Here is a 45375-nt window from a genome sequence, read left to right on the forward strand (position 1 = left end):
TATCTGGACTACACGCCAGAGCAACTATATACCATTCGGCAAGGGCTAAGTCGTCTTGTTACGGACCAACGGAGCATGGCTCAGACGGCTATTCGCTACGCGTTATCCCATCCTGCTGTAGCAGCTGTTGTCCCTGGTGCCAGTTCAAGAGAACAGTTACTGCACAATATTGCCGCCTCGAATTCGCCTGAACTAACCGCTGCTGAAATTCAGGAAATACGAGAACTTAGTCCCGCTAATCTGTACAAGCAGCATCGTTAACTCCATTAAGCCTATTTTCAATTGTAACTATACGAGGTACAATGAAGATCAGCCAAAAAAGGAACATATAAGGGAGAGAAGACATATGGAAAGAATTCAAAGTGAACAGCAGTATTTGGATACAATTAACTCTGATGGTTTTACCGTCATTAAATTTGATACAACCTGGTGTCCGGATTGCAAAAACCTGGATCGTTTTATCGGGGATGTTATCGACCAACATACGGACAAAACCTTCTATGCTCTGGATGCAGAGAAGTTCCAGCCGTTTGCCGAAGAGAATGGTGTACGCGGCATTCCAAGTCTGCTCGTCTTCCAGAACGGCAAGAAAATCGCACATCTGCATAGCAAATGGGCTAAAACACCTGCTCAAATCTCCGAGTATCTGGAGACGCTTGAATCCAAAGTTTAAGCGTACGAAGGCATCAGCAGTTTTTTTAATTAACATAGCTAGGGAGACCTCTTCTTGTCCTGCGACAGGAAGGGGTTTTTCTGCTTCATTCCAGCACGCATGATGTGCATTCGAATGTGCATTCAAATAACTGAAGTTGAGAAACAACGCTTGTTTAGAATTTGTTCAGTGCTCCCATGTATACTGTGAGAACAAACTGAATATTTGGAGTGAACAAGATCCGTATGAAGAATGAAATTTTTGAGGAAATGCACCAATTAAGCCACAATGATGACCGGAGATACCGATTGTTGATGATCGGGGTGAAGCAACTGCTGCAGGAACAAAAGGAGAATAGATATAATCTGCGTGAGAGATTAAAGAGTCGGAAGAAACACCGGAACATTCAAGTAAAAGAGTGGTATTAGACAGACTGCTTTTCAGAAGTGAACATAAATATGGTTGGCATGATACATAGTAAACCTAGTCGGCATCACCAATGATCCAACCCAGCAAAGAAGGAAGTAATGAAGAGCCAGACTTCTTCTAATTACAGATATTCCTGTCTCTGAAGCAGCGCCAGAAACATGAAGCAACAGAAACATAGCTCAGAATATAAAATATGGCGGCCTCGCTTCCCAAGGGAACGTGAGGCCGCCATTGATTTTGCCGTTCTAGTTACTTGAATTGTAATGATTACATCAAAATAATAAAGAACACGGCTGCCAAGACAAAGCGATACACAGCAAAGACGGTCAGGCTCAATTTTTTCAAAATGGACAGGAACGTCTTGATCGCAAGCATGGCGACGATGAAAGCAGCGATGAATCCAATCGCAAAGATTGGGAAATCACTGCCGTTCAGGTGATCGATACTTTTGTACAGGTCATATCCCGTAGCACCAATCATAATTGGCACAGACACGAGGAATGTGAACTCCGCAGCGGCTACACGGCTTACCCCTGCAAAGAGACCGCCTGAGATCGTTGACCCGGAACGGGAGAAGCCTGGCCACAATGCCAAGATCTGAAATAGTCCCACCGCGAATGCCTGTTTGTAGGAAATATCATCGACATCATGGGTAGTAATTCGTTCACTCTTACGGCTCCAGCGTTCGGCCACGATCATCAATATACCACCTATAACGAGGCTGTACAGCACTGTTTCCGGTCCAAACAAATGTGCCTTGATCCAGTCGCGGAATACAAGTCCGATGACTACAGCAGGAACCATCGCCAGAAAGATATGTCCCAGATTGAGGCGGCGGGAGTAAGGTCTGCTCCCTCCGGTGAAGCGGAACATATCAATGAATTTGTTCCAGTACAGTACAACAACAGCAAGTACAGCTCCGAGTTGAACAACCACCTCAAACGTTTTGACTGACTCGTTGTCCTCCGATAAACCCAGCAAGTGGGCAGTCAGAATCATGTGTCCAGTAGAGGACACGGGCAAAAACTCAGTCAAACCCTCGATGATGCCCATAATAATGGATGATATAATGTCCAATTCTCTTCCTCCTTGAAATGCAGGTGACAGCAAGAGGGCTGTCCTGCTTTTGACAATGCCTGCTCTTCCGAACAAGACTAACCTCTATTATGCTCACAATTGTACTCCACTTCAACTCTATGCTTGTAACACGTTATTTAAAACGATATTGACAAAAGCCTAGTTATCCAATAGGATATACATTAACTGACTGACTGATCAATCGGGAGGGTTACTTGAATGACCAAAATCAACGGTTTGGAACCCGGTGAAGAACGCCGGGACCAAATAATACGCATAGCGATGGAGCGTTTTGCAACCCAAGGCTACCATCAGACAAAAATTTCCGATATCGTGCGCGAGGCTGGTGTGGCGCAAGGGACATTCTACTGGCACTTCAAGAGTAAAGAAGCCATTGCTTCGGAGATTGTCTTAACGGGCAAGGAGAAGTTGCTTGAGTCGATTGGACAAGGGTACCGCAAGGATGCCGGATCGGTAGAAGATATGGTGAAAGCATCGGAAAGGCTGTTCACTGACTTGTTCTTGTTTGCTGCGCAGAATCGTTATTTTATGGAGCTGTTGCTCAAAGGTATCGTGACCGAAGAATCCGTACAACGTCTTGTCGAGGAGACACGTAATGCTGTCGAAACGGCGTTCCGTCACAATTTGGAGCGTGCCATCGAACTTGGCATGTTGCCTAAGGGCATGGATGTACCGCTTCGAGCAGCGCTGTTGGTAAGCATGATTGAAGGCATGATATCGCGCTGGTTGTTCGGCTCCGATGAGTTGCACAGCAAGTTCTCAGCCATGACAGCTTCATCGCTGGCAGCTGAGGCAGCAAGCTTTGAATTTTATGGACTCCTGGGTACATAAGATTCACATGATTAAACAAGTAGCAGGGAATAATGGGTACAACTGCGGTTTAGTCACACAATAAAGTAACCAAATGTACATCCAGAACAATACACGACTGAGAGGAAGTTAACGTAATGAACAAAACATATGGATCAAAAACTCGTAAAGGCTGGTCTTTGACAGCGATTCTGCTGATGGCCGTGCTGGTACTTAGTGCTTGTGGAAGTAAGGCAACAGACAATGGAGGCACCAACGGTGCACAGGCAAGCAATGAACTGGAGCAGATCAAGTCTGCTGGCGTTATCAAAGTGGGCATGATGGGCACATACGCACCTTACAACTTCCTGAACGATAAGAAAGAAATGGACGGCTACGATGCCGATATCGCACGTGAGGTCGCGAAGCGTCTTGGGGTTAAGGTTGAATTTGTATCCCAGGAGTTCTCCGGTCTGACACCAAGTCTGCAAGCGAAGAAGCTTGATGCTATTATCAGCCAGATGACAATTACCGATGATCGTAAGAAAGTACTGGATTTCAGTGATCCCTATATTACAAACCAAGTCAAAATCATTGTAAAAAGTGACAATAACGATATTACCAAGCTGGAAGATTTCAAAGGAAAAACGATTGGCGTAGGTCTGGGTACGAATGATGAGGCGTATCTGCGTAATGAAGTATTGCCGAAAGTGGGAGACTTCACCATCAAGACGTATGACGATGTCATCTCTTCACTCAAAGACCTGAATGCTGGACGAATTGATGCCACAATCAACAACATGTATGCATTGAAACCTATTGTGGATGCCAATGGACTAAGTATCAAAGCCGTAGGTGAACCGATTAAGAGTGACCAGGCAGGTATTGCTGTTCGCAAAGACAATCCGGAACTCGTAGCAGCACTGAATGATGCTCTTAAAGGCATGAAAGATGATGGCACGTACAATACCATTTTCAAAAAATGGTTTGGTGAAGAGCCTGCGCAATAATGAACTGGCAAGGCGAAGGGAAGATTTAACCCATGGAACTGGTATTTGAGAATATCCCCTTCTTTTTGAAGGGGGCTTACTATACGTTATACGTAACTGTGATCTCCATGTTTTTTGCATTCATCATCGGATTACTCGTTGCCATTGCTCGTCTAAAGGGTCCGATGTGGCTTAGGTTGATCGCAAGATTTTATGTATCCATCATGCGGGGAACCCCGCTGCTGGTGCAATTATTCGTTATTTATTACGGATTGGTCGATTATGGAGTGACCTTGGGATCACTCACCGCGGCATGTCTGGGATTGAGTCTGAATGCAGGTGCGTTTCTGTCAGAGACGTTCCGGGGAGCCATTCAGGCTGTACCAAAAGGGCAGATGGAAGCTGCATACGCAACCGGAATGACCCCAGCTCAAGCGATGAGACGCATTATCTTCCCGCAGGCTGTGCGCATTGCCATCCCACCAATGGGTAACACCTTTATCGGTATGTTGAAGGAAACATCACTTGTGGCGGCGATTGGTGTTACCGAGTTGTTGCGTTCAGCACAGTTGCTGGTATCACAATATGCGGTGAATATGCCGTTTTATCTGGCCATCGGTGTGATCTACTGGATTATGAGTATCGGCTTCTCGGCCATTCTGGAACAAGTGGAGCGCCGGTTGGCCCGGGCTTACTGATAGGAGGAGAGAACCGATGATTACAACAACTGGACTTACCAAACGTTTTCAGAAAAATGAAGTACTTACGAACATCGATCTGCATGTCGATGCCAAAGATATTGTTGTATTGCTCGGACCGAGTGGTTCAGGCAAAAGTACCTTACTGCGCTGCCTGAATGGGCTGGAAGAGCTGTCCGGAGGACAGATCGAAGTGAACGGCATTGTGGTCAACAGCGCAGATCCGCTGCGAGTCCAGCGTGCCCGGGTACTGGAGATTCGTCGCCAGACCGGTATGGTCTTCCAGCAGTTCAATCTGTATCCGCACAAGACAGTGTTGGGTAATGTGATGGAAGGTCTCGTGACGGTGAAAAAAATCAAACGTGACGAAGCGGCTGAACGCGGCCGGATTCTACTGGATCGGGTAGGCTTGTCGGACAAGCAGGATGCGTATCCATCCCGATTGTCTGGTGGACAACAGCAACGAGTCGCCATTGCACGTGCACTCGCGATGGAGCCGGAAGTGATGCTGTTTGATGAGCCCACTTCAGCTCTTGACCCTGAACTGGTCGGAGAGGTACTTTCCGTCATGAAGGAGTTGGCCGAGGAAGGTATGACGATGCTGGTCGTGACACATGAATTGAAGTTTGCCCGTAATGTGGCGAACAAAATCGTCTTTATGGCGGATGGATCAATTGTGGAAGAAGCAAGTCCACAGGCCTTTTTCGAACAGCCGAAGCAAGAGCGCACCCGCCGTTTCTTGCAACAAATTACTGAATTTTGATGAAGATAACAGCGATCGGAAGAACGAGCCGTACCCGGAACGGGTATTTAAGGTCGTGAACGATATCAGTTCAACTAAACTTTTTGCACAAGAACGGAGAGGACAGAAGAAACCTGAAGAAGCGGAGCGTGCGCCTTTATCCCCTGATTTTCCCCTTGAAGAAGGGAATCAAAAAAATCTGGGGATAACAGCGATCGGAAGGTTATTCTGTCATCGGAGTGGGGCAAGTGCAAACCTTTTTCGCTTGAACTTAAACTATTGTAAGAAAGAAGGATAACATCATGAATGTAACAACCGTATGGAAAGGCAAACGCGCGTTTACTTCCGAAGGACCCTCTGGCTACGCCGTTGGCATGGATGCCACTGCTGCTTATGGTGGTGACAGCAAGGGTGCTACCCCGATGGAATTGTTACTGGCGGGTCTCGGCGGCTGTATGGGAATCGATATTACGATGATTCTGGACGCTTTCCTGGACAAAATTGAATCGATTGAGATTGAAGCGCAAGGCACACGCAGCGAGGAGATGCCTAAAGGCTTCACATCCATTGACCTGATCTTCAAAGTTGATGGGGATATCCCGGATTATCGCATCTGGAAAGCCATCCAGATGGCTGAGGAAAAATATTGTGCTGTCTCCGCTTCGCTGAGCGCCGATATTCATCCAAAACTGATCCTGAATGGGGTAAATACACCTCGCCCTTAAGAAAACAGAGGAACATCGTACTCCGGTTCAAGCCGAAGGGATAAATGGTTTACATGTTGCTGATGTATCATAAGTCATCAAAACGGGTCGCCATGCAATGGCGGCCTCTTTGAGTTTCAGCTCTGCCTTATTTCTGTAGTTCTTCTCTGCCGCAATGGAATGCCCGTCTGTGCTAATCTAGCAAGAGGGGTTAAGCCCAATTCTTACCTCCAGCAGCAAAAAGGGTTTTGACCCTTTTTCTCACTCTCATGCGAGGCTTTGGCGGTTATGTGGTATGATTAATTCTGAGGACAGAACATCCTGATCCTGCTGTTTATATGTAAGCGCTTATACAGATGACGGAAGGTGCCGACATGTTTAAAAGGCTAATTCGAACCACTAATAATCTCAAATTAAAGCATAAATTGCTCATTTCCTATGTACTGGTTGTCATGATTCCGGTGCTGATTGTTGGTCTTGCTGTGACCAGTTATTTTCGCCAGCAAGCTCTGGACAATGCGATAGGACAGACGATCATCAACGTGGACAAGATCAAGAGCCAAACGGCGACCATGCTGCGTGTACCAACCGATATATCCAATCTTTTAATGTTTAATGCGGATCTCAAGGAGATCGTGAATAAACGGTACAAGAGCGTTGTGGAGTTAACCTCGGCTTATCTTGCATACAAAGACTTTCAGGAGTACAGGCGTTTGTACCGTGAAATAGCGGGTATTCGCTTTTACTCAACTAACCCAACATTGATCAACAACCTCGAATTCATCCCGGTAGACAAGCAGACGGAAGAGAGCTACTGGTACCAACAGGCACTGAAAACAACCAGCATCGGGTGGTTCTACATTCCGGACAAGGAAGATAATCCTGTACACAAGCTCAGCTTGGTGCGCAAAGTACCTTTTGCCGAATATCGGACCGAGGGCGTGTTGATGATTGTGATCAATCAGGATGAGCTGAATGGATTGTTGCGTCAGGAACAGTTCGAGACGATGATTACGGACGAGCAGGGCTATGTGGTTGCAGCCAAGAATACCGAGCTGGTAGGGAAAACGCTGGACGAGCTTGATTTTGGCGTTGATCTGCAGAATCAGGCAAAAGGCACCATTGAAGCTGATTTTCGGGGGGAGCCATCCAACATTGTTATTGATGAGTTGGGCCCTGGATCGAGTATGAACAGCCTGAAGGTGATTTCCGTTTTTGCTACCAAAAATATAGTCAAAGATGCCAACACCGTCAGCATGATCGGTATGATTTTCATTATACTTGTGCTCGTTATCGCCCTATTATTTGTATATATCATCTCGTTCCTCACGTCGAACCGATTGCTCCGGTTGAGTAAACACCTCAACAAGCTGGCATTAGGTGACCTGAACGTGACTTCACGGATTGATGGAAACGATGAGATTGGACAACTGTCACGACAGTTCAACTATATGGTGAAAAGTATCAATGAACTCATGACGCAGGTGGTAGAAGCGACCGAACAGAACAATCAATTGGAAATCGCCCAAAAAGAGATTAAACTGAAAATGATGGCGAGCCAGATCAATCCACATTTCTTGTTTAATGCACTGGAGTCCATTCGGATGAAAGCGCATATTAAGGGAGAAGCAGAGATTGCCAACATCGTCAGGTTGCTGGGCAAGCTGATGCGCAAGAGTCTGGAGATTGGCAGTGGAAAAACAACCTTCCGGGCTGAACTTGAAATGGTACGTTCCTATTTGGAAATTCAGAAATTCCGTTACGGCGACCGCCTTGCATTCCAGATCCATATCGATCCCGAGGTGGAGAAGATGTACATTCCGCCTCTAATTATTCAACCTTTGGTTGAGAATGCCATTGTCCATGGTCTGGAGAATAAAGAGGGTACAGTCCGTGTTCATATAAGTATTCGTTTAGTAGAGAACATCGTGCAGATCCGTGTGGATGACAATGGTGCAGGCATAACGCCAGAACGACTGACCGAGGTGATGCAGTTTATCTGTGGACCGGAGGAACAGGAGAAGAGCCGGATCGGCATGCGTAATGTACATCAACGCTTAACCTTGACGTACGGGGAGCCATATGGATTGCAGATTAAGAGTGTATATGGGGAAGGAACAGAGGTTTCTTTCACTTTGCCAGCAGGAGGGGACCAACATGTATAAAGTGTTTTTGGTGGATGACGAACCGAGCATACGTGAGGGACTGACAACCATTATCGAGTGGGAAAAATACGGATTCCAGGTCATCGCTACAGCTGCCAGCGGGCGTGAGGCCATCTCCCGGTTTGAGGAATTGGAGCCTGATCTGACGATTATTGATATTCGCATGCCTGGGATGACCGGGCTGGATGTGATTGAAGAAGTGCGCCGGAATCATCCGGATTCGCACTTTTTGATATTGAGTGGTTATGCAGATTTTGATTATGCCAAGAAAGCCATCAGTTTTGGTGTGGATGGTTATCTGCTCAAACCGGTGGATGAAGAAGAGATCATTGGTGAACTGGAGCGTATTGCTACAATCCTGACCCGTGAACGAGAGACAATGGCACGTCAAGCTGGTGAAGATACCGTCTTTAGGGAGCATCAGATCGAAGCTTTGCTCTTTGACAGTCTGGAGGGTGCGGGCAGCATGGAAGAAGATAGCCTGGGGCTGCACTGGCCTCACTATCAGATTGTACTGCTTGAGATGCATGCGGCCCCCGACCTTCAACGGGGAAGTGTTATGAAACGCAAACTGATTGAAGCATTTGACCAGAAAGACCGAGGCATCGTATTCTCGTTCCATTCCGGTCTGGGGTTGTTAAGCAAGGAGACAATCACATCCGAGTCAGCTGCAAGAAATCTGTATGATGAGCTGGAAGGACTTCTGGGAGAATGGGATGTTCACATGTATGGTACTGCAGGAGAACCTGTACATTCCACTTCTGACATTGCACGGTCATACACGCAGGCGAATCGTATACTCGGGGAACGCTTCTTGTTCACGGAGCAACGCATCATTCTGTGGACTGAAGGTAACGAAAGCGAAAGCGTTGTTAAGCGAGAAGTTGAAGCTGTGGACGGAGCACATGAGCCAGTTGAGGACGAACTCGCGGACAAGCTGTATTATGCGTTAGACATCCGCAGTAGTGAGTCAGTCATGCGGGTACTGGGTGAGATGGAAGAGCGCTTGGTCCCATATTACCGAACAGAGCAAGCCATCAAAACGGCCTTCTCACAGGTGTTCTCTCTAGCGTTCAACAAGCTTGCAGCGACGAATCAACATATGCACTCCATTATGCAGGAGCATTCGGTTCTGATTAATGAAGTCTATCATCAATTTACGATGTCTGATCTCAAAGTTATAGCAGCGGAACATTTTAATCGACTTATTCAACGTATGGGTGGGGGAAGCAAGGATACTGTATTGAAACAGATGATTGAATTTATCCAGCGTAACCCTGGCGAAAATCTCAAGCTAGAAGTACTTGCTGAAGTGTTTAATTATAACAGCAGTTACTTGGGCAAGTTGTTCAAGAATCATACTGGAGAGTATTTCAATGCATTTCTGGACAAGGTTCGTATGGAAAAAGCCAAGGAATTGCTGGATGAAGGACTGAAGGTCCATCAGGTTGCGGCGAGAGTAGGGTATGCAAATGTGGACTACTTCCACGGTAAGTTCAAGAAATATGTAGGGGAATCCCCTTCCGCTTACAAACAGGCCAGAACCCAATCACCAATTAAAGGAACGGCTACGGATATAAACGAGGAATAAGTACGGAGTGCTGGGCGTTGCCCTTGCCTATTGTATAAAACGTTTTCGATATTTCTGAGAAATTTCCAGATTCATCATATTGTCCATGCACTTCCCATGATAAGCAATGGTCACGGAATGTTTCACATCTTAGACTGGATTTACAAGAATCCAGATGAAGGGAAGGCTATACGATATGAAATTGTCTGATATAGGTGCTGTACGTCATACATTGAACTTAAATGGACTATGGCAGTTTTGTTTGGATCTGGAGTCCGATAAACTCGTTGAACAAGAGATATCACCGCCTTCACAGTGTGAAAATACATCATGGGAGACCATTCAGATTCCCGGTTCATGGGAAGAGCAAGGATACGGAGATGAGCCTGAATATGAAAGGCTCGATACCTGGACCAAGGTACGCGAGTATGAAGGCTCAGCCTGGTATGCTCAGGATGTGCATGTTCCATCAGACAATCCCGGATGTCACTATGTATTCAGATTGGAAGGTGTCCGATGGACAACGAATCTCTGGATCAATGGACAGTATGCCGGGCAGCAGGATAGTCTGGTGAATCAACAGAAGTGGGATGTTACCTCTCTGGTGAAGCAGGGAGAAGTGAATCGGGTGGAGATCTGCGTGGATAATACGATGAAACTTCCGCTGGCTGGTAGCCATATTCATTCATTGCATACGGCTACAGCCTGGGGGGGAATTACAGGTGGTGTTTATCTGGACACTCTGCCCCCATGCCGATTACAGACGTTACGGATTCAACCAGATGCTGAAAATGGAACTCTTCTGATTGATTGTACTGTAAGCGCTCCCGTAAATGAATTGGCTAGATCGATGCAATTACATGTGGATATCCAGCATCCGGACGGCACATGGCTTGATCGATATAGTTGTAATGTGAATCTGAATGATCCATCACATGTGGATATAAGCTCAGCAGGTGTAGCAGAAAGCAATGCTTTAATAGATCAGTGGCGATTGGAACTGGGGACAGGGAAGTCTATCGCAAGATGGTCGGACGAATCCCCTGAATTATACAAGGCAGTGATCCGTCTGTGTAGCGGTGAACAGGAACTGGATCGGCTGGAGCAATCATTTGGTGTTCGCTCCTTTGCAACAAACGGGAAGCAGCTTGAATTGAATGGAACACCCGTGTATCTGCGCGGGTACGTCGATTGCTGTATCTTTCCACTGACGGGTTATCCCGTCTGGGACAAGGAGCATTATCTTGAGCAGTTTCAAATCGCGAGATCGTACGGATTCAACCACGTCCGTCTGCATGGGTGGAGCGCACCGGAGCCCTTCTGGGACGCGGCTGATGAAGAGGGCATGTTAGTGCAGGCAGAACTTCCACATTGGTCTCGTTTCTTTGAGCAATCGAATCAGTCTGCGCCAGCTGAAGTATTGTCTTATCTGACACAAGAACTGGATGGGTTGCTCCAATCGTTACACAGACATCCTTCATTCGTCATGTTCTCTATGGGTAATGAACTTATTGGTCCGAATGGTCATCATGAACTCAATGCATTGGTATCGAGGGCAAGGGATATGGACCCGACCCGGTTATATACGGACAATACAGGTTTTGGACAGCTTCCGGCGCAAGGGCGGGAAGGTGATTATTATATTCAGTCGTTGAACTGGCATCCCCCGTTGGAATCCGCATATTCTGCTGTGCCGGATACCACGCTGGACTATCATGCAGTCACCCGGCTTGCGGAGGATCCCGTCATTGGGCACGAACATGCACAGTACACCATGTATGTGCGGCCCCAAGAGCGAGCCAAGTATACTGGCGTATTACGCCCTAGCTGGTTACGGCCGATCGAAGAATCGTTGTCTAACAAAGGAATGATGGAGGATCTGCAACATTTTCAACAGGTCAGTGGTACCCATCTGGTACGTTCCTTAAAAGAAGCCCTGGAGCGGATACGGCGAACACCGGACGCTGCAGGCGTGCAGCTGCTGGACATCCGTGATTTTCCGGGTCAGGGACATGCTACGACGGGCATTTTGGATGTATTTTGGGATGACAAAGGCATTACAACACCAGAAGAATTCATGAGTTTCAACGCAGATGTCGTGCTGTTGTTAAGCTGTAAGGAGCGTACATTCTACGCCGGAGAACCCATTCATGTCGATGTACGCATCTCTCACTACGGTAAGGAGCCGCTTGTGGACGCGGTCATTCAGTGGAGGTTAATAAGCGATGATGTGATACTTACTGAAGGGGCATGGAATACCGGAGATATCCAATGTGGATCCGTCATGTCACTGGGAAGCATCGTCGCTACAGCACCTCGTGAAGCAGCAGCAGCTTTTCGGATCGAAGCGGAGCTGATATCAGGCGATTCGGAAAGAACTGTAGCGAATGTATGGCAGGGCTGGTCGTTTCCTTTTTATCAGTCGCATCCGGGTTCGAATCGGTTCTGGAATACCGTGGCAGAGTTGAAGCCATTCCTGGGTGAAGCGCATGATGATTGCGTAGATCGCATCGATGGATTCCAGTTGTTGAAAAATCGGGAGATTGACTTGATTATCGTTCAGTCATTAACACCCAATGTCGTTGATTATGTGGTCAACGGGGGGAGTGTTTGGCTACAGGCAATCGCGGAAGGGTTATATGATTCAGTGGAGACCAAGTATCTTTCTGTATTCTGGAATTACCTGATGTTTGCTACACAGCCTGGTGCAACGATGGGCATGTATTTGAGAGATCAGGAAGCACTGCTAGGCTCCTTCCCGCATGATGGGACTTCGAACTGGCATTGGTATCACTTGGTGAACGGTACGCCAGCAATATGTTTGGATACGTTGCAAGGGGTGAAGCCGCTGATTGAAGTGGTGGACCATTTCCATCGGGCCAAACGACTCGCTTATGCCTTTGAGGCAAAAGTAGGGAAGGGCAAGATTTTGATATCCTCACTTCCGTTTGCCAATCTGGCTGTAATGAAGCGTCCGGAAGCCGCCTACTTATTTCAGGAGATACTTGCGTATCTGAATGGAGATCAATTCCGTCCAGCAACCTCGATATCCGTAGCGCAACTACTCGGGATCGTTAAACTGCAAACCATTCAATTTACATTGTAATCAGAGGGACCCGAAAGGGTCCCTTTGGTATGTTATTCAGTTGAAGTAAACGCTTATTATAAAACGTTTTCGTTATTACCCATTTAAACTTAATTTTTCCTTTATATTGCTTATGTTGCTTTTGAAAGTAGAATTTATCACTGATTTTAACGAATTAATGTCTGATTATATATGTCTATATCTAATTTTTATATGATTTTCTCTAAAATCCAGATGGTATTTTGAAAACGCTCTATCGAGTATGATTATTTTATAAAACAGAGGAGGGGGAACGGAGATGGAAACGCTAACAAAAAAATCCGCTTCCGCGAACAGAAGCAGTGACCCCAAACCGCCTTTAAAGAATCGGCGGAACGGAATTTGGGACAGAATGAAACAGCAGAAATATCTCTATCTCATGTCATTGCCATTCGTAGCTTGGGTTTTCGTATTTAACTATCTGCCACTATGGGGATGGACGATGGCTTTCCAAAATTATAAACCTGCCAGATCATTTGGTGATCAAGAGTGGGTTGGTTTTAAACACTTTGTAGAGCTGTTCAGTGATGATCGTTTCTATCTGGTACTTCGAAATACGCTTGCAATGAGCTTGATGGGACTAGTTGTCGGTTTTATCGTACCGATATTCTTCGCTATTCTCCTGAATGAAATGAGAGGAATGTTCTTCAAACGTGCCGTGCAAACGGTATCATATCTGCCTCACTTTGTATCATGGGTCGTTGTGGCAGGTATTATCACCAAGATGCTATCCACCGATGGCGGGATTATCAATGATCTATTGGTAGGACTGAACATTATCGATCAGCCGATCCAATTCATGGCCAAGGGGAACTTGTTCTGGTACATTGTAACCGCTTCAGATATGTGGAAGGAAACCGGTTGGAATGCCATAATCTATCTGGCGGCGATTACAGGTATCGACAATGAGCTGTATGAAGCTTCCCGTGTAGATGGAGCCAACCGCTGGAGACAGATGTGGCATATTACGCTGCCTGGCATACGGACCACGATTTCCGTACTTTTCATCATGTCGATTGGGCATCTGATCAGTATCGGTTTCGAGAAGCAGTTCTTGCTTGGCAACAGTCTGGTCACAGACTACTCGGAAGTACTTGATCTATACGCGCTCAATTATGGTTTGAATATGGGACGATTCTCGTATGGTACAGCCATAGGTATATTCAACTCCGTTGTCAGTATCATCCTTCTGTTTACTGCGAACGGCTTGTTCAAAAAATTCACAAAAGAAAGCATCATGTAGGGAGGGGACGACATTATGGCGAACAAAGCATTCAATGCTACTCGGGGCGATAAACTGTTCGATATATTCAACATCCTCGCGATGACCATGGTGCTGGTTGTAACACTTTATCCATTCCTTAACGTACTAGCCATCTCACTCAATAACTCGACAGATACAGTACGTGGCGGAATTTACTTGTGGCCTCGCGAATTCACATTACAGAACTACAAAACGATTTTTCAATATGATGGATTGCTACAAGGTTTGCAGATCTCCATTCTGCGTACACTTGTAGGTACCGTGCTCGGATTGATCAGTTCATCCATGATCGCCTTTACACTGAGCAGACCTGACTTTGGACTTAGAAAGTTTGTTTCCACAACGCTTGCGCTCACGATGTATTTCTCCGGTGGTCTGATTCCGGTGTACATTCTGATGCGTGACTTGAACCTGATCGGTACATTCTGGGTATATGTATTGCCTGGCATGATCAGTGCATTTAACGTGTTCATTATCCGTTCATTCATTGATGGCCTGCCATACTCATTGCAGGAATCCGCGAAGCTGGATGGAGCGAATGACTTTACAATCTATTACAGAATCATCTTGCCACTGTGTAAACCAGTGCTTGCTACCATCGCATTGTTCCTGGCTGTAGGTCAATGGAATGCGTGGTTCGATACGTACCTGTATAATGGTTCAAAGGCACATCTGACCACGCTCCAATATGAGCTGATGAAAGTATTGCAAAGTACACAGCAAGGCTCAGGTGCTGGACGAAATGCCAATGATATGGCGCAGCAAATGACACAGATTTCACCGGAATCGATCAAAATGGCGATTACGATCGTTGTAACGGTTCCAATCCTCATTGTATATCCATTCCTTCAGAAGTACTTTGTTGGCGGTATGACACTGGGCGCAGTAAAAGGTTAAACCAGTGGGTACAGGCTGCCACATAGAGCGGCCGTACATCTACAAATGAAGCATCAGGATGCCCGAAGCGCAGCCATTTGGTCTGCGCTTCACCGTATAGGGCTGCGGTGTGGTATTCATGAAGCTATAGACAGGGACAAAAAAAGTCCCGGATAAGACAGACATATGAAACAGGGAGGATTACCATTATGGCAAGTTCCAAAATGAAGATTGCACTGGCTCCAGTGCTTGCGATGTCGTTGCTCGCAGGTTGTGGTGGAGGAAGCGGCGGTGATACGTCCTTCAAGGATACAAGCGCAGAGACAACTCCACTTACATTCGATTTCTTTAGTGTCGATCCCAGTCCGAACTGGAATGGCATGAAGGATGAAATCGGCAAAGTCCTTACAGAAAAAACAGGGGTAACCCTTAACGGTGAATTTGCCGTTAGTGGTGGTCAAGATAAGATATCTTTAATGGCGGCGAGCGGAGACTATCCGGATATCGTGTCACCCAAAGGAGAACTTAGCAAACTGGTGGATGCCGGGGCAATGCTCGATCTGACAGATCTGATCGACCAATATGCTCCCAATCTGAAGAAGCTGTATGGTAATTACATGGACCGGTTGAAATACAGTAATGAAGATCAGGCAATTTATGTGCTGCCAACGTATTATGCGGTAGACCAGAAGTACTTTGATGCAGGTGGTGGATTTGGCATTCAGCACCGTGTACTGAAAGAACTCGGATACCCGGAAGTGCGTACACTTGAGGATTACGAGAATGTATTGAGGGCGTACAAAGAGAAACACCCAACAATTGATGGTCAGCCAACCATCCCGTTAACACTGGACGCGGATGATTGGAGAATCATGATTACCGTAACCAACCCAGCCTTCCAGGCAACAGGAGCTCCGGATGATGGTGAATACTACATCGATCCAGAGACGTATGAAGCAAGTCTGCATTACAAACGTCCAGAGGAAAAAGAGTACTTCCGCTGGTTGAACCATATGTACAACACTGGATTGCTGGATCAGGACAGCTTCATCCAGAAAACAGACCAATACAAATCCAAAATTGCAAGTGGACGTGTTCTGGGTGTCATTGACCAGGATTGGGGTTACTCCGATGCAGAAAATGCATTGAAATCCGCTGGTAAGACTGAAGCAACGTATTCACACTTCCCGGTAACCCTGTCTAAGGATATCAAGGATCATGCCTACCAAGACCCTGGTTTTGTATCCGGTTGGGGTGTAGGGATTACAACATCGAATCCTGACCCGGTTCGTACGATCAAATTCTTCGATTACCTGGCTTCTGAAGAAGGGCAGGTGCTGATGAACTGGGGAATTGAGGGCAAACAGTATGAAGTGAAGGACGGCAAACGTGTCATTCCTGCCGACATTCTGGATCAGAAAACCAATAATGCAGCTGTATTCCAGAAAGAAACGGGTATTGGTCTGTACACCAATATGTCTGGTCACTATGGAGACGGTGTGAAGGATTCAACGGATAACTACTACACTACGAATTTCCCTGAACAGATCGTGGCAGCATATTCCGATGCAGAGAAAGAAACACTCAAAGCTTACGGTGCTACGACGTGGAAAGATCTGTTCCCGAGTGAAGACGAGTTCCCAATCAAACCATGGGGAGCAGCATACAATCTGCCAACACCAGGTGACTCCAACTACAACGTCATCTTCAAGAAAACACAGGATATCATTCGGAAACGTATCCCGGAAGCCATTCTGAGTACTCCTGAACAGTTCGATGCGATCTATGACGGCATGATTGCAGAAGTGAACCAAGCAGGAGCAGAGGATATGGAGAAACAATATACAGAACTCGTTCAAAACCGTGTTCAATTGTGGAGCGGTGAAGAGGCTAAATAAACGATTAGCCAGTCATATTTAAAACGAAAAAGAACCCAGAATATCTGGGTTCTTTTTTATCTAAAACGTTTTCCAAAAACGTTTTCAATTTTATAAATTCACTATTGACAAGGGATATAGTAGAGATTATTATTCAATTATGAAAGCACTTACATTTGCTTGTACATCATGTGATATACACCTGAATCTCAAAGTAAATACTTGCAGAAATGAAGAGGAAATAAGGCAAGAGTAGAACATTTTTTTATTTTTAGAAAACGCTTCTAATATTATAAAAACAAGAAAATTACATTCGTTTCGTCTGGTCACGGTATGTGCAGGTCAGCCTGTTATACAAATATACAGCTTCATTAATATCCATAAGGGGGATTACACATGAAGGGCAAAACACCAAAAACATTCGCAATGCTTCTGTTAGCCAGTGCTCTTGCAATTACAGCAGGATGCAGCGGCAGTGGAGGAGGAACTAACGCTTCAGAGAAACCGGTTGATTCCGGAGATACAACCAGTCCAGTGACCTTTACATTCTTTGGCGCAGACGCGAGTCCGAACTGGAATAACATGAAGGATGCTGTCGGTCAAGAGATTACTAAGGCAACGGGAGTTACAATTGAAGCAGAGTATGATGTGAATAATGGTGGTGACCAAAAGATTCCTTTGATGGCTGCCAGTGGTGATTACCCTGATATTATCTATCCTAAAGGCAACTTGTCTAAGCTTGTGGATGCAGGCGCGATGCTGGACCTGACCGATCTAATTGAGGAGCATGCTCCTAACTTGAAAAAAATCTATGGTGATCAGATGAACCGTCTGAAATACAGTTTGGAAGATCAAGCCATTTACACGATCCCGACTAATATGGGTGTAGATAACGTTGCGTTTGACGCTACGGGCGGATTCGAAATTCAACAAAGAGTATTGAAAGAGCTCGGCTACCCTGAAGTAAAAACGCTTGAGGACTACGAGAACGTACTGAGAACGTATTATGAAAAACATCCAACGATTGATGGTCAACCGACTATTCCGTTAACATTGAATGCAGATGACTGGAAAATTATGATTACGGTAACGAACCCTGCATTCCAAGCTACGGGTGGACCGGATGATGGTGAGTATTATATCAATCCTGAGACCTATGAAGCCGTTCTACACTACAAACGTCCTGAAGAAAAGGAATATTTCCGTTGGTTGAACAAAATGTACAATGAGGGTCTGCTTGACAAAGATACATTTGTTCAAAAGGATGACCAATACAAATCCAAAATTGCCAGTGGCCGTGTACTTGGTCTAATCGACCAAGAGTGGAACTATGGTGAGGCGGAGAATGCTTTGAAATCGTCTAACGGTGGCGATAAAACATATGCCCACTTCTCCGTATCCCTGAACAAGGATATTGTGGATCATACGTTCCAACCGACAGGATTTGACGGTTATGGTATCGGAATCACGACTTCGGCCAAAGATCCGGTACGTATTATCAAATTCATGGATTGGCTTGCTTCCGAGGAAGGTCAGGTCCTGAGAAACTGGGGTGTTGAAGGCCAACATTACCAAGTTGAAAATGGGAAACGCATCATCCCGGATGACGTACAAGATCGCAAAACCAATGATAACTCTGCTTTTACCAAAGAATCAGGCGTAGGCATGTATAACATATTTAGCGCCAGATACGGTGATGGTGTGAAAGATGCCACAGATAACTACTATACAACGAACTTCCCTGAGCAGATTCAAGCAGGTTACACTGCAGCCGAGAAGGAAACGTTGAAAGCGTATGGAATCACAACATGGAAAGATTTCTATCCTTCCGAAGAAGATCTGAAGCTGAAAGATTGGGGCGCAGCATACAACATGCCTGTACCTTCTGACACGGATTACAACGTAACGTTCCAGAAAACACAGGATATCGTCCGTAAACGTATTCCTGAGGCTATTCTTGCCAAACCAGAGAACTTCGACAGCGTATATGATGGTCTTCTGGCTGAACTTGATAAAGCGGGTGCAGTAGAGATGGAGAAACAATACACGGTTTGGATCAAGGAACGTGTAGCTCTCTGGACTGGAAAAGATGTGAAATAAGCTTGAAAACCAAGCATGAAAGCTATTGATTTTCAAAGCGAAAAAAGCCCTTGAGAAAGGGCTTTTTTTATTGTTGACGTGAGGTGATGGATAGCCTATAATCTATCATGTAAGCACTTTCAGTAAGCGTTTTAATTCATTTTCGAAAACGTTTTATGTTTGTTAGATGAATGATCTTTCTTTTATAGAATCGAAACGTCAGTCTCAGTAAAAGCGTCGAAATGAACGATATCGAAAGCGCATTCAAAAAAAAGTGGTATCCTCAGGCATAAAGCCTGTTATACAGATAAAACCTTCATAAATAATAGGGGGAACTAGACAATGAGAGGCAAAATGAAAGGTAATACACCCAAGACGTTTGCAATGTTGATGCTCGCAAGTGCAATGTTGGTTACAGCTGGCTGCGGGAACTCGGGAACCAAAGAGACTTCGGAGTCCAGCGGAACCGAACCGATCACAGTTACATTCTTCGGGGCGGATGCTAGTCCGACCTGGAACAAAATGCAAGATGCAGTCGGTAAAGAAATTACCAAGCAAACAGGCGTTACAATTGAAGCTGAGTATGATGTGAACAACGGTGGCGATCAGAAGATTGCACTTATGGCGGCCAGTGGTGATTACCCTGATCTCATATTCCCTAAAGGTAACTTGTCTAAGCTTGTGGATGCAGGCGCAATGCTGGATCTGACCGATCTGATTGAAGAGCATGCTCCGAACCTGAAAAAAATCTATGGTGACCAGATGAACCGTCTGAAATATAACACGGAAGATCAGGCAATATATACAATACCAACCAACATGGGTGTAGATAATGTTGTATTTGATGCAGGTGGCGGGTTCGAAATTCAACAAAGAGTACTGAAAGAGCTCGGATACCCTGAAGTGAAGACACTTGAGGATTACGAGAACGTACTCAGAGCCTATTATGAAAAACATCCAACCATTGATGGTCAACCAACCATTCCGTTGACATTGAATGCAGATGACTGGAAGATCATGATCACAGTAACGAACCCGGCCTTCCAGGCAACAGGTGCACCCGATGATGGTGAATACTACATTAACCCTGAAACGTATGAAGCGATGCTTCACTACAAACGTCCAGAGGAGAAAGAATATTTCCGTTGGTTGAACAAAATGTACAATGAAGGACTCCTGGACAAAGATGCATTTGTTCAAAAGGATGACCAATATAAGTCCAAAATTGCCAGTGGCCGTGTACTCGGTCTGATCGACCAAGAGTGGAATTATCAAGAAGCGGAAAACGCGCTTAAATCATCGGGCAAGGATGATGCCACATATGCTCACTTCTCCGTGTCCCTGAACAAGGATATTGTAGATCATACGTTCCAACCAACCGGATTTGATGGTTATGGTATTGGGATCACAACTTCGGCCAAAGATCCGGTACGTATCATCAAATTCTTGGATTGGCTTGCTTCTGATGAAGGACAAGTTCTGAGAAACTGGGGAATCGAAGGCGAACATTATAATGTAGAAGACGGGAAGCGTGTGATTCCTGACGAGATTCAGGATCGCAAAACAAATGACAACTCGAATTTCACCAAGGAAACAGGTATCGGGATGTATAATGCTTTTAGTGCGAGATACGGTGATGGTGTGAAAGATTCTACGGATAACTACTATACAACGAACTTCCCTGAGCAGATTCAAGCAGGCTACACTGCAGCTGAGAAGGAAACCTTGAAAGCGTATGGTATTACAACATGGAAAGATTTTTATCCTTCCGAAGATGATCTGAAGCTGAAAGAATGGGGTGCAGCATATAACATGCCGGTACCTTCCGACACAGATTACAACGTAACATTCCAGAAAACACAGGATATCGTACGTAAACGGATTCCGGAAGCTGTTCTGACTACACCAGCGAACTTTGATGCAACTTATGATGCCTTCCTGGCTGAATTGGACAAAGCAGGTGCAGTGGAGATGGAGAAACAGTACACCGTTTGGGTGAAAGATCGTGTCTCTCTGTGGACAGGAAAAGATGTAAAATAACATGGATTAAATAGAATCCATGGTTACACAAGGAAAGGGCCCTATATTGGGCCTTTTTTTTGTGGAATGTTGTGATGATTTGCATTGACGCAAATTTTGAAATCACATATAATTTTATTATTGTAAGCACTTACCGAAAACGTTTTATATTATAAGGAATATACAGCTGATTTAGGAACAGGAGCTAATCATGCCCCAACACAACAACCAAACTAAAATCAATCGTCTATGGTATCGACAACCGGCGCAACGCTGGGAAGAAGCGCTGCCTATCGGAAACGGCCGTCTTGGAGGCATGGTGTATGGCGGCGCAGCGGATGAACGAATTCAGCTCAATGAAGATACGTTATGGTCAGGGTTTCCACGGGATACGATTCAATACAGCAGTCAGCGGTATTTGAAGCAGACGCGAGAGTTGATCATGTCTGGACAGTATGCTGAAGCTGAGGATTTGTTGAACCGTGAAATGCTTGGCCGTGATGTGGAGGCTTACCAGCCGATGGGTCATTTTCTATTGCAACATGAGGGTCTGGATGATCTTTCATATGATGCATTTGAACGGGAGCTTGATCTGGAATCAGGTATTGCAACCACGACGTACTCATGGGAAGGAACTCGTTACGTACGTGAAGTGTATTCCAGTGCTTCGGATGATCTAATGGTCTGCACATTGACTGCTGATCAGAAGGGCGCTGTGAGTGTAAGTGTTACTCTGGACAGTCCCCATCCTTATCGCGTTGAGACTTCGGGAGATGCTCTCACCATGTTCAGTCGGTGCCCAAGTCATGTGGAGTCCAATTATTTCAGGGATCACCCGGAATCCGTCCTTTATGAAGAAGATCGGGGAACCGCTTATGCTGTGCGTTTAGCAGTTACGGCATCTGGCGATCAGGTGAAGGTCTCCAATCTGGAAGACAAGTTACATATTCATGGTGCAGATCAGGTTGTTTTCTATCTGGCAGCAGCTACGTCCTTTGAGAGTTATGATGTGTTGCCTGTGAAGAATCATCTTGTATTGGAAGAGGAATGCAAGGAGATAATCTCCAAAGCGATCACACATGGTGCGGAAGTACTTCGTGACCGACATGTTCAAGATCATCGCGCTTTGTTTAATAGGGTCTCTATTGATTTAGGGGTATCGGTTAACGCTGAATTGCCTACGGATGAGAGACTGCAGGCTTATCAGGCAGGGCAACAAGACCCTGGGCTGGAGGCACTTTATTTTCAGTATGGAAGATATCTGTTAATGGCTAGTTCGCGTCCGGGCAGCCAGCCTGCCAATCTGCAGGGAATCTGGAACCATCAGGTAGAGCCGCCATGGCACAGTGATTACACGATCAACATCAACACGGAGATGAATTACTGGCCAGCAGAAGTCTGCAATCTTAGTGAATGTCATGAGCCGCTGTTTGATATGCTGACCGATCTCAGTGATACAGGACGAAGAACGGCGCGGATTCTGTATGGAGCTCCTGGATGGGCTGCCCATCATAACGTGGATATCTGGAGAACCTCTACACCGACAGGTGGAGATGCAAGCTGGGCTTTCTGGCCGATGGGCGGGGTATGGTTGACCTCACATCTATGGGAGCATTATCAATTTACCGGTGATCAGCGTTTTCTGGAGGAACGTGCCTACCCCATCATGAAAGAGGCGGCGCTGTTCTGTCTCGACTGGCTGGTGGAAGGGCCTGATGGTTATCTGGTTACGATTCCATCCACTTCACCAGAGAACAAGTTTCTCACAGATGCTGGGGAGGCACGCAGTATATCCATGGCTTCAACGATGGACATGACGTTAATTCGTGAACTGTTCAGCCGCTGTATTGAGGCCGCGAAGCAATTGAATCTAGATGAGTCATTGGTGAGTGAGTGGGGTGAGGCTCTGGACAAACTCTATCCATTCCGAATTGGAAGCGAAGGACAATTGCTGGAGTGGTTTAAAGATTTTGCTGAATCTGAGCCAGGGCATCGACACGTCTCCCATCTGTATGGGTTGTATCCGGGGGAGCAGATCAATCGAGTGCACACACCGGAATTGGTAGAAGCAGCACGAATATCGCTTGAACGTCGAATCTCACAAGGTGGCGGGCATACAGGATGGAGCTGTGCATGGTTGATCAATCTGTATGCACGACTGCTGGATAGCAGCCAGGCACATCAGTTTGTCCGCACGTTGCTGGCCAGATCCACACATCCGAATCTGTTTGATGACCATCCACCATTCCAGATCGATGGTAATTTTGGAGGCACGGCCGGAATCGCCGAGATGTTATTGCAGAGCCACTTGAACGAGTTACATTTACTGCCGGCACTGCCTGAACTCTGGACTCAAGGTCGTGTTGAAGGGCTTCGTGCACGGGGTGGTTATACGGTAGCTATAACGTGGACGAACAATAAGCTTGAGTCAGCGATTATTAAGGCAGATCGAAGTGAGTCGCTGACCCTTCGCAGTGTTTATCCGCTGCGTGTGGAAGGAAATGAACAAGCCAAGACAGAGCTTACGCCTCAGGGCGATTATGTAATTATTTTAACGATGACCGCAGGACAGACGATCCGCGTGTCATCATGAGACGGAGGAGCCAACCATGACCATTTTTCAATTTCCACAAGATTTTCGATGGGGTACAGCAACAGCTTCCTATCAAATAGAAGGAGCGGCACAGGAAGGTGGACGCGGGGTATCCATCTGGGATACGTTTGCGCGCACGCCTGGCAAAGTATATAACGGAGACAATGGGGATGTCGCATGTGACAGTTACCACCGTTATGAGGAAGACATCGAACTGATGAAGAAACTCGGGATTAATACGTACCGGTTCTCCATTGCGTGGCCGCGCATTATTCCTGACGGAGATGGGGAGATCAATCGGGAAGGACTGGACTTCTACCATCGCTTCGTGGATGCATTGATCGAGGCTGGAATTGAACCGTTCCTCACCTTGTATCATTGGGATCTTCCGCAAACGCTGGAGGATGACGGGGGCTGGGGCAACCGCAGAACTGTAGACGCTTTTGTGAAATATGCCGAAGTGATTTTCAAAGAATTCTCGGGCAAGATCAACTTTTGGCTGACATTTAATGAACCATGGTGTATCGCGTTCCTGTCGAACCTTCTCGGGATTCATGCACCAGGAAACAAAGACCTGCAAACGTCAATTAATGTGGCACATGGATTGCTGGTTGCTCATGGTAAAGCCGTTCAATCCTTCCGTCGCTTGGGAACAACGGGTCAGATTGGTATTGCTCCGAACGTGTGCTGGGCTGAGCCGTACAGCAAATCTCCTGAGGACCAAGCTGCGTGTGACCGATCGATTGCGCTCAATACCGATTGGTTCCTTGATCCAATCTACAAAGGATCGTATCCGCAATTTATGGTGGACTGGTTCGCAGAAGCGGGGGCTACCGTACCCATTCAGGAAGGCGATATGGAGATTATCTCGCAACCGATCGATCTGCTCGGCATTAACTATTACACGATGGGGATCAATCGCTTCAATCCGGAGGCCGGTGCTCTGCAATCGGAAGAAGTTGACATGGGCCTCACCAAAACTGATATTGGCTGGCCCGTGGAATCACGTGGCTTGTATGAATTCATGCATTACTTGCAAAAGTACGGCAATGTAGATGTGTATATCACGGAGAATGGCGCCTGCATTAATGATGATCTGGAGAACGGAAAAATTAACGATGATCGCCGGATTTCATATTATGAGCAGCATTTGGCTCAAATTCACCGCATCATTAATGACGGTATTAACCTGAAAGGGTATATGGCATGGTCATTGATGGATAATTTCGAGTGGGCAGAAGGCTACCGGATGCGTTTTGGTCTTGTTCATGTGGATTATCGTTCACTCGTGAGAACGCCGAAGGAGAGTTATTACTGGTATCAGAACGTCATCAAGAATAATTGGTTGGAAACACGGAACGAACATAATCCCCAATAGTATAGATGGCAGGTTTAAGGGAAAAGCAGGTCCTCAATTTATATGGTTCCCTTATTGAAGATGAAAAAGACGGTAACATTGGAATATTCCAATGTGCCGTCTTTTTTTGTATTTTTTACAATTTAAAATGAGTAGTTCATAAAGGTTTCATAAGGTCAAGTGCAGTTCCTGTTATGAAGAGACGTTTTTTGGGTTATAAGAAGTATGAATGAATTGATAAATGTTTTGTCAACAGTATAAATCAAAATAAAGTGTCCAAATTGAGAATAAAATTTGAACATTTGTTGACTAAAAATCATACTGATGTGGTATATTGGTATAAGGAAAGCACTTACAAAAAGGGAAAAGGAAGTGTTTACTATGGCATCGAAGACAGCAATGGTCAGCCAATTGGAGCGCAAAGACAAAAATATGCGGCGCGCCGTCTTGACGATGACAGTTCTGGCATGGATCGCACTCATTACGGGAGTGGTTATGTGTCTGATCAATCTGAATGACTTTAATGATCGTAATCTTGGTTTGATGGTTGGTATTGGATTCCTTGTAGGTAGTGTGTTTATTTACGTTATTGCCAAAGCGATTGGCCTTGTTCATACACGCCGGGAAGACGAAGGCGCCGATTGATTATAATCCTGCGTTAATTCGTTCATAATAAGACTGGATGAGTTCCCGGAATCCAGTCAATAAAGCCCTTTGCGGATTCGTTGACACTGTTCAACGGGACTGCAAAGGGTTTTATTTTGTGACTTGAAGTGTAAAGATTACGAAGTACAAATATCAAGCATGCAAGCGATTTGTGAGAAAAAATTCACACATTTAAGGTGTAAAATCGACAAATTTGTTAACAAGAACAAAAAAGTTGTTCATTTCTGATATCTTTAGTAGGAAGAGAGTAGTATACTGATTTTTCAGTATGAGCGAATTTAAGGAGAGGGGATCAAAATGAACAAGAAACCTAGGTCGCTAATCCGGATTATCATTCCGGTTGTCCTGACGTTGGTTACAATTGCATTGATTGTCTGGCCAATGCTGGCAGGCGGGCAGTACGTTGTTCTGGATCCGAAGGGGCCAATTGGCGCTTCGCAGAGAGATTTGATTGTCATCTCGACAATTTTGTGTGCTGTCATCATTGTGCCAGTACTCATTTTGTCTGCCGTAATCGTATGGCGTTACCGCGACAAGCCGGATAACAAAGCTGCTTATGAGCCTAACTGGTCTCATAGTACGAAGGCGGAGGCAATCTGGTGGACGGTTCCAATTATTATTATTGGAATACTTGCAATTGTAACGATTCGTTACACGTATGTTCTGGAGCCTTCGAAGCCGTTGGCTCATGAGAAAGAACCAATTACCATCCAAGTGTCTTCACTGGACTGGAAATGGCTGTTTATGTATCCTGAGCAAGGGATTGCAACGGTCAACACGCTGAATATTCCGGCAGACCGGCCCGTGAAATTTGAACTCACTGCGGATTCACCGATGAACTCATTCTGGATTCCGCAACTTGGAGGACAGATTTATACGATGTCGGGTATGGCGATGACCTTGTATCTGCAGGCAGATCATGAAGGCAAGTACTGGGGTTCAGGCGCTAACTTCACAGGTGAGCATTTTGGAGAAATGCGTTTTGATGTGAATGCTACATCGGACGAAGATTTTGACAATTGGGTAGCTGAAGTGAAACAGAATTCTCAGGCGTTGACTACAGAAGGTTACAAAGCATTGGCTGAACCAGGAACAAGCAATGTTGCTTATTATTCTGCCTTCCCAGAAGGATTGTTCCAAAATATTGTGACCAAGTATGTTGTAGATGGTCAAAGTGCTCACAGTAAGCATGGAAGTTCAAGTGAAGCTGCTGGAGCCATTCAAAGTGCAACTGATAAGTCTAATCAAGACGAGGACAAGAGTGCTAACTAAAGATTCGAAAGGAGGCCCCCAATGTTAGAGAGACTTAAAGAGTTTGCATCGGAGTTTTTCGTTACCGGCGACCCGCTGATTTATGGTGCGGACGTAGCGATCGGAATTACGATGATTACCATCGTAGCGGTGCTGACTTATTTCAAAAAATGGGGCTGGCTCTGGCGTAACTGGTTAACTACCGTCGATCATAAAAAGATCGGTATTATGTATATCATTGCTTCCATTATCATGTTGTTCCGTGGTGGTGTGGATGCATTGATGATGCGTCTGCAGCTGGCTATGCCTAACATGGATTTCTTACATCCTGAACATTATAATCAGGTCTTTACAACTCACGGCACGATCATGATCTTGTTCATGGCCATGCCATTTATGTTTGGTTTATTTAACGTTATCGTGCCATTACAGATCGGAGCAAGGGACGTTGCCTTCCCGTTTCTGAATGCATTGAGCTTCTGGTTATTCTTCCTGGGAGCAATGCTGTTTAACCTGTCCTTCGTTATCGGTGGTTCACCGGATGCGGGATGGCTGAGTTATCCACCTCTATCGGAGCTGTCACACAGTCCGGGGGTCGGACAGAACTTCTATATATGGGGTATACAGATATCGGGTATCGGTTCCCTGGCTACCGGTATCAACTTCCTGGTTACCATCATTAAAATGCGTGCGCCAGGCATGAGATGGATGAAAATGCCGATGTTCACATGGTCGGTATTCTCCACTTGTATCATTATCTTGTTTGCTTTCCCGATCTTGACCGTGACACTTGCATTGTTATTCCTCGACAGGTTTGCCGGGGCGCATTTCTTCACACTTGATCTGGGCGGTAACCCAATGATGTATATCAACTTGATCTGGATGTGGGGTCACCCTGAGGTATACATTGTCGTCTTGCCGGCATTCGGTGTATTCTCCGAGATTGTAAGTACCTTCTCTCGGAAAAAACTGTTTGGTTACAAGTCAATGGTATTTGCAATGTTAATTATCAGCTTCCTGTCCTTCTTCACATGGGCGCATCACTTCTTCACGATGGGTTCCGGAGCAGACGTGAATGCATTCTTCGCCGTTACCACGATGTTGATTGCTATTCCAACAGGGGTTAAAATATTTAACTGGCTGTTTACCATGTATCGAGGAAGGATACGCATGACGACTCCGATGATGTGGACACTTGCCTTTATCCCGTGCTTTATTGTCGGGGGTATGACAGGCGTTCTGTTATCCGTTGCTCCTGCTGACTTCCAGTTCCACAACAGTTACTTCCTGATTGCCCACTTCCACCAAGTATTGATCGGTGGCGTTGTCTTCGGATACTTCGCAGGTCTGTATTACTGGTGGCCTAAAATGTTCGGTTTCCAACTTCCAGAGAAACTGGGCAAATGGGCATTCTGGACTTGGAATATTGGTTTCTATGTCTGCTTCATGCCGCAGTACGCTGTCGGTCTGATGGGTATGACACGTCGTCTGAGCACATACGGCTGGGATACTGGCTGGTGGGAACTGAACTTCGTATCCACAATCGGGGCATTCCTGATGGGTGTCGGATTCTTGTTCCAAGTTGCACAAATTGCAGACGGTATTCGCAAATACAAAACACTTAAAGCTTCCGGCGATCCATGGGATGGTCGTACGCTCGAGTGGTCGATTCCTTCACCAGCTCCTGAATATAACTTCGCTGTTACACCGCGCGGAGATGATATCGATGAGTGGTGGGAAGAGAAAGAACGTCGTGCCAAAGGCATCTATCCGCCTGAGCAACCGCTTGAGCCGATTCACATGCCGAAAAATTCCTCGATTCCGTTCATCATGTCTGTCTTCTGGTTCGTTGCTGGTTTCGGCTTCGTATTCGGTTGGCTGTGGATGGCGATTCTCGGACTTGCTGGCGTAGGCATCTGTATGATCGCCCGTTCATTCTCTTACGATACGGATTATTACATTCCGGTCGACGAAATTAAGCGTACCGAAGCGTCGTTAAGGGGGTCGGTATAGATGGCTCAAGCAGCCGCTAAGCACGGTGAGAATCATGCGCATGGTCATGACCATGGCCACCATGATCCACAGGAAATGAAAATTCTCGGATTCTGGTTCTTCCTGATTTCCGACGTTATCTTGTTCTCCGTATTGTTCGCAACCTTCATTGTGTTGCGTGACAATTCGGCGGGCGGACCGATTTTGTCCGAACTGATCAAAATGCCTGGCGTTATCGCCGAGACATTTATCTTGCTCACGAGTTCATTTACGAGCGGACTTGCCGTTCTGGCCATGAACCAGGGTAAAGTGAAACAATTGATTAACTGGCTGATTGTTACAGCTGTTCTGGGTGCAAGCTTTATCGCCCTGGAGGTTTACGAGTTTGTTGAGATGGTTCACGAAGGCTTTAGTTACACGACGAGTGCGGCTTCTGGTGCATTCTTCACCCTCGTGGGTACTCACGGACTTCACGTATCGCTTGGTCTGATCTGGATGATCGGACTCATGTTCCAACTGAAAAAACGTGGAATTACCGACGTTACTCGCGGTAAGATCAACGTTATCAGCTTGTACTGGCACTTCTTGGACGTCGTATGGATCTTCCTCCTGTCGATTGTCTATCTCATGGGGGTGATGTAGATGGCAGAGCACAACTCACATGATTCCCACGGCCATGAACAACATGGCTCACTGAAGTCTTATGTCATCGGCTTCATTCTGTCCGTCGTACTGACGATCATTCCACTTGTGGTGGTTTTGAACGACATGATGGGCAAAACAGGAACACTCGTTGTGATTCTTGGTACAGCAGCACTTCAGTTTGTGGTTCAACTCTTCTTCTTCATGCATATCCGTGAAACAGAGAAACCGCGCTGGAATGTGATGGCCCTTATTTTCGGATTACTGATTATGATGACCATTGTAATTGGTTCGATCTGGATTATGCTTAACAATGCTGTTGCACATTAATTGATATGATGAAAGATCCTCACGACCTTGGAATTCAAGGTTGTGGGGCTCTTTTTTTTTCTAAGCAGAAGTTATCGCATATTTTAGTGAAATAAAAGTTGGATTATATCATAATAAGTTGTTGGTGAAATAATTTACGATTGATACTATTGTTATACACTCTGTAAATATATTCAATATTTTAGTTAGAGCTATTTTAGCAAAATTATTTTAGGAGATGTACCAATGAAAGCTAGGGTAATCCGTTATTATCGTTTTGGCGAACCAAGTGAAGTGTTATGTATGGAAGAAAAAGATGTGATCCCCCCTGGCCCCGGTGAATTAGCAGTTAGGATGTATGCTCGGCCTATTAATCCCTCCGATATTATTCCTGTTCGAGGAGCTTACCCGCATCGTACCCGATTACCAGCTGTTCCCGGGTTTGAGGGTGTGGGGATAGTAGAAGCAGTAGGGCCGGGAGTATCCAATCAAATGTTGGGACGCCGCGTCTTGCCGCTAAAAGGTGAGAATACTTGGCAGGACGTCGTGAAGACTTTGGATCGTCATACAATCATCGTGCCGAATGATATCGATGATCAATCAGCCAGTCAGCTCTATATTAATCCGGTTACGGCTTGGTTGATCTGTACAGAGGTGCTTAAGCTTACGTACGGTGATACCCTCATTGTGAATGCAGGGGGATCTGCGATCGGGCGAATCTTTGCACAGATTTCAAAAATCTATGGATTTAAATTGATTGCGCTCACGAGAGATGATCGTCATACTGCTGAACTGTATCGTCTTGGAGCAGTTTCTGTTATCAATACGAAGAAAGAGTTGCTACAGGATAGAATTTCGGAATTAACAGAGGGGTGCGGTGCTGATGCAGCCGTGGATTGTATTGGAGGGACAGACGGTGAACATTTGGTGAGTTGCCTTAAGCCAAATGGTACGGTCATCAGTGTAGGACTGCTTTCGGGGATCACACCGGTATGGCATGAAGTAACCCGGGGGACACAAGTTCATGTGAAACTTTTCTGGTTAAAGCATTGGGTGGAATGCTGTTCGCAAGAACGGTGGGAACAGGTATTTCATGAGGTGATGGAGTTGGTCAGAGCAGGGAGGCTTGTCATGGCAAACATTGGGGCGACGTATGAACTAACGAATGTACAACAGGCTATCGCAGTGGCTGAATCGGGTATCGAGGGGAAGGTTCTCTTAATACAGTAGTACATAAGACTTGGAAAAAAGTCTTAATCTCATTATCATATAAATTACTTTTTCGAAAATAAAGGTACACAAAAGATACATAATGAACTAAAATGAACTTATATGAACATTACCAAACTCAATCCCAACTAATTTAAATGACGAAAGGAATGGATTAATAATGGAAAATCGTTATGCTGCACATCCCAATGAAGTGAAAACGTATGATACATCTCGCCTGCGTGAGGAATTTTTGATGGAGCAACTGTTTGCTACCGATGAATTGGTAACGGTGTATTCTCATGTGGATCGTTATATTGTGGGAACGGCTGTACCTGAGAGCAAGGATATTACGCTTGAAGTGAACCTGAAAGATATCGGAACGAACTTTTTCCTGGAGCGTCGTGAAATCGGTATCATTAATGTAGGTGGTCACGGAACAGTAACAGCGGATGGACAAGGCTATGAGATTGGAGCAAAGGAATGTCTCTACATCGGCAGAGGTGTGAAGGAAGTTGTGTTCACGAGCAGTGACAAGGCTCAACCTGCCCAATTCTATTTTGTATCCACACCGGCTCACCACACCTATCCAACAGTAAAAGCAACGCAAGAACAAGCTCAGCCGAATCATCTGGGCAGCATCGAAACTTCCAATGAGCGTACGATCTATCGTTATATTCACCAAGGAGAAGGTGGGATTCAGAGTTGTCAGTTGGTAATGGGCATTACCGAACTCGACAAGGGTAACATGTGGAACACGATGCCTGCACATACCCATAACCGCCGTTCCGAAGTATACTTGTACTGGAATCTACCAGAAGACGGCGTTGTATTCCATATGATGGGTGAGCCAGACGAAACGCGGCATCTGGTTGTACGCGACCGTCAGGCGATCATTTCCCCAAGCTGGTCCATTCACAGTGGTGTGGGTACAAGTAATTACACCTTCTGTTGGGCGATGGCTGGTGAGAACCAGACGTTCGAAGATATGGACGGCGTAGCGATGAAAGACCTGAAATAATAAATTACAGACGTCTGAGTTAAATTGACAGAGTAGACGCTAGAACTCATTCATTTTAACTCAGGTAGTATAGGAAGTTGATTGTGATGAATCCATTGAAAAGACATGAAAAAATTATGGAGGCTCTGCTGGAGCGCCAGGAAGTAACCGTCAGTGATTTGAGTGAGTTGTTGCAGGTGACTGGGAAAACAGTGCGAGAGGATCTCGACAAGTTGGAGAGTATGGGACTGCTCGTACGTGTCCATGGTGGTGCTATGCTGGCTCAGAATGACCAGTATGGCATTTTGAATAGCCGCGGAGTTACCGAGAAGCATCATCCGGAGAAGACGGAGATTGCTGAACGTGCCCTTGCTTACATTCGACCTGGAGATATCGTTGCTCTCGATGGTGGCAGCACCACGCTGGAGATGGCCAAACGTCTCGATAATCAGCCGCTGACGGTGGTGACCAATGACCTGTTCATTATTGCGGAGTTGACCAAGAAGGAGCAAGTGAGACTGGTTGTGCCTGGCGGGGCTCGTGTACGGAATATGCTGGTGGGCGATGATACGGCTGCATTTATATCCAGTCTTAACATTCATAAAGCCTTTATATCCACGACAGCCCTTCATCCGGAATTTGGGCTATCGATCTACACGGGAGATCTGGTTCCTTTGAAAAAAGCAATGATATCTGCCTCGCAGCAAGTATACGGCGTTGTGGATCGTTATAAATTCGGACAATTTGCACTGCGAACTTTCGCACAGTGTTCGGAACTGGACTACATTATCAGCGATAGTCGTTTGGATGAAGAGACAGTTGCCTTATACGAGCAGAGCGGTGTCACAGTGGATTATCAAAGTTAACCTCATTCATTATTCATGGGATTAAAGAACGGACGGATCTAAGGATTGCATATCAAAACCATGCGGAGGGAATCATTCATGAACCCATTTGATTTAAGCGGACAAGTTGCACTGGTGACAGGTACCTCGGGAGGACTTGGACAAGGGATGGCCATTGGCTTGGCAGAAGCAGGTGCTGATGTGGTGCTGGTCTCTTATTCCAAGCCTGAGAAAACGGCAAGTGCCATTGAAGCACTCGGACGCAAAGCTTATGTGATTGAAGCGGATTTAAGTCGTGAAGATGAGTTGTCGGCTGTGTTCGAACAGGCGCTTGCGTTCCAGGGCAGAATTGACATTCTCGTCAACAATGCCGGAATCATTCGTCGCACACCTGCGGCTGATCATGCAGGGCAGGACTGGCATGATGTAATTGGCCTGAACCTGAACACTGTATTTTTCCTAAGCCAATTGGCTGGCAGACATATGATTGAGCGCGGAAGTGGCAAAATCATTAATATTGCATCCATGTTGTCCTATCAAGGCGGGATTAATGTACCGGGTTATACAGCCAGTAAACATGGCGTTGCCGGTTTAACCAAAGCACTCGCCAATGAATGGGCAGGGAAGGGAATTCAGATTAACGGTATCGCACCTGGTTATATGGAAACCGATAATACTACCCAGATCCGTGCGGACGAGAATCGTTACCGGGATATTACAGCCCGTATTCCTGCGGGGCGTTGGGGAACACCTGAAGATCTGAAAGGCCCGGTTGTCTTCCTGGCATCTGCCGCTTCGGATTATCTGAATGGTCATGTGCTGAATGTCGATGGCGGCTGGATGGCACGTTAATCGTTTGATCATCGGATTAGCATAAGGAGGCAGTGAGATGAAACTTGGTATTCTGGCGCATACATTTGGCAAACAGCCTACAGCACAGCTTGCGCAGACGATTGCGGATAACGGATTCAATTCCGTACAGCTGGCGCTTGCCAAAGCATTATCAGATGTGGACTCATCGAATGGCAAGCTCAGCCCTGGGCTGGCGAATGAGATTGGAGATCAATTTGCACAGCGCGGGGTGAAGATTGCGGTACTGGGCTGTTATATTAATCCGATTGACCCTGATCCGGTAACAAGGCGTGCGGACATTAATCGATTCAAGGAGCATCTGCGTTATGCCCGGGATTTTGGTTGCAGCATGGTAGCAACGGAGACCGGAAGCTTGGACACCTATCAGGGTACGCATCCGGATGGATATGAAGAGAAGGCATGGAGCGTGCTGAAAGAAACGGTTGAGGAATTGGCTGAGGAAGCGGAGAAATGGGGCGTGCATGCGGCGATTGAGCCTGTGTCCACACATACCCTTCATACCCATGAACATATGACACGTTTGTTTGAAGAGATTCCTTCATCCAATCTGGGGATGCTGTTCGACCCGTGTAATCTGATCAAACAACCACATGCAGCTGATCAAGGGGCTTTCTTGCGCGAGGTGATGAAATCGCTGTATCAGCGCATGATTGTGATCCATGCGAAGGATGTAGCCTTCGATGCACAGGGAGAGAAGTTCAACCCAGTACCTGGGGCAGGCATACTGGATTACCCGTTATTTTTTGAATTGCTAAAAACGTATAAGCCACATATCGATATTTCACTTGAAGGCGTAACTGCAGAGGAAGCTGTGCCTGCGGCCAAACATTTGCGTGAAGTATGGAGTGCAGTTCGGGTCTAACAAAACCCTGGATGAGGTATAACATACCGAAGCCAAAGTAGCTGAAAAACCTTTGCGAGGGCAAAGGTTTTTTTGGTACAGAAATCGATAATGGACATATTTAATATTTCTTATCGGAACAATCGGAAATAAGTCTTTTCAAATGCGACATCTTGTGAGAGAATATGGAAAACATACGCCACCAAGCGAAGACATCAGGAAGTTAAAGACCGTATATATCAAGGGAGGATTCAGATTTATGTCAAACGAACGTGAGCTTTCATTTGAAACATTGGCAATTCATGCAGGCCAGGAGATTGATCCAACCACCAACGCACGAGCTGTACCCTTGTATCAGACAACATCCTATGGATTCAAGGACACCGAGCATGCAGCTAACTTGTTTGGTTTGAAAGAGTTTGGCAACATCTATACCCGTCTGATGAATCCAACAACCGACGTGTTTGAGCAACGGATCGCGGCGTTGGAAGGCGGAGCTGGGGCGCTGGCTACAGCTTCTGGTCAGGCAGCCATTACGTTTTCACTTCTGAATATTGCTGGTGCAGGCGATGAGATCGTGTCTTCGGCGAGTTTGTATGGAGGTACATACAATCTGTTCTCGACGACTTTGCCAAAATTGGGTATAGACGTGAAATTTGTGGATTCCAGTGATCCTGAGAATTTCCGGGCAGCGATTACGGAGAAAACGAAAGCATTGTATGCCGAAACGATCGGTAATCCAAAGGGGAATGTACTGGATATTGAAGCGGTGGCAGCTATCGCTCATGAACATGGAATTCCTTTGATCGTGGATAATACGTTCCCGAGTCCGTACCTGCTTCGTCCAATCGAACATGGAGCAGATATTGTCGTTCACTCTGCAACGAAATTTATTGGGGGTCATGGTACATCCATTGGTGGCGTTATCGTGGATAGCGGAAAATTTGACTGGAAAGCAAGTGGCAAGTTCCCTGGATTGACGGAGCCGGACTCCAGTTATAACGGAGTTGTATATACGGAAGCGGTTGGACCGATTGCTTATATTATCAAAGCTCGTGTACAACTTCTACGTGACTTGGGTGCAACAATCTCTCCATTTAACTCCTGGTTGTTGCTGCAAGGGCTGGAGACATTACATCTGCGCGTAGAGCGTCATAGTAGCAACGCCCTTGCAGTTGCGCAATTCCTTGAGAAACATGAGGATGTGTCTTGGGTAAGTTATGCAGGTCTGCCGAGCCACGGTTCTTACGAGCTTGCACAGAAGTATCTGCCAAGAGGGCAGGGCGCCATTCTGACCTTTGGAATCAAAGGTGGTGCGGACGCAGGTCGCAAATTGATTGAAAGTGTCAAACTGTTCTCTCACCTTGCAAACGTGGGCGATTCCAAGTCACTGATCATTCACCCGGCAAGTACAACTCACGCGCAGTTGACCGAAGATGAACAAACAGCAGCAGGCGTTAATCCGGAGTTGATTCGTCTGTCTGTGGGTACAGAGAACATTCAAGACATTATCTATGATCTGGAGCAAGCCATCAAAGCAAGTCAGGGAGCAAGTGTAGGCGCGTAAATGGCATTGGATGGATGGTAAACAATCACTTAAGCGATATACCATAAACAGGTCAAATGAATATCAATAGATGGTTAAAGCCGTTGTCCTCCGGGACAGCGGCTTTTTGTCTTTTTGAACACGCATTTATGAGTAACCATCGAAAAAAGCCCATTTACAAATGAGGATCACAGGCATATACTGATTAAAAGTTGTATTGAGTAAAAATAATTGCACAAGTACAAAAATGATTATCATTCTCATTCGAGATTATTGCAAAATGATTCACAAAACCATGCTGCTGCGGGATTTCCGCAGCAGCATGTGTCATTTTTAGGGCATTAACAATGGCTCTCATTCTCAATACAACTTCATTTCTGGAAGCGGAACTTGAGCATACTCACTATCCGCAAACCTACCATTTGAAAGGAACGTGATTTATATGCAAGCGATACATCAACCTCTACACAGACAGCAACAAGCAGAACAACGCTCATCCCAAACACCCGGCCCCAATCGGGGCAAGAAGCCTGATTTTCGAGCCATGGTGCAGAATAAAGAGATGCAATCTGCATTGGGCAGCGGGCTGTTGATGCTGATTGCCTGGGGAACTGCACCATTTTTTGGTACCTTATCCATCATGCTCTACATTGTGGCGTATGCCGTTGGCGGTTGGACCAAAGCGAAGGAAGGTATCGAGACACTGGTCAAGGACCGTGATCTGGATGTAAACCTGCTGATGATTGCCGCATCCCTTGGGGCAGCGGCCATCGGTTACTGGAATGAAGGTGCGATGCTGATCTTTATTTTTGCACTCAGTGGTGCGTTGGAAAGTTATGCGACAGAGCGCAGTCATAAGGATATCTCATCGTTGCTGGCGCTCAAGCCAGAGACTGCACTGCGTATTGAGGATGGACAGATGAACCTCGTGGCTATTGATGATCTGCAGCCGGGTGATCTGCTGTTGGTCAAACCGGGAGAACTCATCCCAGCAGATGGCGTGGTGTACCGGGGGAGTTCTTTTATCAATCAGTCGTCCATCACCGGAGAATCCCTGCCTGTGGACAAAGTTGCAGGGGATGAAGTCTATGCAGGTACGGTAAACGGGGAGGGCGCCTTATACGTAGAGGTCACAAAAACGGCTGAAGGGTCAGTATTCGGCAAAATCATTAAATTGGTGGAAGAAGCGCAAGCAGAAATACCGGATTCCCAGCGTTTTATGGAGCGGTTCGAAGGAATATACGCACGCATTGTTGTAGGGGTGACTTTACTTGTGATTGCAGGAACTCCACTACTGCTTGGATGGACATGGAATGAGGCATTTTATAAAGCGATGGTATTTCTGGTTGTTGCTTCGCCTTGTGCACTGGTGTCCTCGATCATGCCTGTCATGCTGTCCGCGATGTCCAGCAGTGCCCGCCGTGGTATTCTCTTTAAGGGAGGTGCCCATATGGAGAATATGGCTCGTACGCAGGTCGTGGCTTTTGACAAAACAGGTACATTGACCATGGGCACCCCGCAAGTCACAGATATTATCACGGCTGAACATGTAGATCGCACCCAGCTGTTAGGTGCTGTGGCAGCGATTGAGAACATCTCCATGCACCCCTTGGCTCGTGCCATCGTAGATCAGGCGAACAAGGAGAACATTATTCTTCAGGAAGCGGAACACGTACAGGCCCTAACAGGCTGGGGCATCGAAGGAACGGTAAACGATGTGGTCTGGAGCATTGGCAAAACAAATGTAATGGAAACGATGCAGTCAGAGAAGATAAAAGACGCTAACGTTGATGATCCAGATAAACAGGGTGTTAACCCTGTGAAGGTGTCTTCTGAGTGGGACGATGTACGCTCCCGTCTAGAGGGGGCAGGAAAAACCGTATCCGTTGTGATGGCTGATGGTGAATTGGTCGGGCTGATCGCCATGCGGGATACGGTACGGCCTCAGGCAGCAGCTGCAGTGAAAAAGCTTGAAGCGATGGGTGTTAAAGTTGCGATGTTAACAGGAGATCGAGACAGATCAGCTTCTGTGATTGCCCGTGAAACAGGAGTAAGCATGGTCTATGCAGACTTGCTGCCAGAAGATAAAGTGAAGCAGGTCCAAGCGCTTCGCAAACAGTATGGTCCTGTACTGATGGTAGGAGATGGTGTCAATGATGCCCCGGCACTTGCAGCAGCTACTGTGGGTATGGGGATGGGATTGTCCGGCAGCGGAACTGCACTCGAGGTCGCCGATGCGGTACTCATGAACGATAACATTGAAGAGATCGCTTGGGTGATCGGGCAGGCTCGTCGAGCAAAGCGCACGGTGAAGCAGAATATGTTCTTTGCCATTACCGTTATTCTGGCTTTAATTGCGGGTAACTTCCTCCAAGACGTCGCATTGCCTCTAGGTGTGGTAGGTCATGAAGGCAGTACTATTCTGGTTATTCTGAATGGCCTTAGGCTGCTGCGGTAATCAGATTTGGAGAGTAAAATGGTTAATTGGTTTCGCTAGTAGTAGGCGGCTGGTTGAACGGCTTACGTTTGAACCTTGGGTCAGCGGGTAATGATTCGAAGAGACGATTCGATACTAAGGGAGCTGTGAAAGATGGGACGTTATGTACAAGTGGAACCAAATGTAAAAGTATATGTTGAAGATATTGGCGAAGGAACCCCGGTTGTCTTTTTGCACGGCTGGCCTGTCAATTATAAAATGTTTGAATATCAATTGAACGTATTGCCGAACCATGGCATTCGTGCCACCGCGATAGATTTTAGAGGATATGGCTTATCGGATAAGCCTTCCACAGGATATGATTATGATCGCATGGCAGATGATGTTCGTGCCGTTATTGATGATCTGGAGCTGAAAGACGCGGTACTCGCGGGGTTCTCCATGGGTGGAGCGATCGCAGTACATTACATGGCTCGCCATAAGGGACATGGTGTCTCCAAGCTGGCCTTGTTATCTGCGGCAGCACCTGTGTTCACACAGCGCGAAGGTTATCCGTATGGATTGACTCCAGAGCAGCTGAACGAGCAGATCATCGAGCAGATCTTTGCAGATCGTCCGAAGTTACTGGAGACGTTTGGCGGCATGTTCTTCGCGAAGAAACACAGCCAGCCATTCATGGATTGGTTCCACGCGCTTGGCATGGAGGCTTCATCCTATGGTACCATTCGCAGTGCAATTGCGTTGCGGGATGAGGACTTGCGAGGTGACCTGAGTTTGATTCAGGTGCCAACAGCCATTTTGCACGGGAAAAAGGATGAGATCTGTCCGTTTGAGTTCGCCGAGCAGATGCACAAGGGCATCGCTTCGTCTCAACTAATTGCTTTTGAAGAGAGCGGTCATGGTGCATTCTATGATGAATTGGAAAAATTCAATTCGGAACTGATTCGGTTCATCCAATCCTGATCAGGAGAGGGCGTAATACCTCTGACAGGCGATCCCAGTAATTTCATTGAATCTTCATTTGTGGCTAAACAAAGAACCCGGTTGACAGTCTTGGACTGTTCGCTCGGGTTCTTTAGTCTTCAATTAAAACAGTTCGGTCAGACCGATCATTGTGATGAGTCCGAGTAAAAACGAGATAGTTGCTACACGTGCATTGCCGTCACCATGGCTCTCAGGAATGAGTTCCTTATAAACGATGAACATCATCGCACCCGCTGCAAATGCCAATCCATAAGGGACAAGGCCGGCTACGAGGCTGCTTAATGTGTAACCAATCATAGCTGTAATAATCTCTACCGCTCCGGTCAAGGTGGCAATACCCAGCGCTTTGAAGCGGCCAATGTTCTGGTTCACGAGAAAGAGGGCCACCAGGAATCCTTCCGGCGCATTCTGCAATCCGATGGAAAAAGCAATGAGATTGCCGAGGTTCTCATCCGAGCTTGCATAGCTGACTCCAACGGATAACCCTTCCGGCAGGTTATGCATGGTGATGGCTGCAATAATCATGAAGGCTTTGGTTTCAATTTTAAAAGGCATTTTCTCTGGATTCTCCAGATCGACATGAGGAATCTTCATCTCCAGCACCAGTAGAACCAAGCTACCAAGCATAATACCAAATGCGAGTACAAAGAGATTCGATTGACCAAGCGCTTCCGGAATGAGATTATACACTGAGGCCGAGGTCATAATACCTGCGGCGTATGCCAGCAAGATATCACGCAGACGGTGCGATATTTTGCGCATAAATAGAATCGGTACGGCCCCTAGGCCGGTAGACATGGCTGATATAAAACTGCCAATGAGTGCATCGTTCATGCTTCCATTTTCCCTCCTGATGAAGACTTCTTCATAATCGCTGCCGAGCATTGACACCGTACATAAAAGAGATCATAATGAACAACAGATTAGAATGATTATAAATTAGAATTCCGTTTCTGCATAGGGCAATTGTCATTACACGGGCAGGTCTTGTGGACATGATGTAGGCTTTTCGTTCTAGTGTATGCAAAAGCCTAAGCTTTTGATGCCGGAGGGCCCGACCTTTTTGCAGAACCCGGGGGAGGAACTATACATGTATAAATCAATCATTATCGGAACAGGCCCTGCAGGGCTGACAGCAGCAATCTATCTGGCACGTGCCAACATGAACCCACTCGTTATTGAAGGACCACAACCTGGTGGCCAACTGACAACAACGACTGAAGTGGAGAACTTCCCAGGTTTCCCTGATGGTATTATGGGTCCTGAACTGATGGACAACATGCGTAAACAAGCTGAGCGCTTCGGTGCTGAATTCCGCACAGGCTGGGTGAACAACATCGACATGAGCGAGCGTCCGTTCAAGATTCAAGTTGAAGGTATGGGTGAACTCGTATCGGAAACATTGATCCTGTCCACAGGCGCAACTGCTAAATACCTGGGTATCCCTGGCGAAGAAACGAATATAGGCCGAGGTGTCAGCACATGTGCAACATGTGATGGATTCTTCTTCCGTAACAAGGAAATCATCGTCATCGGCGGTGGTGACTCTGCTCTTGAGGAAGCAAGCTTCCTGTCCCGTTTCGGTTCCAAAGTAACGCTGGTACACCGTCGTGAAGAACTGCGTGGCTCCAAAATCATGCAGGATCGTGCACGCAGCAACGAAAAAGTAGAAATGGCTTTGAACCGTACACCACTCGAAGTACTTGCTGGCGACAACGGCGTAACCGGATTGAAAGTGTTGAACAATGAAACAGGTGAAGAAGAAGTGATTCCAGCAAGCGGCGTATTCGTAGCTATTGGTCACACACCAAACACGGGATTCCTTGGCGGACAAATCACTACGGACGAACATGGTTATATCCTGACTACACCAGGTACATCCGAGACAAACATCCCAGGCGTATTCGCATGTGGTGACGTTCAAGATACTCGTTACAAACAAGCGATCACAGCTGCAGGTAGCGGATGTATGGCTGCTATGGACACAGAGAAATACATTGAAAGCTTGGAGCACAGCGCAGTTGTTCTGTAATAGAATGAGCTGATTCCAACCAAACGATAGATTAATAAAAAACATATGAGGTGAATTAAACATGGAAAACGTAATTGTATATACATCAACGAACTGCCCGAACTGCAAATCCGTAAAAACGTTCCTGGCTGACAAAGGTATTTCTTATGAAGAGCGCAACATCGAAACTAGCGATGAATTTGCACAACAAGTATGGGACATGGGTGTGCGTGCCGTGCCATTGACTGTCATTGGTGAACACCGCATTCTGGGTATGAACAAAACTCAATTTGCCAAAGCATTGGACGCTTAAATCAGGCTGATTATCTGAATCATCATATGTTGAAAGAAATTTTCGATTCATATGCAATTCCGGTTTTCGCGAGCCGTTAGGATATAGAAAGAACCGTACCCGGAAGGGTACGGTTTTTTGTGCAAACACAGAATATGATTTAGAAAAAAATACTCATGAAAGTCTGAAATACAACATACACCAGCAATCCTGACAGCATGTACATGAAACCAGCCTTCTTTTTGCTCTGAAACAATCGGAGTATGCCAAGGCTGAACAGGGGCGCAAGCACAATCAGGAACAGGAGGACGGTGACAAACATTTGCGCCGAGATATCTGAAGTATCCACGTAGGTCACGCTTTTTTTCACTCCGTTTCGTTATCGGAATTAACACAGCTTTATTCACACAGCCATGACAAAAATCACATAACCCCATTATACATCTGGATTTCTTTAACAAAAAGGGAGGAAATGGGGCAAAATGATGTCAATTTTCGTCTGTTATTAGACGGATACCCTGATTTTTCCTAGAAACTGGGAAATTGCAGAGTAAGCGGCACCAACACGGGTGGAACGGCTGCCCAGAGCTGCCCACTCAATCTGCAAACTGCGGCGGTGATAAGGTAACGTACGTTCCTCGACAACCTGTTTTAACGCCGTTTCAATCCAAGGACCTGCTTCAGAAAGAGGGCCACCAATGATAATACGTTCCGGGTTGAAACTGTTAACGATATTGGTAATGCCAACCCCCAGTTTGCGTCCAATCGTGTTGTATAATTCTTGAACAGCCTCATGGCCTTGCTCTGCATGATGAATAAGCTCGCGTGTGGTATGAGCAGGTAATTTTAGCTGATGATCCGGGTGCTCGTAGGCTTTTTCCGATGCGTATAACTCCCAGCAACCACGATTTCCGCAGGAACAGGGAAGACCTTCCGCTTCAATGGACATATGCCCTGTTTCCCCTGCGTAGCCCCACGCACCTTTGTATAATTCACCATCTACCATGATGCCTGAACCAATCCCCATGCCTGCACTGATGTAGATCATGTGACGGACACCGATGCCAGCACCAAAATTCAACTCTCCATGGGCACCAGCATTGGCTTCATTATCGATCGTTACAGGCAGTTCAAATTCTTCTTCAAGCATCGAGCGCAGAGCTACCTTCTCCCACCCCAAGTTGGGTGCAAACAGGACCGTTCCTGCCTCATCCACCATGCCCGGCACGCCGATGCCAATACCAATGACACCGTGAGGGGAAGGAGGAGCTGCTTCAATGAGCTGTTTTGCTGCCAATTTCAATTGCTCCAGTACAGAGGACACGTCATGATGTTCCAAGGTCACTGCGTACTCTGTAATGATGTGTCCTTCCAGATCCGTAAGCACGCCTTTCAAATGGGTCACACTGAGTTCCAGACCGACTGCATAGCCGGATGTCCCTCGAAACAGCAGCATGAGTGGTTTACGTCCGCCGCTGGATTCCCCAGGGCCAATCTCCTGCACCAGGTCATCACTGATCAGATCAGCAACCAGGTTGGATACCGTTGCTTTGTTCAGCCCCGTAACCTCGGACACTCGTGCGCGAGAAAGAGGGGCATGGCGCCGGATCGTATCCAGAACGATCGACTTGTTTATTTTTTTGACCAGCATCTGGTCTCCGGTAATTTTCATATGGTTAAGGCACTCCTATTCTTCTGATAAAAAGGTTCTGACCCACATCCGAAACAAGTTATTCGACTATTATAGCGTAAACAAACATGTTAAAAACAATTTTATTTTACTTTGTTTAACCAATAGACAAAGTATATTCGATGTGATAGGATAACGGTGTAAACGATTTCTTAAAACTATTGAGGAGGCATTTTACACATGGCCTATTTTGAATCCGTTAATAAAATTGCATTCGAAGGTAAAGATTCCAAGAATCCTTTTGCTTTTAAACATTATAATCCGGAAGAAGTGGTAGCCGGCAAATCGATGGAAGAACATTTCCGTTTTGGTATGGCTTACTGGCATACATTAACTGCAGGTGGCAGTGACCCGTTCGGTGCGGAGACAGCTGTTCGTTCGTGGGATAAATACTCGGGTCTGGACCTCGCGAAAGTACGCGTGGAAGCGGCATTTGAATTTTTAGAAAAAATGAATCTCCCGTTCTTCTGTTTCCACGATGTGGACATTGCACCAGAAGGCAACAATCTGCGCGAGTTCTACAGCAACATTGATACCATTGTTGATCTGATTGAAGATCATATGAAATCCAGCGGCAAAAAACTGCTCTGGAACACGGCGAACATGTTCTCGAACCCACGCTTCATGTTTGGTGCAGCTTCCACTTGTAACGCAGACGTGTATGCTCATGCTGCGGCACAGATCAAGAAAGGTCTGGAAGTGGGTAAACGTCTGGGCGCTGAAAACTATGTATTCTGGGGCGGCCGTGAAGGTTACGACACATTGCTGAACACAGACATGCAACTGGAGCAAGACAACATTGCTCGCATGTTCCACATGGCTGTAGACTACGCGAAGGAAATTGGCTTTGATGCACAATTCCTGATCGAGCCTAAACCAAAAGAGCCAACGAAACACCAATATGATTATGATGCAGCAACTTCCATTGCTTTCTTGCAAAAATACGGTTTGGACAAACACTTCAAACTCAACCTGGAAGCAAACCATGCTACACTGGCTGGTCATACATTTGATCACGAAATCCGCGTTGCTCGTACAAACGGCATGCTCGGTTCCCTCGATGCAAACCAAGGCGATATGTTGATCGGTTGGGATACGGATGAGTTCCCGGTTGATATGTACGATGCTACATTGACAATGTATGAAGTATTGAAAAACGGCGGTATTGGCCGTGGTGGTGTGAACTTTGACGCGAAAGTACGTCGTGGTTCCTTTGAAGCAGACGATCTCTTCCTGGCACACATCGCAGGTATGGACACGTATGCAAAAGGTCTGAAAGTAGCAGCGAAGTTGATTGAAGATCGCGTATTCGATGACTTCATCGAAAAACGTTACAGCAGCTTCAGCGAAGGTATTGGCGCAGATGTGGTTGCAGGTAAAGCAACACTTGCTTCCCTTGCTGAGTATGCACTCAACAATGAAAACCCACGCAAAAACCAATCCGGACGTCAGGAATTGCTGAGAGCACAACTTAATCAGTACATTCTGGCTGACTAATATTAGAATTCATCTGTGCAAGGAATGGCATGTAACCATACCTCCCTGCACGAGCTTGTACCACGGAACGCCTGAACAAGCATGACATTCGGACCGTTCCCGACTTTCCCCTGGGAAGGCGGGGACGGTTTTTTGATGAAACAACAAACCGGTCTACTGTTTTGATATAAATGGTTGTCTAAGATGGTGCATGCAAAACGGAGTGAACAGAAAGGACCCGAGGAAGCGAAGCGTGCGCATTTATCCCCGGATTTCACCCTTGCCA

38 protein-coding genes (1 of these 38 cut by a window edge) are annotated in these 45375 nt (G+C 46.2%); 34 read left to right on the forward strand and 4 right to left on the reverse strand.

Annotated elements, in window-relative coordinates:
• The 3 genes from QVE09_RS27800 to QVE09_RS27810 all read left to right on the forward strand — a co-directional run.
• A protein-coding gene (locus tag QVE09_RS27800) for an aldo/keto reductase (protein ID WP_315939420.1) crosses the window boundary here: on the forward strand, window positions 1-261 show its end. It extends 648 nt beyond the left edge of the window; 261 of the gene's 909 nt are visible here — the last part of the coding sequence; its start codon lies beyond the left edge, outside the window; the stop codon is at window positions 259-261.
• An 85-nt stretch (window positions 262-346) separates the two neighbouring features.
• Window positions 347-673 (forward strand): thioredoxin family protein, encoded by a 327-nt coding sequence (locus tag QVE09_RS27805; RefSeq protein WP_017692202.1) that lies wholly within the window; start codon window positions 347-349, stop codon window positions 671-673.
• Window positions 674-897: 224 nt separating this feature from the next.
• Window positions 898-1080 carry a hypothetical protein gene (locus QVE09_RS27810; protein WP_074096490.1) on the forward strand — a complete coding sequence of 61 codons (183 nt, stop codon included), beginning with the start codon at window positions 898-900 and terminating at the stop codon, window positions 1078-1080.
• Window positions 1081-1348: 268 nt separating this feature from the next.
• On the opposite strand, the gene bacA is transcribed toward QVE09_RS27810, so the two are convergent.
• On the reverse strand, window positions 1349-2158 hold the full coding sequence (gene bacA, locus QVE09_RS27815) for an undecaprenyl-diphosphate phosphatase (RefSeq protein WP_315939421.1): 810 nt from the start codon (window positions 2156-2158) through the stop codon (window positions 1349-1351).
• A 219-nt stretch (window positions 2159-2377) separates the two neighbouring features.
• On the opposite strand from bacA, the gene QVE09_RS27820 reads away from it, so the two are divergent.
• From QVE09_RS27820 to QVE09_RS27955, 28 genes are all read left to right on the forward strand, one after another.
• Window positions 2378-3010, forward strand: a complete 633-nt coding sequence (locus tag QVE09_RS27820; RefSeq protein ID WP_315939422.1) for a TetR/AcrR family transcriptional regulator — start codon at window positions 2378-2380, stop codon at window positions 3008-3010.
• A gap of 116 nt (window positions 3011-3126) precedes the next feature.
• Entirely contained in the window at window positions 3127-3978 is an 852-nt protein-coding gene (locus QVE09_RS27825; protein ID WP_315939423.1) for a substrate-binding periplasmic protein, read from the forward strand.
• Between the two features lie 32 nt (window positions 3979-4010).
• Window positions 4011-4655 (forward strand): amino acid ABC transporter permease, encoded by a 645-nt coding sequence (locus tag QVE09_RS27830; protein WP_253441002.1) that lies wholly within the window; start codon window positions 4011-4013, stop codon window positions 4653-4655.
• 16 nt (window positions 4656-4671) lie between these two features.
• Window positions 4672-5418, forward strand: a complete 747-nt coding sequence (locus QVE09_RS27835; RefSeq protein WP_047841601.1) for an amino acid ABC transporter ATP-binding protein — start codon at window positions 4672-4674, stop codon at window positions 5416-5418.
• 281 nt (window positions 5419-5699) lie between these two features.
• Window positions 5700-6122: an OsmC family protein gene (locus QVE09_RS27840; protein ID WP_315939424.1), complete on the forward strand. Its 423-nt coding sequence runs from the start codon at window positions 5700-5702 to the stop codon at window positions 6120-6122.
• A 353-nt stretch (window positions 6123-6475) separates the two neighbouring features.
• Entirely contained in the window at window positions 6476-8266 is a 1791-nt protein-coding gene (locus tag QVE09_RS27845; protein WP_315939425.1) for a sensor histidine kinase, read from the forward strand.
• Window positions 8259-9857, forward strand: a complete 1599-nt coding sequence (locus tag QVE09_RS27850; protein WP_315939426.1) for a response regulator transcription factor — start codon at window positions 8259-8261, stop codon at window positions 9855-9857. Before QVE09_RS27845 ends, QVE09_RS27850 begins: the two co-directional genes overlap by 8 nt.
• A 175-nt stretch (window positions 9858-10032) precedes the next feature.
• On the forward strand, window positions 10033-12942 hold the full coding sequence (locus tag QVE09_RS27855) for a glycoside hydrolase family 2 protein (protein ID WP_315939427.1): 2910 nt from the start codon (window positions 10033-10035) through the stop codon (window positions 12940-12942).
• A 277-nt stretch (window positions 12943-13219) separates the two neighbouring features.
• Complete coding sequence (locus QVE09_RS27860; protein ID WP_036606891.1) at window positions 13220-14203, forward strand: ABC transporter permease; 984 nt, start codon at window positions 13220-13222, stop codon at window positions 14201-14203.
• A gap of 15 nt (window positions 14204-14218) precedes the next feature.
• Window positions 14219-15121, forward strand: coding sequence for a carbohydrate ABC transporter permease (locus QVE09_RS27865; RefSeq protein WP_036606894.1), 903 nt, complete (start codon window positions 14219-14221; stop codon window positions 15119-15121).
• A gap of 188 nt (window positions 15122-15309) precedes the next feature.
• On the forward strand, window positions 15310-16998 hold the full coding sequence (locus tag QVE09_RS27870; RefSeq protein WP_315939428.1) for an ABC transporter substrate-binding protein: 1689 nt from the start codon (window positions 15310-15312) through the stop codon (window positions 16996-16998).
• A gap of 375 nt (window positions 16999-17373) precedes the next feature.
• Window positions 17374-19077, forward strand: a complete 1704-nt coding sequence (locus QVE09_RS27875; protein ID WP_315939429.1) for an ABC transporter substrate-binding protein — start codon at window positions 17374-17376, stop codon at window positions 19075-19077.
• A gap of 321 nt (window positions 19078-19398) precedes the next feature.
• A complete protein-coding gene (locus QVE09_RS27880) occupies window positions 19399-21096 on the forward strand; it encodes an ABC transporter substrate-binding protein (RefSeq protein ID WP_397387112.1) in 1698 nt (565 codons plus the stop codon).
• Between the two features lie 190 nt (window positions 21097-21286).
• The gene (locus QVE09_RS27885; protein WP_315939430.1) at window positions 21287-23668 is read left to right on the forward strand and encodes a glycoside hydrolase family 95 protein; all 2382 of its coding nucleotides are present in this window, start codon (window positions 21287-21289) and stop codon (window positions 23666-23668) included.
• Window positions 23669-23684: 16 nt separating this feature from the next.
• Entirely contained in the window at window positions 23685-25046 is a 1362-nt protein-coding gene (locus tag QVE09_RS27890) for a GH1 family beta-glucosidase (protein WP_315939431.1), read from the forward strand.
• A gap of 360 nt (window positions 25047-25406) precedes the next feature.
• Window positions 25407-25670 carry a hypothetical protein gene (locus QVE09_RS27895; RefSeq protein ID WP_124118139.1) on the forward strand — a complete coding sequence of 88 codons (264 nt, stop codon included), beginning with the start codon at window positions 25407-25409 and terminating at the stop codon, window positions 25668-25670.
• 318 nt (window positions 25671-25988) lie between these two features.
• The gene (gene cyoA / locus QVE09_RS27900; protein WP_315939432.1) at window positions 25989-26963 is read left to right on the forward strand and encodes a ubiquinol oxidase subunit II; all 975 of its coding nucleotides are present in this window, start codon (window positions 25989-25991) and stop codon (window positions 26961-26963) included.
• Between the two features lie 21 nt (window positions 26964-26984).
• Window positions 26985-28955, forward strand: a complete 1971-nt coding sequence (locus QVE09_RS27905; RefSeq protein WP_315939433.1) for a cbb3-type cytochrome c oxidase subunit I — start codon at window positions 26985-26987, stop codon at window positions 28953-28955.
• Window positions 28956-29576, forward strand: coding sequence for a cytochrome o ubiquinol oxidase subunit III (gene cyoC / locus QVE09_RS27910; RefSeq protein ID WP_091038523.1), 621 nt, complete (start codon window positions 28956-28958; stop codon window positions 29574-29576).
• A complete protein-coding gene (gene cyoD, locus QVE09_RS27915) occupies window positions 29577-29906 on the forward strand; it encodes a cytochrome o ubiquinol oxidase subunit IV (protein ID WP_215077953.1) in 330 nt (109 codons plus the stop codon).
• A gap of 225 nt (window positions 29907-30131) precedes the next feature.
• Window positions 30132-31115, forward strand: a complete 984-nt coding sequence (locus QVE09_RS27920; RefSeq protein ID WP_315939434.1) for a zinc-dependent alcohol dehydrogenase family protein — start codon at window positions 30132-30134, stop codon at window positions 31113-31115.
• Between the two features lie 160 nt (window positions 31116-31275).
• Window positions 31276-32115, forward strand: a complete 840-nt coding sequence (gene kduI, locus QVE09_RS27925; RefSeq protein WP_124118136.1) for a 5-dehydro-4-deoxy-D-glucuronate isomerase — start codon at window positions 31276-31278, stop codon at window positions 32113-32115.
• A gap of 86 nt (window positions 32116-32201) precedes the next feature.
• Window positions 32202-32960, forward strand: coding sequence for a DeoR/GlpR family DNA-binding transcription regulator (locus QVE09_RS27930; protein WP_315939435.1), 759 nt, complete (start codon window positions 32202-32204; stop codon window positions 32958-32960).
• Window positions 32961-33038: 78 nt separating this feature from the next.
• Entirely contained in the window at window positions 33039-33791 is a 753-nt protein-coding gene (gene kduD / locus QVE09_RS27935; protein WP_315939436.1) for a 2-dehydro-3-deoxy-D-gluconate 5-dehydrogenase KduD, read from the forward strand.
• 37 nt (window positions 33792-33828) lie between these two features.
• On the forward strand, window positions 33829-34674 hold the full coding sequence (locus tag QVE09_RS27940) for a sugar phosphate isomerase/epimerase family protein (protein ID WP_315939437.1): 846 nt from the start codon (window positions 33829-33831) through the stop codon (window positions 34672-34674).
• Between the two features lie 238 nt (window positions 34675-34912).
• Window positions 34913-36220 (forward strand): homocysteine synthase, encoded by a 1308-nt coding sequence (locus QVE09_RS27945; protein ID WP_315939438.1) that lies wholly within the window; start codon window positions 34913-34915, stop codon window positions 36218-36220.
• Window positions 36221-36641: 421 nt separating this feature from the next.
• Entirely contained in the window at window positions 36642-38657 is a 2016-nt protein-coding gene (locus QVE09_RS27950; protein ID WP_315939439.1) for a heavy metal translocating P-type ATPase, read from the forward strand.
• Between the two features lie 132 nt (window positions 38658-38789).
• Complete coding sequence (locus tag QVE09_RS27955; protein WP_315939440.1) at window positions 38790-39599, forward strand: alpha/beta fold hydrolase; 810 nt, start codon at window positions 38790-38792, stop codon at window positions 39597-39599.
• Between the two features lie 123 nt (window positions 39600-39722).
• On the opposite strand, the gene QVE09_RS27960 is transcribed toward QVE09_RS27955, so the two are convergent.
• Window positions 39723-40454 carry a ZIP family metal transporter gene (locus tag QVE09_RS27960; RefSeq protein WP_315939441.1) on the reverse strand — a complete coding sequence of 244 codons (732 nt, stop codon included), beginning with the start codon at window positions 40452-40454 and terminating at the stop codon, window positions 39723-39725.
• 256 nt (window positions 40455-40710) lie between these two features.
• Here QVE09_RS27960 and trxB point away from each other — a divergent pair, with 256 nt between their 5' ends.
• On the forward strand, window positions 40711-41652 hold the full coding sequence (gene trxB, locus QVE09_RS27965; protein ID WP_036606934.1) for a thioredoxin-disulfide reductase: 942 nt from the start codon (window positions 40711-40713) through the stop codon (window positions 41650-41652).
• A 61-nt stretch (window positions 41653-41713) separates the two neighbouring features.
• Window positions 41714-41944 (forward strand): glutaredoxin family protein, encoded by a 231-nt coding sequence (locus QVE09_RS27970; RefSeq protein WP_036668031.1) that lies wholly within the window; start codon window positions 41714-41716, stop codon window positions 41942-41944.
• A 139-nt stretch (window positions 41945-42083) separates the two neighbouring features.
• Here QVE09_RS27970 and QVE09_RS27975 read toward each other — a convergent pair whose 3' ends face one another.
• Together QVE09_RS27975 and QVE09_RS27980 are read right to left on the reverse strand one after the other, a co-directional pair.
• A complete protein-coding gene (locus QVE09_RS27975; RefSeq protein ID WP_017692236.1) occupies window positions 42084-42281 on the reverse strand; it encodes a hypothetical protein in 198 nt (65 codons plus the stop codon).
• A gap of 147 nt (window positions 42282-42428) precedes the next feature.
• Window positions 42429-43595, reverse strand: coding sequence for an ROK family transcriptional regulator (locus QVE09_RS27980; RefSeq protein WP_315939442.1), 1167 nt, complete (start codon window positions 43593-43595; stop codon window positions 42429-42431).
• 198 nt (window positions 43596-43793) lie between these two features.
• Between QVE09_RS27980 and xylA the strand changes: the two genes are divergently transcribed.
• The gene (gene xylA, locus QVE09_RS27985; protein WP_133387161.1) at window positions 43794-45110 is read left to right on the forward strand and encodes a xylose isomerase; all 1317 of its coding nucleotides are present in this window, start codon (window positions 43794-43796) and stop codon (window positions 45108-45110) included.
• Window positions 45111-45375 lie beyond the last annotated feature (265 nt).

Source organism: Paenibacillus sp. ClWae2A (assembly GCF_032452295.1).
Taxonomy (GTDB): domain Bacteria; phylum Bacillota; class Bacilli; order Paenibacillales; family Paenibacillaceae; genus Paenibacillus.

What these genes read in the sequence shown, in the direction of transcription:
- QVE09_RS27970 (WP_036668031.1), top strand. Translation starts at nt 41,714, where the DNA reads ATGGAAAACGTAATTGTATATACATCAACGAACTGCCCGAACTGCAAA.
- QVE09_RS27980 (WP_315939442.1), bottom strand. Translation starts at nt 43,595, where the DNA reads ATGAAAATTACCGGAGACCAGATGCTGGTCAAAAAAATAAACAAGTCG.
- QVE09_RS27845 (WP_315939425.1), top strand. Translation starts at nt 6,476, where the DNA reads ATGTTTAAAAGGCTAATTCGAACCACTAATAATCTCAAATTAAAGCAT.
- QVE09_RS27955 (WP_315939440.1), top strand. Translation starts at nt 38,790, where the DNA reads ATGGGACGTTATGTACAAGTGGAACCAAATGTAAAAGTATATGTTGAA.
- QVE09_RS27885 (WP_315939430.1), top strand. Translation starts at nt 21,287, where the DNA reads ATGCCCCAACACAACAACCAAACTAAAATCAATCGTCTATGGTATCGA.
- cyoC (WP_091038523.1), top strand. Translation starts at nt 28,956, where the DNA reads ATGGCTCAAGCAGCCGCTAAGCACGGTGAGAATCATGCGCATGGTCAT.
- QVE09_RS27805 (WP_017692202.1), top strand. Translation starts at nt 347, where the DNA reads ATGGAAAGAATTCAAAGTGAACAGCAGTATTTGGATACAATTAACTCT.
- QVE09_RS27940 (WP_315939437.1), top strand. Translation starts at nt 33,829, where the DNA reads ATGAAACTTGGTATTCTGGCGCATACATTTGGCAAACAGCCTACAGCA.
- kduD (WP_315939436.1), top strand. Translation starts at nt 33,039, where the DNA reads ATGAACCCATTTGATTTAAGCGGACAAGTTGCACTGGTGACAGGTACC.
- QVE09_RS27825 (WP_315939423.1), top strand. Translation starts at nt 3,127, where the DNA reads ATGAACAAAACATATGGATCAAAAACTCGTAAAGGCTGGTCTTTGACA.
- QVE09_RS27830 (WP_253441002.1), top strand. Translation starts at nt 4,011, where the DNA reads ATGGAACTGGTATTTGAGAATATCCCCTTCTTTTTGAAGGGGGCTTAC.
- QVE09_RS27950 (WP_315939439.1), top strand. Translation starts at nt 36,642, where the DNA reads ATGCAAGCGATACATCAACCTCTACACAGACAGCAACAAGCAGAACAA.
- QVE09_RS27880 (WP_397387112.1), top strand. Translation starts at nt 19,399, where the DNA reads ATGAGAGGCAAAATGAAAGGTAATACACCCAAGACGTTTGCAATGTTG.
- QVE09_RS27850 (WP_315939426.1), top strand. Translation starts at nt 8,259, where the DNA reads ATGTATAAAGTGTTTTTGGTGGATGACGAACCGAGCATACGTGAGGGA.
- QVE09_RS27895 (WP_124118139.1), top strand. Translation starts at nt 25,407, where the DNA reads ATGGCATCGAAGACAGCAATGGTCAGCCAATTGGAGCGCAAAGACAAA.
- QVE09_RS27890 (WP_315939431.1), top strand. Translation starts at nt 23,685, where the DNA reads ATGACCATTTTTCAATTTCCACAAGATTTTCGATGGGGTACAGCAACA.
- QVE09_RS27930 (WP_315939435.1), top strand. Translation starts at nt 32,202, where the DNA reads ATGAATCCATTGAAAAGACATGAAAAAATTATGGAGGCTCTGCTGGAG.
- QVE09_RS27820 (WP_315939422.1), top strand. Translation starts at nt 2,378, where the DNA reads ATGACCAAAATCAACGGTTTGGAACCCGGTGAAGAACGCCGGGACCAA.
- QVE09_RS27865 (WP_036606894.1), top strand. Translation starts at nt 14,219, where the DNA reads ATGGCGAACAAAGCATTCAATGCTACTCGGGGCGATAAACTGTTCGAT.
- QVE09_RS27810 (WP_074096490.1), top strand. Translation starts at nt 898, where the DNA reads ATGAAGAATGAAATTTTTGAGGAAATGCACCAATTAAGCCACAATGAT.
- QVE09_RS27855 (WP_315939427.1), top strand. Translation starts at nt 10,033, where the DNA reads ATGAAATTGTCTGATATAGGTGCTGTACGTCATACATTGAACTTAAAT.
- QVE09_RS27840 (WP_315939424.1), top strand. Translation starts at nt 5,700, where the DNA reads ATGAATGTAACAACCGTATGGAAAGGCAAACGCGCGTTTACTTCCGAA.
- kduI (WP_124118136.1), top strand. Translation starts at nt 31,276, where the DNA reads ATGGAAAATCGTTATGCTGCACATCCCAATGAAGTGAAAACGTATGAT.
- QVE09_RS27960 (WP_315939441.1), bottom strand. Translation starts at nt 40,454, where the DNA reads ATGAACGATGCACTCATTGGCAGTTTTATATCAGCCATGTCTACCGGC.
- xylA (WP_133387161.1), top strand. Translation starts at nt 43,794, where the DNA reads ATGGCCTATTTTGAATCCGTTAATAAAATTGCATTCGAAGGTAAAGAT.
- QVE09_RS27920 (WP_315939434.1), top strand. Translation starts at nt 30,132, where the DNA reads ATGAAAGCTAGGGTAATCCGTTATTATCGTTTTGGCGAACCAAGTGAA.
- cyoA (WP_315939432.1), top strand. Translation starts at nt 25,989, where the DNA reads ATGAACAAGAAACCTAGGTCGCTAATCCGGATTATCATTCCGGTTGTC.
- QVE09_RS27835 (WP_047841601.1), top strand. Translation starts at nt 4,672, where the DNA reads ATGATTACAACAACTGGACTTACCAAACGTTTTCAGAAAAATGAAGTA.
- trxB (WP_036606934.1), top strand. Translation starts at nt 40,711, where the DNA reads ATGTATAAATCAATCATTATCGGAACAGGCCCTGCAGGGCTGACAGCA.
- cyoD (WP_215077953.1), top strand. Translation starts at nt 29,577, where the DNA reads ATGGCAGAGCACAACTCACATGATTCCCACGGCCATGAACAACATGGC.
- QVE09_RS27860 (WP_036606891.1), top strand. Translation starts at nt 13,220, where the DNA reads ATGGAAACGCTAACAAAAAAATCCGCTTCCGCGAACAGAAGCAGTGAC.
- QVE09_RS27870 (WP_315939428.1), top strand. Translation starts at nt 15,310, where the DNA reads ATGGCAAGTTCCAAAATGAAGATTGCACTGGCTCCAGTGCTTGCGATG.
- QVE09_RS27905 (WP_315939433.1), top strand. Translation starts at nt 26,985, where the DNA reads ATGTTAGAGAGACTTAAAGAGTTTGCATCGGAGTTTTTCGTTACCGGC.
- QVE09_RS27945 (WP_315939438.1), top strand. Translation starts at nt 34,913, where the DNA reads ATGTCAAACGAACGTGAGCTTTCATTTGAAACATTGGCAATTCATGCA.
- QVE09_RS27875 (WP_315939429.1), top strand. Translation starts at nt 17,374, where the DNA reads ATGAAGGGCAAAACACCAAAAACATTCGCAATGCTTCTGTTAGCCAGT.